The organism is Agrobacterium genomosp. 13 str. CFBP 6927 (assembly GCA_900012615.1).
Lineage (GTDB): Bacteria > Pseudomonadota > Alphaproteobacteria > Rhizobiales > Rhizobiaceae > Agrobacterium.
This window is the reverse complement of record LT009756.1, coordinates 1,517,687-1,562,155: the sequence shown is the minus strand read 5'-3', so window position 1 is coordinate 1,562,155 and position 44,469 is coordinate 1,517,687. Positions and strand designations below refer to the sequence as shown.

The 44,469-nt window shown below is 59.6% G+C and carries 41 protein-coding genes; 26 read left to right on the top strand and 15 right to left on the bottom strand.

What is annotated here, in order from left to right:
• The 3 genes from AGR13A_RS25055 to AGR13A_RS07775 form a co-directional block, all read left to right on the top strand.
• A partial coding sequence (locus tag AGR13A_RS25055) for a hypothetical protein (RefSeq protein ID WP_208612390.1) occupies window positions 1–220 on the top strand: 220 nt, incomplete at its 5' end.
• A gap of 81 nt (window positions 221–301) precedes the next feature.
• Entirely contained in the window at window positions 302–2,815 is a 2,514-nt protein-coding gene (locus AGR13A_RS07780; protein ID WP_080834580.1) for a GcvT family protein, read from the top strand.
• A gap of 156 nt (window positions 2,816–2,971) precedes the next feature.
• Window positions 2,972–3,805 (top strand): response regulator, encoded by an 834-nt coding sequence (locus tag AGR13A_RS07775; protein WP_003495796.1) that lies wholly within the window; start codon window positions 2,972–2,974, stop codon window positions 3,803–3,805.
• Between the two features lie 13 nt (window positions 3,806–3,818).
• Here AGR13A_RS07775 and AGR13A_RS07770 read toward each other — a convergent pair whose 3' ends face one another.
• Complete coding sequence (locus AGR13A_RS07770) at window positions 3,819–5,375, bottom strand: phospholipase D family protein (protein ID WP_080836664.1); 1,557 nt, start codon at window positions 5,373–5,375, stop codon at window positions 3,819–3,821.
• Between the two features lie 169 nt (window positions 5,376–5,544).
• Here AGR13A_RS07770 and AGR13A_RS07765 point away from each other — a divergent pair, with 169 nt between their 5' ends.
• Genes AGR13A_RS07765 through AGR13A_RS07755 form a run of 3 tightly spaced genes read left to right on the top strand, consistent with a single transcriptional unit; the run spans window position 5,545 to window position 6,866 of the window.
• Complete coding sequence (locus tag AGR13A_RS07765) at window positions 5,545–5,859, top strand: ArsR/SmtB family transcription factor (protein ID WP_035223222.1); 315 nt, start codon at window positions 5,545–5,547, stop codon at window positions 5,857–5,859.
• Window positions 5,856–6,215, top strand: a complete 360-nt coding sequence (locus AGR13A_RS07760; RefSeq protein WP_080834578.1) for an SRPBCC family protein — start codon at window positions 5,856–5,858, stop codon at window positions 6,213–6,215. Before AGR13A_RS07765 ends, AGR13A_RS07760 begins: the two co-directional genes overlap by 4 nt.
• Window positions 6,216–6,257: 42 nt before the next feature.
• Window positions 6,258–6,866, top strand: a complete 609-nt coding sequence (locus tag AGR13A_RS07755) for an ATP-dependent Clp protease proteolytic subunit (RefSeq protein WP_080834576.1) — start codon at window positions 6,258–6,260, stop codon at window positions 6,864–6,866.
• A gap of 9 nt (window positions 6,867–6,875) precedes the next feature.
• On the opposite strand, the gene AGR13A_RS07750 is transcribed toward AGR13A_RS07755, so the two are convergent.
• Window positions 6,876–7,766 carry an NAD-dependent epimerase/dehydratase family protein gene (locus tag AGR13A_RS07750; protein WP_080834574.1) on the bottom strand — a complete coding sequence of 297 codons (891 nt, stop codon included), beginning with the start codon at window positions 7,764–7,766 and terminating at the stop codon, window positions 6,876–6,878.
• Between the two features lie 67 nt (window positions 7,767–7,833).
• Complete coding sequence (gene parE, locus AGR13A_RS07745) at window positions 7,834–9,954, bottom strand: DNA topoisomerase IV subunit B (RefSeq protein ID WP_080834572.1); 2,121 nt, start codon at window positions 9,952–9,954, stop codon at window positions 7,834–7,836.
• A 224-nt stretch (window positions 9,955–10,178) separates the two neighbouring features.
• Here parE and AGR13A_RS07740 point away from each other — a divergent pair, with 224 nt between their 5' ends.
• The 4 genes from AGR13A_RS07740 (at window position 10,179) to AGR13A_RS07725 (ending at window position 14,399) form a co-directional block, all read left to right on the top strand.
• Complete coding sequence (locus tag AGR13A_RS07740) at window positions 10,179–11,060, top strand: alpha/beta fold hydrolase (protein WP_080834569.1); 882 nt, start codon at window positions 10,179–10,181, stop codon at window positions 11,058–11,060.
• A gap of 206 nt (window positions 11,061–11,266) precedes the next feature.
• Window positions 11,267–12,037 carry a triose-phosphate isomerase gene (tpiA, locus tag AGR13A_RS07735; protein WP_080834568.1) on the top strand — a complete coding sequence of 257 codons (771 nt, stop codon included), beginning with the start codon at window positions 11,267–11,269 and terminating at the stop codon, window positions 12,035–12,037.
• A gap of 115 nt (window positions 12,038–12,152) precedes the next feature.
• Window positions 12,153–12,611 (top strand): preprotein translocase subunit SecG, encoded by a 459-nt coding sequence (gene secG, locus AGR13A_RS07730; RefSeq protein WP_035223455.1) that lies wholly within the window; start codon window positions 12,153–12,155, stop codon window positions 12,609–12,611.
• A 159-nt stretch (window positions 12,612–12,770) separates the two neighbouring features.
• Window positions 12,771–14,399, top strand: a complete 1,629-nt coding sequence (locus tag AGR13A_RS07725) for a CTP synthase (protein WP_035223457.1) — start codon at window positions 12,771–12,773, stop codon at window positions 14,397–14,399.
• A gap of 199 nt (window positions 14,400–14,598) precedes the next feature.
• On the opposite strand, the gene AGR13A_RS24525 is transcribed toward AGR13A_RS07725, so the two are convergent.
• Both AGR13A_RS24525 and fumC read right to left on the bottom strand, forming a co-directional pair.
• On the bottom strand, window positions 14,599–14,808 hold the full coding sequence (locus tag AGR13A_RS24525; RefSeq protein ID WP_139786031.1) for a hypothetical protein: 210 nt from the start codon (window positions 14,806–14,808) through the stop codon (window positions 14,599–14,601).
• Window positions 14,809–15,149: 341 nt separating this feature from the next.
• Entirely contained in the window at window positions 15,150–16,541 is a 1,392-nt protein-coding gene (fumC, locus tag AGR13A_RS07720) for a class II fumarate hydratase (RefSeq protein ID WP_080818713.1), read from the bottom strand.
• Between the two features lie 502 nt (window positions 16,542–17,043).
• Between fumC and AGR13A_RS07715 the strand changes: the two genes are divergently transcribed.
• Window positions 17,044–18,900 carry a L,D-transpeptidase family protein gene (locus tag AGR13A_RS07715; RefSeq protein WP_080834566.1) on the top strand — a complete coding sequence of 619 codons (1,857 nt, stop codon included), beginning with the start codon at window positions 17,044–17,046 and terminating at the stop codon, window positions 18,898–18,900.
• Window positions 18,901–18,971: 71 nt separating this feature from the next.
• On the opposite strand, the gene AGR13A_RS07710 is transcribed toward AGR13A_RS07715, so the two are convergent.
• A complete protein-coding gene (locus tag AGR13A_RS07710; RefSeq protein WP_080834563.1) occupies window positions 18,972–19,532 on the bottom strand; it encodes a hypothetical protein in 561 nt (186 codons plus the stop codon).
• A gap of 6 nt (window positions 19,533–19,538) precedes the next feature.
• Window positions 19,539–20,240, bottom strand: a complete 702-nt coding sequence (locus tag AGR13A_RS07705; RefSeq protein ID WP_035223459.1) for an HAD family hydrolase — start codon at window positions 20,238–20,240, stop codon at window positions 19,539–19,541.
• 190 nt (window positions 20,241–20,430) lie between these two features.
• Here AGR13A_RS07705 and rpiA point away from each other — a divergent pair, with 190 nt between their 5' ends.
• The 4 genes from rpiA (at window position 20,431) to AGR13A_RS07685 (ending at window position 24,934) form a co-directional block, all read left to right on the top strand.
• A complete protein-coding gene (rpiA, locus tag AGR13A_RS07700) occupies window positions 20,431–21,126 on the top strand; it encodes a ribose-5-phosphate isomerase RpiA (RefSeq protein WP_003495827.1) in 696 nt (231 codons plus the stop codon).
• A gap of 16 nt (window positions 21,127–21,142) precedes the next feature.
• Entirely contained in the window at window positions 21,143–21,712 is a 570-nt protein-coding gene (locus tag AGR13A_RS07695) for a DUF2059 domain-containing protein (RefSeq protein WP_035223246.1), read from the top strand.
• Window positions 21,713–21,922: 210 nt separating this feature from the next.
• Entirely contained in the window at window positions 21,923–23,308 is a 1,386-nt protein-coding gene (gene gor / locus AGR13A_RS07690; protein WP_080834561.1) for a glutathione-disulfide reductase, read from the top strand.
• 249 nt (window positions 23,309–23,557) lie between these two features.
• On the top strand, window positions 23,558–24,934 hold the full coding sequence (locus AGR13A_RS07685; RefSeq protein WP_080834559.1) for a class II 3-deoxy-7-phosphoheptulonate synthase: 1,377 nt from the start codon (window positions 23,558–23,560) through the stop codon (window positions 24,932–24,934).
• Window positions 24,935–25,001: 67 nt separating this feature from the next.
• Here AGR13A_RS07685 and AGR13A_RS07680 read toward each other — a convergent pair whose 3' ends face one another.
• From AGR13A_RS07680 to AGR13A_RS07650, 6 genes are all read right to left on the bottom strand, one after another.
• Window positions 25,002–26,741: a TadG family pilus assembly protein gene (locus tag AGR13A_RS07680; protein WP_080834557.1), complete on the bottom strand. Its 1,740-nt coding sequence runs from the start codon at window positions 26,739–26,741 to the stop codon at window positions 25,002–25,004.
• Between the two features lies 1 nt (window position 26,742).
• Entirely contained in the window at window positions 26,743–27,165 is a 423-nt protein-coding gene (locus tag AGR13A_RS07675; RefSeq protein ID WP_035223257.1) for a TadE/TadG family type IV pilus assembly protein, read from the bottom strand.
• Window positions 27,166–27,302: 137 nt separating this feature from the next.
• Window positions 27,303–28,139, bottom strand: coding sequence for a RadC family protein (radC, locus tag AGR13A_RS07670; protein ID WP_035223260.1), 837 nt, complete (start codon window positions 28,137–28,139; stop codon window positions 27,303–27,305).
• A 14-nt stretch (window positions 28,140–28,153) separates the two neighbouring features.
• Window positions 28,154–28,993, bottom strand: a complete 840-nt coding sequence (gene map / locus AGR13A_RS07665) for a type I methionyl aminopeptidase (RefSeq protein ID WP_035223263.1) — start codon at window positions 28,991–28,993, stop codon at window positions 28,154–28,156.
• A 31-nt stretch (window positions 28,994–29,024) separates the two neighbouring features.
• On the bottom strand, window positions 29,025–29,744 hold the full coding sequence (sfsA, locus tag AGR13A_RS07660) for a DNA/RNA nuclease SfsA (RefSeq protein ID WP_080834554.1): 720 nt from the start codon (window positions 29,742–29,744) through the stop codon (window positions 29,025–29,027).
• A gap of 240 nt (window positions 29,745–29,984) precedes the next feature.
• On the bottom strand, window positions 29,985–31,844 hold the full coding sequence (locus tag AGR13A_RS07650) for a PHA/PHB synthase family protein (protein WP_080834550.1): 1,860 nt from the start codon (window positions 31,842–31,844) through the stop codon (window positions 29,985–29,987).
• A 139-nt stretch (window positions 31,845–31,983) separates the two neighbouring features.
• Between AGR13A_RS07650 and AGR13A_RS07645 the strand changes: the two genes are divergently transcribed.
• On the top strand, window positions 31,984–32,409 hold the full coding sequence (locus AGR13A_RS07645; protein WP_308400180.1) for a hypothetical protein: 426 nt from the start codon (window positions 31,984–31,986) through the stop codon (window positions 32,407–32,409).
• 81 nt (window positions 32,410–32,490) lie between these two features.
• Window positions 32,491–32,757: a hypothetical protein gene (locus AGR13A_RS24520; RefSeq protein WP_139786030.1), complete on the top strand. Its 267-nt coding sequence runs from the start codon at window positions 32,491–32,493 to the stop codon at window positions 32,755–32,757.
• 297 nt (window positions 32,758–33,054) lie between these two features.
• On the opposite strand, the gene fnrN is transcribed toward AGR13A_RS24520, so the two are convergent.
• Window positions 33,055–33,780 (bottom strand): transcriptional regulator FnrN, encoded by a 726-nt coding sequence (gene fnrN / locus AGR13A_RS07640; protein ID WP_035223274.1) that lies wholly within the window; start codon window positions 33,778–33,780, stop codon window positions 33,055–33,057.
• Window positions 33,781–33,992: 212 nt separating this feature from the next.
• On the opposite strand from fnrN, the gene hemN reads away from it, so the two are divergent.
• From hemN to AGR13A_RS07600, 8 genes are all read left to right on the top strand, one after another.
• Complete coding sequence (hemN, locus tag AGR13A_RS07635; RefSeq protein ID WP_080834546.1) at window positions 33,993–35,342, top strand: oxygen-independent coproporphyrinogen III oxidase; 1,350 nt, start codon at window positions 33,993–33,995, stop codon at window positions 35,340–35,342.
• Window positions 35,343–35,456: 114 nt separating this feature from the next.
• Window positions 35,457–35,741, top strand: a complete 285-nt coding sequence (locus AGR13A_RS07630) for an acyl carrier protein (RefSeq protein WP_003495848.1) — start codon at window positions 35,457–35,459, stop codon at window positions 35,739–35,741.
• A gap of 88 nt (window positions 35,742–35,829) precedes the next feature.
• Complete coding sequence (locus tag AGR13A_RS07625) at window positions 35,830–36,309, top strand: 3-hydroxyacyl-ACP dehydratase FabZ family protein (RefSeq protein WP_080834544.1); 480 nt, start codon at window positions 35,830–35,832, stop codon at window positions 36,307–36,309.
• A 208-nt stretch (window positions 36,310–36,517) separates the two neighbouring features.
• Window positions 36,518–37,714 carry a beta-ketoacyl-ACP synthase gene (locus AGR13A_RS07620; protein ID WP_035223284.1) on the top strand — a complete coding sequence of 399 codons (1,197 nt, stop codon included), beginning with the start codon at window positions 36,518–36,520 and terminating at the stop codon, window positions 37,712–37,714.
• A gap of 11 nt (window positions 37,715–37,725) precedes the next feature.
• Window positions 37,726–39,009 (top strand): beta-ketoacyl-ACP synthase, encoded by a 1,284-nt coding sequence (locus tag AGR13A_RS07615; RefSeq protein ID WP_035223286.1) that lies wholly within the window; start codon window positions 37,726–37,728, stop codon window positions 39,007–39,009.
• A gap of 162 nt (window positions 39,010–39,171) precedes the next feature.
• The gene (locus AGR13A_RS07610) at window positions 39,172–40,200 is read left to right on the top strand and encodes a zinc-binding dehydrogenase (protein WP_080834543.1); all 1,029 of its coding nucleotides are present in this window, start codon (window positions 39,172–39,174) and stop codon (window positions 40,198–40,200) included.
• Window positions 40,201–40,205: 5 nt separating this feature from the next.
• Window positions 40,206–41,135 (top strand): lipid A biosynthesis lauroyl acyltransferase, encoded by a 930-nt coding sequence (locus AGR13A_RS07605; RefSeq protein WP_035223292.1) that lies wholly within the window; start codon window positions 40,206–40,208, stop codon window positions 41,133–41,135.
• Window positions 41,136–41,416: 281 nt separating this feature from the next.
• Window positions 41,417–42,115: a hypothetical protein gene (locus AGR13A_RS07600; protein WP_035223295.1), complete on the top strand. Its 699-nt coding sequence runs from the start codon at window positions 41,417–41,419 to the stop codon at window positions 42,113–42,115.
• A 41-nt stretch (window positions 42,116–42,156) separates the two neighbouring features.
• Here the strand turns inward: AGR13A_RS07600 and AGR13A_RS07595 are convergent, their stop codons facing one another.
• Window positions 42,157–42,960 (bottom strand): TSUP family transporter, encoded by an 804-nt coding sequence (locus AGR13A_RS07595; RefSeq protein ID WP_080834540.1) that lies wholly within the window; start codon window positions 42,958–42,960, stop codon window positions 42,157–42,159.
• A gap of 182 nt (window positions 42,961–43,142) precedes the next feature.
• On the opposite strand from AGR13A_RS07595, the gene AGR13A_RS07590 reads away from it, so the two are divergent.
• Entirely contained in the window at window positions 43,143–44,102 is a 960-nt protein-coding gene (locus AGR13A_RS07590; protein ID WP_080834538.1) for a nucleoside hydrolase, read from the top strand.
• Window positions 44,103–44,469 lie beyond the last annotated feature (367 nt).

Here is a 44,469-nt window from a genome sequence, read left to right as displayed (position 1 = left end):
CGAGGATGTGCGGTCTGTCGCCTCCGCCCGGCGGGAGAGCAGCGGAGTAGGCAGGGCAGAGATCACCTGCGAGCTTGCCCCCTCATCCGACCCTTCGGGCCACCTTCTCCCCCTCTGGGAGAAGAAACGAGCGGTAAAGCTGCGCCACCTTCGTCCGGCATGCTCCGCATTTTCACGCCTGTCGCAGCACCTTATGGCCATGTCGCAATCAGGCGGCTGAACGGCCGCCGGGCGCTTCATATTCCTCCCATCGATTTGGCGGCACGGCAGGTTATGCCGGCGCTTTTTAGGGGTTCTGGAAATGAAGACACATGCACGGGCGGTGGTGATCGGTGGCGGCGTTGTCGGCGTCTCGACGCTTTATCATCTTGCCAAGAAGGGCTGGAGCGACAGCGTTCTCATCGAGCGCAAGGAGCTGACCTCGGGCTCCACCTGGCATGCGGCCGGTCTCCTGCCGCTGTTCAACATGAGCTACTCCGTCGGCCAGATCCACAAATATTCCGTGAAGTTCTATGAGGAGCTTCAGGAAGAGACCGGCATGAATGTCGGTTTTTCCAAGGTCTCCAACATACGTCTCGCCCGCACCAAGGATCGCTGGGACGAATATATGTATTATGCCGGCATTGCCGAGACCATCGGCGTGCGCGTCAACATGCTGACGCCGGAACAGGTGAAGGAAATCTGGCCGCTCTGCGAGACGGATGGCCTGCTTGGTGCCATCCAGCATCCCGATGACGGTTATATTCAGCCCGCCGACCTGACACAGGCATTGGCCAAGGGCGCGCGTGACCGCGGGGCGACGATCTATCGCAATACCACCGTCACCGCCATCGAGCAGCTGGAAGACGGTCACTGGAAGGTAACGACCGACAAGGGCGAGATCATCGCCGAACATATCATCTCCTGCACCGGCTCCTTCGCCCGCAAGACCGGTGAGATGGTCGGCATCAATATTCCGGTCATTCCGGTCGAGCATCAATATATCGTCACCGAGCCGCACCCGGCCATCCAGGAACGCCGCCGTCAGGGCCTGCCGGAAATGGGCGTGCTGCGCGAATCCGACTCGGCCTGGTATATGCGCGAGGAGGCCGGCGGCCTGATCCTCGGTCCTTATGAAGTCGGCGCGCCGGTCTGTTATGTCGACGGTCCTTCCGATGACAGCGAATATGAGCTGTTCCAGGAGGAGCTTGACCGCCTGATGCCGCATATCGAAACGGCGATGGTGCGCGTTCCGGCCTTCGGCGAAGTGGGTATCAAGAAGGTCTATAATGGCGCGATCGCCTATACGCCTGACGGCAACCCGATTGTCGGCCCCGCACCGGGGCTGAAGAATTTCTGGCTGAACGAAGGCCATTCCTTCGGCATCACCGCCGCCGGTGGTGCTGGCTGGCAGCTGGCCGAATGGATCGTCGACGGCGAGCCGACGCTCGACCTGATGGGGGTCGATCCGCGCCGCTTCGGGCCTTACGCTACGGAAGGCTATCTCATCGCCAAGAACGAAGAAGCCTATGCCAATGTCTTCACCATGCATTATCCGGACGAAGAGCGCTCCGCCGCGCGTCCGCTGAAGACGACGCCGGTTTATGACCGTCTGAAGAAGCTTGGCGGCGTGTTCGGCTCCGTTTATGGCTGGGAGCGTGCCAACTGGTATGCGCCGGAAGGTTATGCGCTGCGCGAGGAAGACCTTGGCGTGGGTGCCGATGTCATCACCAGCCACAACCACGCACCGGCTTTGGACGATGGTCGTATCGTCGAGAAATGGTCGTTCCGCCGTTCAAATTACTTCGAACATGTCGGCAATGAGGTGAAGAACGTCACCCAGAATGTCGGCGTGCTTGACATGTCGGCCTTCGCAAAAATGGAAGTCTCCGGCCCCGGCGCGCGTGCCTGGCTGGACAGCATTCTGGCCAACATCGTGCCGAAGAAGCGCGGCCGCATCGCACTGACGCATCTTCTGACGCCGAATGGCGGCGTGAAAGTGGAATTCACCGTTTATGAATGGGCTCCGGGCCGGTTCTACCTGGTTTCGGCCGGTGGTCTGGAGGCGCATGACCACGACGTGCTGCGCCGGCTTGCCCCGACCGACGGCTCCGTGGTGCTGCAGCCGATCACCCAGAAATACGGCGTGCTGGTGCTTGCCGGTCCGAAGTCGCGCGATCTTTTGAAAAAGCTGACCCGCACCAGCCTCGAGAACAAGGATTTCCCGTGGCTGACGGCAAAGCAGATTTCCGTCGGTGTTGCGACGGCGCATGCGCTGCGCGTCAATTTCGTCGGTGAATTGGGCTGGGAACTGCACCATCCGATCGAGATGCAGAACTACATTTTCGACCGGTTGATGGAAGCGGGCGCCGAATTCGGCATCAAGCCGTTCGGCATCCGCGCCATGGTGTCCATGTCGCTCGAAAAGTCCTATCGCAATATGGGGCGCGAGCTTTCGGTGGAATATAACGCGTATGAATCCGGCCTTGACCGCTTCCTGCGTCCGGAAAAGAGCTTCATCGGCCGCGATGCGCTGGTGGCCTACAAGGAGGCCGGGGTGAAATGGGTGTTCTCGACGCTGACCGTTACCGGCAATACGGATGTGGATGCGCGTGGGTCTGAAGCGATCTCCGACGAGAGCGGCGCTCTTGCTGGCCGTGTCACCAGTGGCGGTTTTGGCTGGCGCATCGGCAAGTCGATTGCGCTTGCCATGCTCAAACCGGAATATGCTGCGATTGGCACAAAGCTGAAAATCCGCATTCTCGGCACGCTTTATGATGCCGAAGTGGTGGAAGAAAGCCCGTTCGATACGGAGAATGCGCTGCTGCGCGCCTGAGACCGCTTCTATCCGCACTGACAATACGGCCCTTGCGGGCCGTATTTCCGTTTAGGTAAGCATGTGCGTAACTCGTTTGCCGGCAAAAGTGTCATTAATTATTCTGCAAAACGCGCCTGCTATTTTCCCTAAAATACGACGGGGGACTGGGGCAGGATGAATTTTCTCGGCATTACGGGCATGCAATATTCGGGCGTGCCTTTTACCAATAACCGCATTTTGCTTGCGGAAGACAGCAACGTTTTCACCCAGATGGTGAGCATGCGCCTGAAGGAGATGCTGGGCGTAACGGTGGAGGTGTGCCGCTCTTTTGAAGAGCTGCAGGCCTGTTATGAGCATTCGCCCGAACCGGTGACGCTGGCAATTTCCAACATCAACCTGCCGGGGGCGGAAAAGGGCGAGGCGCTGGAATATCTGATCGACCTTTCGATCCCGACCATCGTTTTCACCAGCACCTTCCACGAGGCGACCCGCGAGACGCTGATCGCCAAGGATGTGGTCGATTATATTCTGAAGGACAATATCTTCGCCGTGGACATGCTAACGGAATCCGTCTGCCGGTTCCTCACCAACCACCGCCACCATGTGCTGATCGTCGATGACAGCCCGACGGCGCGGGCGCTGCTTTCCAGCCGTCTGAAACGCTATAATTTCCGCGTCAGCCTCGCCGATAGCGGCGCCAAGGCGCTCGAAATATTGAAGGCCAACCCCGACATCGGGCTGGTAGTGACGGACTATAACATGCCGGATATTGACGGTTTCGAACTGACGCGGCGCATTCGCACCGTGCGTGGGTCGCATGAGCTGCGCATCATCGGCGTTTCCTCTTCCACCAACCGGCTGCTGTCGGCCCGGTTCCTGAAGGCGGGCGGCAATGATTTCATGCTGCGGCCCTTCATCGACGAGGAATTCTACTGCCGCGTGAACCAGAACCTCGATACGCTGGTGCAGATACAATTGGCCAAGGCCGGGGTGAGACCCGCAGCCTGACCGGCGTTCATTCTCACAGCTGTGATTCAAGCGGCAGGATGCGCATGATACCGGCGATGATCCGACGGCTGATGGCAGCGTCGGGTTCGCGCCGGTATATTTTTGGCTGACCCTGTTCTTCCGTCATCCAGAGGAGACGGTTGTCATTGTCCATACCCAGCTCGAAACTCATCATGCGGCGGATTTCATCGGAGAATATCTCGTCCATGCGGGCAACCAGCGGGGCTGAGTTGAAGACGACGCCCATTTCGGTGTTGAGCGAGGCGGAGCGCGGATCGAAATTGAGCGAGCCGATATAGCCGGTCTTGCCGTCGCGGGTGAAGGCCTTGGTGTGAAGGCTTGCCTGTCCCGAACCACGTAGCGTGAAGCTGCCCTGGTCCGCCTGGGAGCGTAATTCATGCAGGTTCACGCCGCCCAGCAGAAGCGGTTTTCGATAACGGGCGTAACCGGCATGAACGGCTGCCACATCGGTTGCGGCCAGCGAATTGGTGAGGATGGCGACCGACACGCCGCGCTCTGCCAGATCCAGGAAAATGTCCACGCCCTGTTTGCCGGGAATGAAATAGGGGGAGGTGATGTGCAGGCTCTCGCTTGCCGCCTGCATCAGCGGCAGCAGGCTTTCCATCAGGAAATTATGGCCCTTGCGGCGTTTTCCCGCTGCTTTCTCCGGCGGATCGGCAAGCACATCGGCGGTATCGACCCAGTGAAGGCGATCCGACATCAGGAAATGGCCGCTGCCATACTGGCTTTCGACGCGCTCCAGATAGGGTTTGGCGGCCTCGCTTTGCGGCAGGGCGTCGAGCTCGCGTCGCAATCTCGCAAGCTTGCTCGGTCGTCTTGCCAGAAGCGAGCGCACCGGCACGGAAACCGCGCTGTTCCAGTAGTCGTCGAAGATTTCGGTGGCATCGGTAACGATCCTGCCGAAACCGAGCACATCGAAATCGTGGAAATTCGCCCGCTCGGCGGCATCGAAATAGGCATCGCCAATATTGCGCCCGCCGACGATGAGCGCGCGTCCATCGGCAATCCACGCCTTGTTGTGCATGCGCCGGTTGACGCTTCGGAAGCGCAGGATGAGTTCCAGGCTGCGATAGAGAATGTTTTCCCGCGCTCTTGTTGGATTAAACAGCCGCAGTTCGATATTGGGGTGGCTGTCGATGGCGTGGAAGATGCGGTCGGAGATCGAAACGCCGAGATCATCCAGAAGCAGCCTTACACGCACGCCCCGGTCGGCGGCGGCGATAACTTCGCGCATCATCAGCCGCCCGGTAAGATCGGCATTCCACATGTAATACATGAGATCGAGGCTGCGTCCCGCCGCGCGTGCAGCCGCCACGCGCACCGCAAAGGCATCAAGGTTGGAATGCAGCAGGCAGAGCGCGTTTTTTTCGCTCCAGCCGTTCCGTATCGACTGCCAGTGCCGGTCAAGCCGGGTTTTATCCTCCGCAACGGGCAGGGCGGCGGAGGGGCGCTTGGGAATGGCTTTTTCCCGCTGCTTGCCGATGACGACAAACAGGCCCGATCCGATGACCAGGAGAAGAATGGCAATGAATACCGTAAATGCAGTCACTTGTTTTGATCGCTCCCCCGCCTGAAGATTATCAGGCCGGATGAAAACGCGCGAGGGCATAAAGCGTTCACGGCCGGAGAGAATATCGGTTTCCAAAAAAGCCGGCTCGCAAGACGGATAAGAGACCCCGGGGCTTGTGAGTCGCATAAGTGTGTGCTTATGTGTTGGCATGACAGAGAACGATATTTTCCGGGCGCTGGCCGATCCGACACGGCGCGCCATTTTCGAAAAGCTGGCGGATGGCGCCATGAACGCTTCTGCTTTGCGCGAAGGGATCGAGATCAGCCAGCCGGCCATGTCGCAGCACCTGTCGGTCCTGCGCGGGGCGGGGCTTGTGGTTGAAAGGCGGCAGGGCCGTTTCGTCAATTACGAGGTCGATCCGGACGGGCTGACGCGCATTGCGGCATGGCTCGGCAAATACCGCGCCTATTGGCCAGAGCGCATAGAGGCTCTCAAGCTCCTGCTGAAGGATATGGATCAATGAACAGGCAAATACCCGAAGCGCCGAAAAACGATTTAGAGCTTGAATATGATCTTGATGAGCCGCCGCAGAAGGTCTGGCGCGCAATCAGTATTCCGGCATTTCGCGAGCACTGGTTGCCGCAGGAAACCCTGGCGGAACCGGAGGCGGTCAATGTCACGCCCGGTGAGGAAGTCTGCTACAGGTTGCGGGAGAATGTTCCGCCATTTCTGGAAAGCACCGTCACCTTCAGGATCGCATCGAATGACCGTGGCGGCACGAGCCTGCGGGTCATTCATGCGTTGCCGGTCACCAGGCCCGGCCGGATGACGAAGGCCGCCGCAAACCACAACGGTTCGCCGATCAAGCTCGCGGCCTGATCCGACCCGTTCCCCGACATTCTTAACGACAGGAGTTCGCCGATGCGCGAAGCGATGCAACTCGTCCCTATGGTAGTCGAACAATCGTCACGGGGAGAAAGGTCTTTCGACATTTATTCCCGCCTGCTGCGGGAAAGGATCATTTTTCTCAACGGCGAGGTGAACGATACGGTTTCGGCGCTGGTCTGCGCGCAATTGCTGTTTCTCGAGGCGGAAAACCCCAAGAAACCGATCCATCTCTATATCAATTCGCCGGGCGGTGTGGTGACCAGCGGTCTCGCCATGTATGACACCATGCATTATATCCGCGCACCGGTTCATACACTGTGCATGGGAACAGCCCGCTCCATGGGATCGTTTCTGCTGATGGCGGGTGCACCGGGCGAGCGGAGCGCCCTTCCCAATGCCAGCATCCACATTCATCAACCGCTGGGCGGTTTCCAGGGACAGGCGTCGGACATGCTGATCCATGCCGAGGAGATGCGGCTGACCAAGCACCGCATGACGCGGCTTTATTCCGAACATTGCAAACACAGCTATGAAAAATTCGAAGCGGCCATGGACCGGGATTTTTTCATGACGGCGGAGCAAGCTCTGGAATGGGGCCTGATCGATCGCATTCTGGGCGTTCGTGAGGAGGTCGCGGCATAAGGCCGAACGTTATTCGGATTTCCTGCTGATATTGGCGCCCACGGGCAGGACCTCCAGACTGCGCCGGTCCAATTGTGCAAGTACCTCGCCGAAGCCGAAGCGGGATGTCCAGCCCAGACCCTCTGCGGCGCAAGCGGGTGAGTAGATCCGGTCAATCGTTGCCGGCAGCGCCCATTCCCTTTGCGTGAAAGCGTCGGCGAGGGCCGGGGTCCGCTGCCGGAGAACGGAAGCGGCATCCTCGGCGAGGCTGTCGCAGTCATCGGCGGAAAACGGGGTGGCTGCCGATATGATATAGCGCTGGAAATCGTCTCCCGCATTGGTCAACGCCAGCACATGGGCATCGGCGACATCGCGAATATCGACGCTGCGATGTAGCCGGTAAGCCGCCATCACGTCGGCGGGCTCCGGGAAACTTCTGGACATGCGAAGCACGCGCACGGCGAGATGCGGGCCCGCCATCGCCTCCAGCATCTGCTCGGCTTCGAGTTTGGTGCGATGATAGATGCTTTTCGGCCGGGGCGGCGTCTTTTCATCGATGAAGGTGCAGGCCCCTGCGGAAACCGCGTGTCCGTAAAGCGCCGTGGTGCTGGTGAAAACCAGCTGCGGCACGCCCGCCGCCATTGCCGCTTCCGCCACCATACGGGTTCCCTCGACATTGATGCGCTGGAATTCCGTGTCCGGGACAATGCCGACATGCGGGGCGTGGAGTGCTGCCGTATGGATCACCGCATCCGCCTGTTCGAAAGCGGAGCGCAGGAGCGCCTCGTCCGCAAAATCGCCGACGATATGGGTGGTGGAAAAGGGGGAACGATCCATGCCGGTGACATCGTGCCTGCCGGCAAGGGCGCTGAAAATAGCGCGGCCGACCCGACCGGAGCTGCCCGTCAGCACAATCCGCATGATGTTGCCTCCACATCAACACAAAAGGCAGCGCCATGCGCTGCCTTTCAACGGTTCATCCGGACGATCAGATATCCAGATTATCAGCGAAGGCCGCCCGTTCCTGAATGAAACGGAAGCGGGCATCGGCCTTGGTGCCCATCAGATTGTCGACGGCCTCGCGGGTGCCTTCGAAATCCACATCATCAATCTCGACACGCAGCAGGGTGCGCTTTTCGGGATCCATGGTGGTCTCCTTCAGCTGCTGGGCCATCATTTCGCCGAGGCCTTTGAAGCGGCCGATTTCGACCTTCTTGCCCTTGAACATGGTTTCCATCAGCTCGGCGCGGTGGGCGTCGTCGCGGGCATAGGCGCTCTTGGCACCCTGACGGATGACGTAGAGCGGCGGCACGGCGAGGTACAGGTGATTGCCGCGAATGAGTTCCGGCATTTCCTGATAGAAGAAGGTGATGAGCAGCGAGGCGATATGGGCGCCATCGACATCGGCATCGGTCATGATGATGATGCGCTCGTAACGCAAATCTTCTTCGCGGTACTTGGTGCGGGTACCGCAGCCGAGCGCCTGGATGAGATCGGCGATCTGCTGGTTGGCCGAGAGCTTTTCGCGGCTGGCGCTGCCGACGTTGAGGATCTTGCCGCGCAGCGGCAGGATGGCCTGATTGGCGCGGTTACGCGCCTGCTTGGCCGAGCCGCCCGCCGAGTCACCCTCGACGATGAAAAGTTCCGCATTTTCCGCCGTGTTCTGGGCGCAGTCCGCGAGCTTGCCGGGCAGGCGCAGCTTGCGCACTGCGGTCTTGCGGTTGACTTCCTTTTCCTTGCGGCGGCGCAGGCGCTCTTCGGCGCGCTCGATCACCCAGTCGAGCAGCTTTGCCGCTTCGCCCGGATTGCCGGCGAGATAATGGTCGAAGGGATCGCGCAGCGCGTTTTCGACGATGCGCTGGGCCTCGACGGTGGCGAGCTTGTCCTTGGTCTGGCCGACGAATTCCGGCTCGCGGATGAAGACGGAGAGCATGCCGGCGGCGGAGATCATCACGTCGTCGGTGGTGATGTCCTTGGCGCGCTTGTTCTGCGTCAGATCCGCGTAGTTCTTCAGGCCCTTGGTGAGCGCAATGCGGAAACCGGCCTCATGCGTGCCGCCTTCCGGCGTGGGAATGGTATTGCAATAGGAATGGATCTGCGTGTCGCCGCCATACCAGGTTACTGCCCATTCGAGCGCACCGTGGCCGCCGGTCTTTTCCGTGCGTCCGGAGAAAATCTCGCGGGTGACTGTGAATTCCTTACCGAGCGTGGCGGCAAGATAATCCTTCAGGCCGCCGGGGAAATGGAACACGGCCTTTTCGGGGATTTCACCGCCGGCCGGGACCATGCCGGGATCGCAGCTCCAGCGGATTTCGACGCCGCCGAAGAGATAGGCCTTCGAGCGGGCCATGCGGAAGATGCGGGCCGGTTCGAACTTGGCGTGATCGCCGAAGATCTGCGGATCGGGATGGAAACGCACGCGGGTGCCGCGGCGATTGTGCACGTCGCCCAGTTCCTCGAGCCCGCCGATCGGTGCGCCACGCGAAAAGCGCTGGCGGTAAAGCTTGCGGTTACGCGCCACTTCCACTTCCAGAAGATCGGACAGCGCATTGACCACGGATACGCCGACGCCGTGCAGGCCGCCCGATGTCTCATAGGCCTTGCCATCGAATTTGCCGCCGGCATGCAGCTTGGTCATTATGACTTCGAGCGTCGACTTGCCCGGCACCTGCGGGTGGTTTTCCACCGGAATGCCGCGGCCATTGTCGGTGACTGTCAGGAAACCTTCGGCATCGAGATGGACCTCGATGAAATTGGCGTGGCCGGCGACGGCTTCGTCCATGGAGTTGTCGATGACTTCGGCGAAGAGATGGTGCAGCGCCTTCTCGTCGGTGCCGCCAATATACATGCCGGGGCGCATGCGCACCGGTTCCAGCCCTTCGAGCACGCGGATCGAGGAGGCGCCGTAGTCGTCACCGGAAGGAGACAAGGGCGCGGGCGGGGCAGGCGGCGTGACGGCCGCAACGGCTGCGGGTTTCGGCTGCACATTCGCGTTGGCGGCTGCGGTCGCCGGGGCATTTACGGCTTTCACCGTATCCTCGTTCGTTTCCGTTTCGCTGTTTCGTGCTGCCGGAAGACCGGAGAAGAGATCGTTGCTGTCGTCCATCATGTCCAAAGTTCAAAGTCGTGTGTCAGAATTTCGCCATGCGAATCATTATGCCAGTAGCGTCAATCATAACGCCAAACGCGGTTCCCGTCCGATTCCAGTGGGGCCGTCTGGCAAACGCAGCGCATCCTATGCCACGATTGTGTCAGGGTTTCGCAACAGGAGGATTGCGCTGGCGAGGTTGCAATGGCAAGTCTCGCAGCCACGAATGAACGGTTAGCCAAGGCATGTCCACAGCTCATTTCACGTTTTGTACTCTTTTTAGCCTGACTGTTGCGGCCATGCCGGTTGCGGCCTTTGCCTCCGACGGGCCGCTGCGCCCCTTCAAGGATGAGCTGTTTTCCGCCCAGACGGTGCTTTCCACGGCCGATGGCGGCGCTTCAGAAGTCGTCGACTATCAGGAAATGCGCGACATTAACGGCCGCGACGAGGTGCCCGAGCGGCGGGTGAACCGGCAATATGTCGATATGACGCCGAAGAAGGCGCAGGCGCTGGAAAGTGTTTCCGTTGAGGGCAGGGCGCTTGAGGTCGGCCGCGTCGGGCCGGCAAGCGGGCAGGCCTTCACGGTCATCTTCATTCACGGGCGCGGCGGCGACCGGCGGCTCGGCATGAACGACTATACGTTCGGCGGCAATTTCAACCGGCTGAAAAATCTGGCCGTCGCCAATGGCGGCACCTATTATGCGCCGAGCGTGCGCTCCTTCGATGAGAACGGCGTTGCCGATATCGCGGCGCTGATTGCCGATGCGGCCAAAAAATCGGGCGGCAAGCCTGTCGTGCTGACCTGCGCTTCCATGGGCAGTTTCATCTGCTACGGCATCAGCCGCGACAAGGCCGCCGTTGCAAACCTCAAGGGAATGGCGATCCTCGGCGGTGCGGTCGATCCTGATTTCCCCAAGAGCGTTTTTGCCAGGGCAAAAAAGCCGGTGTGGTTCACCCATGGCAGCGCCGACAAGGTTTATTCGGCCGATCAGCAGGCGACCATTTTTCGCAGTTTGCTGAAATCCGGTGAGCCCGCTCGATTTACGCGATATGAGACCGGCAGCCACGGTACACCTGTGCGCATGACCGACTGGCGGGCGGTCTTGAACTGGATTTTGAGCCGCTGAGGCCGCCATTTGGGTCAGGATTGGCAAATTTTGCGATTCTGCCCGCCGTTTTGAACCTTCAGGCCGCTTTTTTGTACCATTTGTTGACGGCTGCGTTTAAAGGAATATCCCGGGATTTCCGGCAGGGTTTCTGTCGTGATTAAGGGCCGCTCGCGGCAGAGGGGCGCCGCCGAAGGCGGCCTCAAGACAAAGGGAATGGGATACGCATGACGCCGAATGTTCGACCGCTTGTTGCCGGAAACTGGAAGATGAACGGCACCCGTGCCTCGCTTGATCAGATCAAGGCCATGGCAGAGGGCGTCAAGGGCGCGCTGTCCGAAAAGGTGGATGCGCTGATCTGCCCGCCTTCGACGCTGCTTTATGTCGCCACGGCGCTGTGCGATGACAGCCCGCTGATGATCGGTGGACAGGATTGCCACCAGAACGCATCGGGCGCCCATACCGGCGATATTTCCGCCGAGATGATTGCCGACTGCTTTGGCACCCATGTCATCGTCGGCCATTCCGAGCGCCGCACCGACCATGCCGAAACCGATCATCTGGTGCGTGCCAAGGCTGTTGCCGCCCATCAGGCCGATCTCATCGCCATCGTCTGCATTGGCGAGACGGCGGATGAGCGCAAGGCGGGCCAGACGCTCGACATTCTCAAGCGCCAGCTGGCCGGCTCGCTGCCGGATGAGGCAACCGCGGAAAACACCGTCATCGCCTATGAGCCGGTCTGGGCGATCGGCACCGGTCTTACCCCGACCACGGAAGATGTGCGAGAAGCGCATGCCTTCATGCGCGACGAGCTCGTCAAGCGCTTCGGCGATGCCGGCAAGACCATGCGCATTCTCTATGGCGGCTCGGTAAAGCCGGCCAATGCGCTGGAACTGATGGGCGTCGAGAATGTCGATGGCGCGCTGATCGGCGGCGCCAGCTTGAAAGCCTCGGACTTCCTGTCCATCTATGCGGCATATGAGCAACTGACGGCCTGAGACCAGCTTTCCTGTCACAGGGGTTGGAAAGGGGCTTGGAATAAACCTTCGCCTCATGTAAAGAGCCGCGAAACCTTCTTTGTAGTGCTCCGCGCGGGGCATGGAATGGATTGTCATGCAGACCGTTTTGATTGTTATTCACCTCATGATCGTGCTGGCGCTTGTCGGCGTGGTCCTGATTCAGCGTTCCGAAGGCGGCGGCCTCGGTATCGGCGGCGGTTCGGGCTTCATGTCCGCGCGCGGAACGGCCAATGCGCTGACCCGCACCACGGGCATCCTCGCCGCGCTGTTCTTCCTGACGTCGCTCGGGCTTGGTCTTCTGACCCGCTACGAAGCGCGCCCGACCGATATTCTGAACCGTATTCCGGCAACGCAGGGCCAGGGCAACGGCATTCTCGACACGCTTGGCCCGGCGACGACGCCCGCAACACCGGCTCCGGCTGGAAATGGCGTTCCGACCAATAATGGTGCAGCAGCGCCCGCGCAGACGGCTCCGGCTCCTGCCGCGTCCGGCACTGCCGCCCCGGCACCGGCGCAGCCCGCCGATCCGAACGCAGTACCGACCGGTCAATAAGCCCGGTTTCGATTTAACGCTCCGGCAGGCCAAAAGCCTGCCGGTTTTCTTTTGTGTGCATTTCGCCGCATCCCATTGCCAATTCGTCAACAGCGAATTTGCAACAGCATGAAATTTGGGCTGGCGGAATCAGAGGTAAAAAGGTATCCGGTGAATCCCATGGCGCGATATGTATTCATCACAGGCGGCGTGGTCTCCTCTCTAGGTAAGGGCATCGCCGCGGCAGCACTCGGAGCTTTGTTGCAATCCCGTGGTTATCGGGTGCGGCTTCGTAAACTTGACCCCTATCTGAACGTCGATCCCGGCACCATGAGCCCGACACAGCACGGCGAAGTGTTCGTGACGGATGACGGTGCCGAGACGGACCTCGACCTTGGCCACTATGAACGCTTCACGGGGCGTTCGGCCACCAAGACCGACAACATCACCACCGGTCGCATCTACAAGAACATCATCGACAAGGAACGGCGCGGCGACTATCTCGGCGCAACGGTTCAGGTCATTCCGCATGTCACCAACGAGATCAAGGATTTCGTGATCGAAGGCAATGACGATTACGACTTCGTCATCTGCGAGATCGGCGGCACGGTGGGTGACATCGAGGCGATGCCGTTCATGGAAGCGATCCGCCAGCTCGGCAACGACCTGCCGCGCGGCACGGCGATCTATCTTCACCTGACACTGATGCCTTACATTCCGGCAGCTGGCGAGCTGAAGACCAAGCCGACCCAGCATTCCGTGAAGGAACTGCAGGCGCTCGGCATTCACCCCGACATTCTGCTGGTGCGCGCCGACCGGGAAATCCCGGAAGCGGAACGACGCAAGCTTTCGCTGTTCTGCAACGTGCGTCCTTCCGCCGTCATCCAGGCGCTGGATGTGGCGAATATCTATGACGTTCCGATTGCCTACCACAAGGAAGGCCTCGATTCGGAAGTGCTGGCCGCTTTCGGCATCGAGCCGGCGCCGAAGCCGCGTCTGGAACAGTGGGAAGAGGTTTGCAACCGTATCCGCACGCCGGAAGGCGAAGTGACCATTGCGATCGTCGGCAAATATACCGGCCTCAAGGATGCCTATAAGTCGCTGATCGAGGCGCTGCATCACGGCGGTTTTGCCAACCGCGTCAAGGTGAAGCTCGAGTGGATCGAGTCGGAAGTCTTCGAAAAGGAAGATCCGACGCCCTATCTCGAAAAGGTCAACGGTATTCTGGTGCCCGGCGGCTTCGGCGAGCGCGGTTCAGAAGGCAAGATCATGGCGGCGCAGTTCGCGCGTGAGCGCAACGTGCCCTATTTCGGCATCTGCTTCGGCATGCAGATGGCGGTCGTGGAAGCGGCCCGTCACCTCGCCGGCATCGAAAATGCCTCCTCGACCGAATTCGGTCCGACCTCCGAGCCGGTCGTCGGCCTGATGACCGAATGGGTGAAGGGCAACGAGCTGGAGAAGCGTTCCTCCAAGGGCGATCTCGGCGGTACGATGCGTCTCGGCGCCTACAAGGCGGCGCTGAAGAAAGACACCAAGATTGCCGATATCTACGGCACCACTGACATTTCCGAGCGCCACCGTCACCGCTACGAGGTGAATGTGGACTACAAGGACCGGCTGGAAGAATGCGGCTTGGTCTTCTCGGGCATGTCTCCGGATGGCGTCCTGCCGGAAACGGTGGAATATCCTGACCACCCGTGGTTCATCGGCGTTCAGTACCACCCGGAACTGAAGAGCCGCCCGCTCGACCCGCATCCGCTTTTCGCCAGCTTTATCGAAGCGGCGGTGGAACAGAGCCGGCTGGTTTGACGGTTTGAATGAGATGAAGAGGGCCGCTTTTGCGGCCCTTTTTTATTGCGGAAATCGAATAGCTCTCTTCCGTCATGAAGAACTTGATCCGGCGTCCAGCCACGGCGCGGTATAATGATCTTTGCGTAGTAAAGTTTGTCGCCATCAGCTTCAGGCGTTGACTGCTATGCAGAGGTTGACAGGTGTTGATCGCGTATTCTTATTCTGCTGCAAGCGACGTGTGGGTTGCCCAATATAATGAGACTTCGTGTCGCCCTTTTCCATAATCAAAATAATTCACCGGAATACCAGCCGCGCGCTTGGCATCCATCTCGGCCTTTCGTTCCGCGATGCATGCGTTATCGAGCATTGAGGCGACTTTTTGCGGATCTTTGTTTGAAACGAGATATGCTTTTGTGGTCCGCTCCAAGCACTTGCCCAATGCGCTCCCGGCCGAGATGACGCGGCGTATTTCTGGGGTATTGTAGGGCGAACGTGTATTACACGACGCTAGAGCCAGTACGAGGCTCAGGATAATTCCCGTATATCTCAATGTAATCCCCGCTCAGATTGAAGCTTAGTTGAGTATCAGCCCTACCATTGAGGCGCATATTTCAACACCGCAATCGAAAATCATCACCTAATAATCGCCCCATAATCCACCTCGCCAAAGTGGATATTGAATCAGCTTCGGCTTGCACCGTCACTTCTCTGCCCAAAGCAAAAACGGGCCCGAAGGCCCGTTCTGCATTCCACCAGAATCCAAACCGATTATTTCGGCCCGATCATGTTTTCCGGGCGCACATACTGGTCAAATTCCTCGTTGGTGAGGTATCCGCCACCAACGGCCTCGTCGCGCAGCGTCGTGCCGTTCTTGTGTGCCGTCTTGGCGATCTTGGCGCAGATGTCGTATCCGAGCTTGCTGTTCAGCGCAGTGACGAGCATCAGCGAGTTTTCGACGCCCTTCTTGATATTGTCCTCGCGGGCCTCGATGCCGACGACGCAATTGTCGGTGAAGGAGACGGCCGCGTCGCCCAGAAGCTGGACCGACTGCAGGAAGTTGTAGGCCATCATCGGGTTATAGACGTTGAGCTCGAAGTGGCCCTGCGAACCGGCGAAGGACAATGCTGCATTGTTGCCGAAGATGTGGGCGCAGACCTGCGTCAGCGCTTCCGACTGGGTCGGGTTGACCTTGCCCGGCATGATCGACGAGCCGGGCTCGTTTTCCGGCAGCGAGAGCTCGCCGAGACCGGCGCGCGGGCCGGAACCGAGGAAGCGGATGTCGTTGGCGATCTTGAACAGCGCAGCGGCCGCCGCGTTGATCGCGCCATGCGAGAAGACCATGGAATCGTGCGAGGCGAGCGCCTCGAACTTGTTCGGCGCGGTCACGAAGGGCAGACCGGTGATCTTGGAAATTTCCTCGGCGACCTTTTCGGCGAAGCCGATGGGAGCGTTGAGGCCCGTGCCGACGGCGGTGCCGCCCTGGGCGAGCTTGGAGAGCGCGGGCAGGGTGGTTTCGATGTTGGCGATGGCGGAGGCGACCTGCGCGGCATAGCCGGAGAATTCCTGGCCGAGCGTCAGCGGGGTTGCATCCTGCGTGTGGGTGCGGCCGATCTTGATGATCTTTTCGAACTGCTTGACCTTGGCTTCCAGTGCCTTGTGCAGGTGCTTGAGAGCCGGCAGCAGGTGGTGAACGATTTCTTCCACGCAGGCGATGTGCATCGCGGTGGGGTAGGTGTCGTTCGAGGACTGGCTCATATTGACGTGGTCGTTCGGGTGAACGGGCTTCTTGGTGCCCATTTCGCCGCCGAGCATTTCGATGGCGCGGTTGGAAATCACCTCATTGGCATTCATGTTGGACTGGGTGCCGGAGCCGGTCTGCCAGACGACGAGCGGGAAATGCTCGGTCAGCTTGCCGTCGATGACTTCCTGTGCGGCGGCAATGATGGCGTCGCCGACCTTGGGGTCGAGGCCTGCCAGCGCCATGTTGGCACGGGCGGCTGCCTGCTTGACGATGCCCAGCGCACGAACGACAGAGGCGGGCTGCTTTTCCCAGCCGATCTTGAAGTTGCCGAGCGAGCGCTGCGCCTGCGCGCCCCAATAGCGATCGGCCTGAACTTCAATGGGTCCAAATGTATCGGTTTCCGTCCGTGTGGCTGTCATCAATCTTGCCTTTTTACTTGTTTTCCTCCGCCAAAACGGCGCCTTCGCCCGCCTTGCGCGGCCGATATATAGAATCATCGCGCCGGCAATGAAAGCGCTGCAATGCGGTAGAGGCAGATATTTCCGGTCGTGCAAAAGCGATTCCGGGGTGCGGATCGCCTAAGGGAGAAAAAGGCCGCGGCGTGTCATTTTTACTACGTCCTCAAATGGCCGGAAAACCGGTGTTTCAGGAGCGGGCGGGGCGCTTGGCCGCCTGTGGCAAAGTTAATGAAATAAATAGAAATTTAACCATTCTCGCCAATTCTGGAAATTACGTTTTTACGGCTTTGGCTGTATCATAAGGTTCATTTCGGCATGGTTGTGGGCTTTGGGCGTTTTCTTTTCAACGGGCCGTCGATCGGCTAGACAGGCATGAAACTGATGCCCGCCGTTTGACTGGCGGTGCTGGGGTGCTACGAGGATCAAATTGCAAGTCACTTCTGGAAAATCATCGGCAGCGCTGGTGCTGGCTCTCGGTCTTTGCGTCTCTACCGCTCTTCCCGGCAGCGCCGGCGCGGTAACGCTGATGGACCTTCTGCGCGGCGGCCCGGGCAAGGTTGCGCGCGATCGCGGTGAGTTGCCGCCGGCCGGCATCGTCACATCGCCGTCGGTTTCAGGACCGAGCGCCGATGCCTCCGATCCCGAGCCCCTGCCGCGCGTTTCTGGCCCGCGTTATTACGATTACAAGGCGGATACGGCCCGTGCGGTGAATACGGCGAATTTCGGCGAGGGTCTCGCCAATCTGAAGTTCAGCGCCACGCCCGAAATCGCCAAGGCGCTCGAAGCCTATTATGGCGCCGGCGGCAAGACGCTTTGGGTTTCCGAAGGCGAACTGACAGAGCGTGCAAACGCCACCATCGCTTTCTTTGAAACGGTTGGTGAAAGCGGCCTTGATCCGGCCGATTACAGCATTTCCGCACCGGCAAAAGACGTGACCGCCAGCATCAGCAGCAATGCAGCCGGTACGACGGCCACGGGCACACCGGTGGAAACGGCCTCCGCGTCGGCCTCCGATGCCTATCAGCGGGCGCAGATGCAGTTCGAGCTGGCGCTCTCGGCCAAGGTTCTGGCCTATGTGCAGGACACCACCCGTGGCCGCGTCGATCCGAACCGGCTGTCGGGCTATCATGATTTCAAGCGCAAGACGGTGAACCTCGCTCCCGTGCTGAAACTTGCGGGCTTGAGCCCTGACGTTGCCGCCTATCTGCGCAGCCGTGAACCGTCCAGCACCGAGTATCTTGTGTTGAAGGCGGAACTAGCACGCCTGCGCGGTGAGGGCGATGCGGCGCATGTCGTGCGCGTTCCGGCTGATCTGGTGCTGAAGCCCGGCAATAGCAGCGCGGATATGGCCAATGTCGTCAAGGCCATCGAACACCGCGCTTCGCCCGCCTTCAAGGCCGAACATGCGGCCATCATTTCCGCTTATCAGCAGACGCCTGACTATACGCCCGATCTCGTTGATCTGGTGAAGGCGTTCCAGAGCGAGAACGGTCTGAAGCCGGATGGCGTCATCGGCCGCGCCACCGTGCGTGCCATGGTCGGCGAAAGCAATGATGCGAAGATAGCCAAGGTACAGGTGGCGATGGAGCAGGTCCGCTGGCTGCCGGCCGATCTCGGCCAGCGCTACGTCTTCATCAACCAGCCCGCTTTCATGGCCTATTACCACAATGAGGGCAAAGAACAGTTCGGCATGAAGGTCGTGGTCGGTTCCAAGGCCAACCAGACCTATTTTTTCCAGGACGAAATCCAGACTGTCGAGTTCAACCCTTATTGGGGCGTGCCGCAGTCTATCATCGTCAACGAGATGCTGCCGAAGCTGCGCCGCGACCCATCCTATCTCGACCGGCTGGGCTACGAAGTGCAGGTGGGCGGCCGTGCGGTCTCCTCCACCAGCGTCAACTGGTACGGCTCGACCAATGCGGTTTCGGTTCGCCAGCCGCCAAGCAGCGACAATGCGCTGGGCGACCTGAAAATCCTGTTCCCCAATGCGCATGCCATCTACATGCACGATACGCCCGCCAAGAGCTTCTTCAACCGCGACATGCGGGCGCTGAGCCATGGCTGTATCCGCCTGGTCGAGCCGCGCCGCATGGCGGCTGCCGTTCTCGGCACCAGTGTCGAAAAGGTTGGCGAGCAGATCGCGTCTGGCAAGAACCGCGCCGTGCAGGTGCCGGAGAAGGTTCCGGTCTATGTGGCCTATTTCACCGCCTGGCCGGACAAGGATGGCAAGGTGCAGTTCTTCGACGATGTCTATGACCGTGATAGCTATGTGCAGAAGGCGTTTGCCGTGACGACGAAGGCGCGGGCTGCGTCGATCTGATCCAGCATACGATCAAGAGAAAAGCGCCGGAAACGGCGCTTTTTTACTTCTGCGGATTCTGGCGCTGCTGGCTAGGCCTTGAATAGTGTGAACGCCAGTTCGCCGTTGCTATCGAGCAGGTTGGCTTGTCTTAGTGCGTCTTCCATCGGTGACTTGCGGACGAGCAATTCATAGAAGACCAGATGAATGAAAAGCGATGTCGCCGCGCCTTCAGGATAATCTGCCGACGCTACATAGGCGCTCGCGCCGCCTTCTATGAAGGCCTTGGCAAAAGCCTCGGACCCCGTACAGCAGGCGGTGCTAAAAATGACGGTGTCCCGCAGATCGACATTGCCGGTGAGCGCTGCGGCGGGCATGCTGCCATGCCGCAATTCCATCCGGGTCACGTCCGGATCGAATTCGCCCACCACAAGCCCGTTTTCATCGCCATGGCCGCTGATAATGAGATAGGGTGGCGGGTTCTCGGGCTGTTTCAAGCACACCAGAATATCTTCCGGTGTGCCGGGAAGATGCAGCCGGACCGATGCGCCAAGACTCTCCAGCATCGCTCTCACAAGCAGCGCTTCGCCCGTGTCGCCAACGGCGACGATGCTGACAGCGGTGCGGGGGAAGAAGAAATTGTGATCAACCACGGCTGTTTACGCCGCTGCGTCGCGTCCGGTCAGCAGTCGGCCCACCAGGTCGGGCGTCAGCGCGGCGAAATCGTCGATCACCACATCCGGTTCGAGTTCAACCATCGGCACATCCGAATAACCGAAGGTCACGCCAATCGACGGGACGGCGGCGTTCCTGGCGGCGAGAATGTCGTTGATGCTGTCGCCGACCATGATGGAGCGCTGGATATCGCCGCCGGCTTTTTCGATGGTGCCGAGAATATGGCGGGCATCCGGCTTGCGGAATTCGAACGTATCGCCGCAGGTGATGGCGGCGAAATATTGGGTGAGGCCTAGCTTTTCGAGCAGCGGCAAAGCGAGGATTTCCGTCTTGTTGGTGCAGACGGCAAGCGTGATGCCGGCGGCCGACAGAGCATCCAACGTGTTGATGATGCCGGGATAGGGGCGGCTTTCGCCGGGCATCTCGGCGCGGTAATGGGTGATGAAGCGCTCGTACAGCGGTTCCAGCTCGGCTTCCGGCAGTTCTGTCTCGCGAAGCGCGAAGGCGCGCTTGATCATCACACGCGCGCCCTGGCCGACGAGGTGCGTCAGGTCCTCATAGGTGACGGGGGCAAGCCCGGCGACGGCAATCGTGTGATTGAGGCTCGAGACCAGATCGGCGGCGGTATCGACCAGCGTGCCGTCGAGATCGAAAATGGCGAGTGGGGAGAGCGGGCGGGATGTCACGGAAACGGGCCTCTTAGGTATGCTTCTGGTGAAGCTATCGGTGCTTTCATTCGCGCCAAGCCTAGGCAAACGGCCTTGTCTTTGCAACCGCACCACAACGTTCTGTTCGTTGGCTTGAAAAAGGCTTTCGTTTGGCTTTCGACCCGTGTAAACAGCACGGCGACGACAAAGCTACCGGAGTTTCAGGCACATGGATGCCCGCCAGATGAAGATCAAGGCCGCCGAGGCCGCATTGTCCCATGTTCAAGACGGGATGCGGCTTGGTATCGGCACGGGTTCAACGGCTGAGGAATTCGTGCGGCTGCTGGCGGAAAAGGTTGCCGCCGGTCTGAAAGTCGAGGGCGTACCGACCTCCGAGCGTACCGCACGGCTGTGCGTGGAACTCGGCGTGCCGCTGAAATCCCTCGACGAGTTGCCGGAACTGGATCTGACCATTGACGGCGCCGATGAGGTGGACCATGCGCTGCGGCTTGTGAAGGGCGGCGGCGGCGCGCTTCTGCGCGAAAAGATCGTGGCGGCGGCATCTGCCCGCGTGATCGTGATTGCCGACCAGAGCAAGGTGGTGGAGACGCTCGGCGCCTTTCCGCTGCCCATCGAAATCAACCCGTTCGGCCAGGTGGCGACCCGGATCGCCATCGAGAAGCTGGCGGCGCGGTCCGGCCTTTCGGGCACGCTGACGATGCGTTCGTCTGGCGATGGCGCCTTCATGACGGATGGCGGACACCTTATTCTCGACGCATCTTTTGGCCGTATTCCTGATGCAGAAGCGCTAGCACGCGAGCTGAACACTATCCCCGGTGTTGTCGAGCACGGACTTTTCATAAATTTGGCATCGCTTGCCATTATCGCGGGACCTGAAGGCGCCCGCGTGATGCAGGCAGTATAACAGGAGCGAGATTTTCATGATCAAACTAGCGGGACTGGGCAAAGCTGCCGCTGCTTCGATCCTTATTTCCGGCATCGTGTTCGGTACTGCCGCACGCGCTCAGGAAATTTCGGAAGCGCATATTGCTGCCGCACGGCAGGCGATCGCCTCTCTTGGCGTAACCGACCGTTTCGATGACATCCTGCCGGGTCTGGCGGAGCGTCTGAAGGCCGAACTCATTCAGGCATCGCCGAATGTTCAGGACGCGATCACCGAGACCGTCGATGCCAAGGCGCTCGAGCTTGCGCCGCGCCGCGCCGATCTGGAGCGTGAGGCTGCACTCACCTATGCGCGCGCCTTCACCGTTGAAGAGCTGAACGCCATTTCCACCTTCTACAGCAGCGAAGCCGGCAAGAAGCTTCTGAAGGACGGCCCGATCGCCACGCGCGAACTGATGAAGGCTGCCGATATCTGGGCCGCCGGCATCAACCGCGACCTGAACGCTTCCAGCATGACCGAACTGCAGAAGGTTGCCGGCGCTGACCTCAAGCCGCTTCCGGCCGATCAGAACGCCACGGGCGGCGCTCCGGCGGCTCCCAAGCCCTGATTGAATGAACAGGCTGAGCATCGGACCGGAAAGTGTAATGCGGTTTCCGGAGAATCCGATGCTTAGTCAAAAAAACTATCTTCAGAAATATTCAAAGCCCGGTCGCAAGACCGGGCTTTTCATTTGTGCGTTGCAGCACCTATATGTGCCGTGAAGACGCCACCGTTCGCCTTGAGGCTGATGGCGTCGTTTTGATCAGGGGTTTTGACTATGACAGCTTATGACTACGATCTTTTCGTCATCGGTGGCGGCTCCGGCGGCGTGCGCAGCGGCCGCGTGGCGGCCTCGCTCGGCAAGCGCGTGGGGATTGCTGAAGAATACCGCTATGGTGGAACCTGCGTCATTCGCGGCTGCGTGCCGAAGAAGCTGCTCGTCTACGCCTCGCAATTCCCTGAGCATTTCGAGGATTCGGAAGGATTCGGCTGGAGCGTCGGTGAACGCAGCTTTGACTGGAAGAAGCTGATCGCGGCGAAGGACAAGGAAATCACCCGTCTCGAAGGGCTCTACCGCAAGGGTCTGGAAAACGCCAAGGCCGATATTTTCGACAGTCGGGCGGAATTGGTCGACGCCCATACCGTGAAGCTGACGAAAACCGGCGAGACCTTCACGGCCGAGCGTATCGTGATTGCCGTCGGCGGCACGCCGAACGAGCACAGGGCGCTGCCCGGCCATGAGCTGACGATCTCGTCCAACGAGGCTTTTGACCTGGAAGAGCTGCCGAAGTCGATCCTGATTGCCGGTGGCGGTTACATCGCGGTCGAATTTGCCAATATCTTCCATGGGCTCGGCGTCGAAACGACCCTGATCTACCGTGGCAAGGAAATCCTGTCGCGTTTCGATCAGGACATGCGCAAGGGTCTGCACGAGGCCATGGAGGCCAAGGGCATCAAGATATTGCTCGGCGATGTCATCGAAGAAGTGACGAAGGGTGAGGGCGCATTACAGGCCCGCACCAAGAACCACGGTACTCTTTCCGTCGAGACGGTGATGCTGGCGCTCGGGCGCGATCCGAACACGAAAGGTCTGGGTCTCGAAAACGTCGGCGTGAAGCTGGATGCGCGCGGCGCGATCATCGTCGACGACTATTCGCGGACCAACGTTCCGAATATCTTCGCGCTGGGTGACGTCACCGACCGGGTACAGCTGACCCCGGTGGCGATCCACGAGGCCATGTGCTTCATCGAAACCGAATACAAGAACAACCCGACCAAGCCGGATCACGAGCTGATTGCGACGGCGGTGTTCTCGCAGCCGGAAATCGGAACTGTCGGTCTTTCGGAAGAGGAAGCGGGCAAGAAATATCCGGAACTGGAAGTCTATCGCGCCCAGTTCAGGCCGATGAAGGCGACGCTTTCCGGCCGTCAGGAAAAGACGATCATGAAGCTGATCGTCAATGCCAGCGACCGCAAAGTTGTGGGCGTGCATATTCTCGGCCACGAGGCGGGCGAGATGGCGCAGCTTCTCGGTATCACGCTGAAAGCCGGCTGCACCAAGGATGATTTCGACCGTACCATGGCGGTTCATCCCACAGCCGCCGAGGAGCTGGTGACGATGTATTCGCCGAGCTACCGCGTGGTGAATGGCGAGCGCGTGTAGCCCTGACGCAAGCGTGATATAATCGCGCGTCAAAATTGCCCGTCGCCCCCGAAACAGACGATTTTCGGGTGGGGGCGGGTTTGTTAAATCGTTTGAATTGACTTTTATGCGCTTGAGACGCTCAAAACGGGCGGATTGAGCGGTATGGCGCCGGGATCGGCTATGCAAAGGCGATGCATGGAGCTATAAGCCGCTCAATTTTTCGAGGCGGTCGCGCGGCAGTCGCGTGGTCGAAAAAAGGGTAAGGACATGGCACAGAATTGGACACCCGGCAGCTGGCGGCAGAAACCGATCCAGCAGGTTCCCGAATATCCTGACGCGGCAGAGCTTGCGGCAACGGAAGCCACGCTTGCGACCTATCCGCCGCTGGTTTTTGCCGGTGAAGCCCGCCGCCTGAAAAAACAGCTTGCCAATGTGGCTGAAGGCAACGCCTTCCTGCTGCAGGGCGGCGATTGCGCCGAAAGTTTCCTTGAGCATGGCGCGGACAATATCCGCGACTTCTTCCGCGCTTTCCTGCAGATGGCCGTTGTGCTGACCTATGGCGCGCAGCTGCCCGTCGTGAAGGTTGGCCGCATTGCCGGTCAGTTCGCCAAGCCGCGCTCTTCCAACGTGGAAGCGCAGGATGGCGTGACGCTGCCGTCTTACCGCGGCGACATCATCAACGGCATCGAATTCAACGAGGCCTCACGCATTCCGAACCCGGAGCGTCAGCTTGACGCCTATCGCCAGTCGGCGGCGACGCTGAACCTGTTGCGCGCCTTCGCAATGGGCGGTTATGCCAACCTTGAAAACGTTCATCAGTGGATGCTCGGCTTCATCAAGGACAGCCCGCAGGCGGACCGTTACCGCAAGCTGGCCGACCGGATTTCCGAAACCATGGATTTCATGAAAGCGATCGGCATCAGCGCGGAGAACAATCCGAGCCTGCGCGAGACCGATTTCTTCACCAGCCATGAGGCCCTGCTGCTGGGTTACGAAGAGGCGCTCACCCGCGTCGATTCCACCTCGGGCGACTGGTACGCCACCTCCGGCCACATGATCTGGATCGGTGACCGCACGCGTCAGCTTGACCATGCGCATGTGGAATATTTCCGTGGCATCAAGAACCCGATCGGCCTGAAGTGCGGTCCGTCTCTGACGCCAGACAATCTGATCGAGCTGATCGATGCGCTGAACCCGGCGAACGAGGCTGGACGCCTGACGCTGATTTGCCGTTTCGGTCATGACAAGGTGGCGGACAGCCTGCCGAAGCTCATCCGTGCGGTTGAGAAGGAAGGCCGCAAGGTCGTCTGGTCCTGCGATCCGATGCATGGCAACACGATCACGCTCAACCACTACAAGACGCGTCCGTTCGAGCGCATTCTGTCGGAAGTCGAAAGCTTCTTCCAGATTCACCGCGCCGAAGGCACGCATCCGGGTGGCATCCATATCGAGATGACCGGCAAGGACGTGACGGAATGCACGGGCGGCGCGCGCGCCGTGACGGCGGATTCGCTGTCCGACCGTTACCACACCCATTGCGATCCGCGTCTTAACGCCGATCAGGCGCTGGAACTGGCCTTCCTTCTGTCGGAGCGCATGAAGAGCGGCCGCGACGAGAAGCGCCTGGCGATTGCCAACGCCTGATATTAAAGCCTTAAACGAAAAAAGCCGCCGGGAGACCATCCGGCGGCTTTTTCATGCGCGGTGCTGACTATTGCACCAACGCCGGCTGCTGGCACCGAACATCCGTGACCCGTACATCGGCCTCGCCGATCTTGACGCCGAGAACCAGAAGCACGTTGTAGAGCAGCTGATCGACCGGAGCCGTGACCACGGAAAGCGTATTCGCAAGTGCGGCCTGGATTCCCGCCAGTCCTCCCAGATCGAGGTTGAGGAAGAGGAGCCTGATATCCAGATCGAGGTTCTTCAGCAGGGAACTGACGAGAGTGGTAACGGTGTCCTTGGTGGAGACGCTCTTGATCTTTGCCTGGGTGATATCCGACTGCGTGAAAGTCAGCTTGGTTTTCTTCATGTTGGTGGCATTGATGAGGGCGCTGCCATTGATGGCGAGCAGTGCAGAATCCACGATTGCTGTCTTGGTGACGCGCGGGTCCTTGCCGAAATTGGCGAAGGCCGAGGTATCGACATTACCGAGGGCGATTTCCGCGACACCGGGGACGACCTCGACATCGACGGTTCCCTGTCCGCCGCCCGTGCAGCGAATATCGGCAAGCCGCGCTTCGGCATGGGCGACTTCCACATAGAGCGGAACATTGACCTTCAGGCCGGCAATCGCCTGAAGCCCATCGACCACGACATTGACCGCCAGCCGGGTTTGCGCGGTACGGACCACGGTGCCCGGACCGCCGACGGCGAGTGACGGCGTTTCGACAGGTGGTTCACCGATGGCAAGCGTTGCCTTGACCGAGGCGAGACCCAGCAGGTTGGCGTTGAGATTAAGCGCCAGCTGGTTGCCGCCATTGCCCGCCACGGCGGCGGCATTGATGAGATCGAAGACACCAGCCGTGACCTTGAGGTTTTCGCCGCTGCCGATCAGCTTGTCGGAGAATGGCCCGAGATTGAGGATTTCCTCGAGCTTGAGCTTGATGTTGCTCTTGTTGACGGTTTTTTGTAGCGCAGTCAGAATGGTGGCGACAGCCGGCTGCAGGCCGGTGGTCTTCGTCAGCGCATTCAGGAACTGGCCATAGGTGATTTCCGTTTTCAGAACATCCTTGTAGGTGCCGGCGGTGAGTTTGAGATCGACGGCCAGCGCCTCGACGACATGCAATGCGTTGACATCGGCAGCAAGCAGCGCCTGGTAGTCCATAAGTTTAAGCGAAACCGTGGTGCCGAGCAGGCCGCCGAGCAGGCTGTTCAGGATTCCATCGTCGAGGCTTGCGAGCCGCGATCCCACCGAAAATGCGGCGATCTTCTGGGACGAGGCGGTTCCGACCGCCGAAACCTTGGGCGGGGTGGTGAAGGCGGATGCGAAGAATATCTGCCCCTTCTCGACGATGTTCACTTTGATCGCATTGGTGGGCAGGGCGTTTTCGACAAAACGCTGGTCGACGGGAATGGTCGCATCGGGTTCATAATGCCCCTTGATGACCTGGGCATAACCCTTGCTGCTGGCAAATTCGTTCAAGGGATCGAAGGGCTTCAGACCCGCTGGGGTCAACAGGCCCTGCGCCGTCTTGACGCCGAGATCCATGCCGTTAAGGGCGAAATATTGCTGCACCGCCTTTTCGGCTTCGGCGGCATTGGCGGCGGCCGATATGGCTGCGAGATCGGCGGTCTGCTGCAATTGCCGTTTTTGCAGGGTCAGATAGCCGTAATCGACGCCGAGCGCCAATATGCCGATGAAAAGCGGCGCGGTAAGCCCGGCCGAGATGGCGATGTTGCCGGCCCGATCCTTCAGGAAAGCGGGAAGCAGGGAATGGATAGTCCGCATGTCATGCTCCTCCGATCCGGATGGTGGAAAAACGCCGAATGACCGGCTCGGGCAGGGTGTAGCTGTAGAGGCTCCAGATCGGCAGATCGCGGGCGTCATATTCGACCTTCACCGTGAACTGGTTGGCATTGGCGGGATCTGTGGCGACATCGACGGTGAAACGCTTCTTGTCCATGAAGGCGTAACTGAGGTCGCTTTTGGTGACGAAATCCCTGGCCAGCTGCTGGCGCTCGGTCGTGTTCAGCCCGGCAACCGCCGTTCTGGCCGCATCGGCGGCGATCTGCTGCACCGAATAGGCCGCCATCAGATAAATGCCATAGGCGATCATGGTGAGCAGGACGAGAAAGAATATCGGTGCGACGATGGCGAACTCGACAGCAGACGAGCCGGATCTATCGCGAAAGAAACGCACTCCATTAAACATAAAGCACCCCCGTTCCTTCAGGCATCAAGGTTCGATGCCTTGATTTATTATTTTCGGAAATGCTAATTTATAGGTGTTAATTTTGTGTTGATGCCGCTCTTGTGGGTTGCAGCCTTTCTTAAACTCTCGCTTCTACTTCAGATCAGCCGGAGGCCTTTGAAGCTTGCGTGGCCGTCCTTGCCGATGATGATATGGTCGTGAACGGTGATGCCGAGCGGCTTTGCCGTATCGATGATGGTTTTGGTCATCTCGATATCCGCGCGGGACGGGGTGGGGTCCCCACTTGGATGATTATGTATTAAAATCAATGCGGTAGATGAAAGTTCAAGCGCGCGGCGCACGATTTCCCGCGGGTAGACCGGGGTATGGTCCACGGTTCCCTGGCCCTGTACCTCGTCGGCGATCAGGACATTGCGCTTGTCGAGGAACAGGATGCGGAACTGCTCGCGCGTTTCATGGGCCATGGCGGCATGGCAATAGTCGATGACAGAGGACCAGGAGCCGAGAACCTGCTTGTTGCGGATTTCGCTTTTCAGCATGCGCTGGGAAACGGAGGCGACGAGCTTCAGGTCGAGCGCTACGGCCTCGCCCACGCCCTTTACCTCCTGCAGAAGCGGCAGCGGCGCGCCGAGCACGCCGCCCAGGGTTCCAAAGCGGGCTATCAGCGCCTTGGCGATGGGTTTGGTATCGCGTCTGGGGATGAGCCGGAACAGCAAAAGCTCTAGCAATTCATAGTCGGCAAGCGCCGTGTCGCCGCCATCGCGATAGCGCGCCCGTAACCGGTCCCGGTGGCCGTGAAAATGGGCGGCATCCGCTTCCTGTTCCGCAACGGCCGCGGCCGGTTTTTTCGGGGCGCTTCTTGGTTCGGCGAAAAAGCCGCGCTCATCCGCTCCGTCGAAAAGATCGCCTTCGCCTGCCTGAAAGCCGGACGTTTGTGAAGGATCGGCGGAAGGCGGGGCGGGGCGTTTTGCCATAGGCGGGTCTGGCCTTATGCGGGGGGAAGCGGCGGCAGGCCCGGACGGTCGAAGCCGCCGGGCGACAGCGTGAAGATTTCGCAGCCGGTGGCCGTGACGCCGACCGCATGTTCATATTGCGCGGAAAGGGAACGGTCGCGCGTCACCGCCGTCCAGCCGTCCGAGAGCACCTTCACATGCGGCTTGCCGAGATTGATCATCGGCTCGATGGTGAAGATCATGCCTTCGCGGATTTCCGGGCCTTCGTCCGGACGGCCGTAGTGCAGGATATTGGGCGTGTCATGGAACAGGCGTCCGACACCGTGGCCACAGAAGTCGCGCACCACCGAGCAACGCTCGGCTTCCGCATAGGCCTGGATCGCCGCGCCGATTGCGCCGGTGCGCACGCCGGGCTTCACCGCCGCGATGCCGCGCAGCAGGCATTCATAGGTCACTTCCATCAGCCGCTCGGCGGCGCGCTTGATCTGGCCGACCGGATACATGCGGCTTGAATCGCCGTGCCAGCCATCCAGCACATAGGTCACGTCGATATTGACGATATCGCCGTCGCGCAGCGGCTTTTCGTCTGGAATGCCGTGGCAGACCACATGGTTGATCGAGGTGCAGACGGATTTCGTATAACCGCGATAATTCAGTGTTGCCGGAAGCGCACCGTGGTCGGCGCCGAATTCGAAGACGAAACGATCGATGGCATCCGTGGTGACGCCCGGCTTGACGATTGCCGCAAGTTCATCGAGGCAGCGCGCCGTCAGCTGGCACGCCTTGCGCATCCCGTCGAAGTCCTCAGAGTTATAGAGGCGGATGACGCCTGTATTCTTGAGGGGGGCGGAGGCTGCGTCGATATAGGTGACCATCTTAGTGCTTTCTGTCTCTTTACGTCCCTGTTCATAAAACAGCCGGACGCCATTCGTCCATCTTAACCGTTCCGCTGACCGAAATTTGTGCCGGGGAGACCTCGCATTTCACCGCATATGCCTCCACACCGCGCGCCATGGCCCGCTGAAATGCCAGCGCATAGACGGGATCGAGATCATCGCAGATGCGCATCCGGTCGCAATCGTCGCGCTGGATGAGATAGAGCATCACCGAACGATAACCGGCTTCCGCTGCGTCACCCAACTCCTCCAGATGTTTCGCACCGCGTTTGGTGGCCGTATCGGGAAATTCGGCCAGCCCCTTCTCGCGCATGAAATGCACGTTCTTCACTTCCACATAGGCATCCGGCCGACCGGGCTCGGACAGCAGGAAGTCGATGCGCGAATTGCGGCCATATTTCTGTTCGCGCCGGATCGTCGAATAGCCGCCGAGTTCGGGGATGCGGCCGTTCAGGATAGCCTCTTCCGCCAGCCGGTTGGGCATGCCGGTATTGATGCCGACCGTGGTGCCATCGGCCTCGACCATTTCCAGCATGTGCCGGTATTTGCGGGTCGGGCTGTCATGTTCGGACAGCCAGATGCGGGAGCCCGGCGTCGTCAGCCCGCGCATGGAGCCGGTATTGGGGCAGGATCCGGTGATTGCGGTGCCATCCTCCAGGACGGCATCGAACAGGAAGCGTTTATAACGGGCGATCAGCGTGGCGGGAATGAGCGGGGGCGTGAAGAACATGATGCCTTGAAGGTAAGCGTGTGTGTTTGCGGGATCTTTTATCCCTCATCCCTGTTCCCCAGAACAAGCCCGAGGATGTCACAGGGATCCGGCCAGCCCAAGTCCCTGGGCTGAAACGAGTCTTTCGCCGCGCAGACGCGCGTCGGCTGGATTCCTGTGACAAGCACAGGAATGAGGGTGAGGGGAACGCCGGTGGAAGACACCTTTCGGTCGTGTGTGGCCATCTTTTTCACCGACATCCTACGAAAGGACATAGGTTCCCGGCGCATCGCCGAGCACGGGGTGCTTGCCGTCTTCCGGTTTTCGCGCCTTTACCTTCTCGCCATTCTGGCTTTCGATCCAGTTCTGCCAGTGCACCCACCAGGAACCCTTATGGGCGGTGGCGGCGGACTGCCAGGCATCAAAGTCTCCGGCCGGTGACGGGCCTGTCCAATATTGGTATTTTTCAAGCTGCGGCGGATTGACGACGCCGGCTATGTGGCCGGACGCGCCGAGCACGAATTCCACCGGCCCGCCGAACAGGGCAGCACCCGTGAAGACGGATTTTGCCGGGGCGATATGATCGTCGCGGGTGGCGAGATCATAGACCGGGATTTTGATGTCGCCGAGATTGATCCGTTTATCTGCCACGCGCATCAGCCCGCGGGCGAGATTGTTGTCGAGATAACAATTGCGAAGATAAAAGGAGTGACTGGCGGCCGTCACCCGGGTCGAATCGGAATTCCAGTAGAGCAGATCGAAGGGCAGGGGTTCCGTGCCGCGCAGGTAATTATCGACCACATAGGGCCAGATAAGATCGGAGGCGCGCAGCATGTTGAAGACGGTGGCCATGATCGAGCCGTCGAGGTAGCCGACCGCCTGCATATGCCTGTCGAGCGCCGTAAGCTGGCCTTCATCGATGAAGACCTTGAGGTCGCCGGCATGCACAAAATCCGTCTGGGCGGCGAGCAGCGTGGCACTGCGGATGCGCCCGTTGTCTTCCTGTGCATGCAGCGCCAGTGCCGAGGATAAAAGCGTGCCGCCGACGCAATAACCGATGGCGTTGATTTCCGTTTCGCCGGTCCTTTCCTCGATCGTGTCGAGGGCGAAATCGATGCCTTCGCGGATATAATCTTCCCAGCCTTTATCCGCCAGCTGGGCATCCGGGTTGATCCACGAGACCATGAAGACGCTATGGCCCTGCTCGAGGCACCAGCCGACGAAGGATTTCTGCGGATTGAGATCGAGAATGTAGAATTTGTTGATCCATGGCGGCACGATCAGCAGCGGCCGTTTGAAAACCTTTTTCGTCGTCGGTGCGTAATGGACGATCTCGCAGAGCGGGCTTTTCGCGACCACCTTGCCGGGGGTTGTGGCGATATTCTGGCCGATGATGAATTTGCTGTAGTCCGTCTGGCGCAGTTTCAGGTGGCCATGGCCTGCCGCGACATCTTCCGCCAGCTGCGCCATGCCCTTGACGAGATTGGCGCCGCTGGAGGCGACCGTCTCGCGGAAGACCTGCGGATTGGTGAAGACGAAATTGGCGGGTGAGAGCGCCTCCGTTACCTGGCGCATGTAAAACAGCGCCTTGGTGCGGGTGTGTTCATCCAGGCCGTCTGCCTCCGTCACCATCCGGTCGGCAAAACCGACGGTGGTCTGATAGGCTTTGAGGAGAAAATCGAAAAAAGGATTGGCCTGCCAGTCGGCATCGGCAAAACGCCTGTTGCGGCGCTCCGCAGGGCCGCTTTCGGCCGGCGTCGCCGAGGCCGAATCGGCATCGCCGGAAAACTGCGCCACCGATTTTGCCCACAGCTCGTAATAGCTGGAGAGGAGATGGGTCTGCGCTTCGAGGGAGCGTTTCGGTTCCGCCATCCAGTATTCGGCGACATCGGACAGCGTCTTGACGAGATCGGTGACGGGATCGGCGCTTGCCTGGGGGATTTCGCCACGCTCGCGCGGCGCCAGCCATTCGGACGCGGCCTTGCCAAGATTTTCAAGCGCACGGGCAATGTTGACCGCGAAGGTCTCCGGATCGCGGATCAGGTAGGCCTCGGCTGAGCTGGCGTCGAAACCGGGTGTTTTGCCACCCTTTTTTCCAGCGCCGCCGTCAACACCCGCCATGCATCATCCTCCGCCAAATTTGTGTTTGCACATTCTGCATGAAAACGAATACAAGTTCCACCAGCAAGGGGAGGCCGCAAAGGGCTGAACCGCAGTCGAATTCGATATCGGCAGATATCCTTACAGGCGGAACATGACGATGGGCAAGCACATGGGCACATGGGGAACATATGTGGAAAACGCCGCGAGAATCGCCGTTCTTTCGCTGTCCGGCGTCATGTTCGCCACGACGCTTGCCGCCTGCAAGGCACCTGAACCGATCGTCGCTCCCGCGCATATGCGCCGCCCGACCGCCGAAATCGTCGGTCCGCGCCCCGTCAGCGACAATGCGGTGAGCCAGAAGCGCGACACCGGAACCTATCCGACCTTTTCAGCGCCGATGACGGCCGCCGGCACCCAGATGGGCGACGACGAGGCCTCCACCATGGAATCAAACCTGTCGCGCCTCGGTGCTGCACGCCGCAACGGCCAGATTTCGGAAGCCGAATACAAGCGCCGTGTCGCGGAACTGCGGGCGCTTGGCGAAAACCAGAAGCCGGTTGCGACGCCTGCTGCTTCGCAGTAAATTTCAAATAAATTCACGCCGTGGTCATAGGCGTGCATTAGATTTTGAACAATAATTCTGCGAAAATCGGTTATGATTTGAATGCGCAATCCAAAAATGCTTTTGGTCCTTGCAGTTTTATTGGGCATTCTGCCTGCGATCCTGCGCTCACTTGATGTCAGCCCGTCGCTATTTCTCGGTATTTCGATCTTTGCTTTGAATATCGGTCTTTGCCTGCTTGGCGCCACCACGCGATATCGTTTTTGGTGGCTGGGTTATGGCGTCGCTTGTGTTTTAGCGTTTGTGCTGTCTGGTACGCCCAGTCCTCTTTCGCTTGTCGCAATTTTGTTCACGACGTGGAAAGCCTGATCGCTTCAGCAGCCTTTTTTCCGCCTAGGACACTGCAAGCATAACCTCTTCTTTACCCTGCCTTTGAACCATCCGCTTACCCAAGTTGTTAAGCGGATGGATGAGTTTGCCAGTTAAGATGCAGACATAACAAACAGGCCGCTGAAAAGGCGGCATACAGGGTGAAATATCATGAGATGCATCGCTGCTTTGCTGGTTCTTGCCGGTTTTGCGCTCGCACCCGCTCAGGCGCGGGCGCCTTACATCAACATCGGAACGCCATCCCTTCAGGGCCGATGAAAACTTGCGGGATGCCGGTCAGTCGTTGCCGGCGGCGTCGCTCAGCGCGCCGAGATCAGGCACCGTGATATGGCGGTTGTTCTCGATGCGGATGATGTCTTCCTTGCGCAGCTTGGTCATTTGCCGGCTCACCGTTTCGATGGTGAGGCCGAGGAAATCGGCGATGTCGGCGCGTGAAAGCGGCAGGTCGAAAGACGATTTATCGTCGTTTTCCGGGTCGATATGCGTGGCGATCATATAAAGGAAGCTGGCAACCTTTTCCTGCGCGGATTTGCGCCCGAGCGTCAGCATCCAGTCGCGCGCCTCGTCCAGCTCCTTCAGCGACTGGCTATGGAGCTTGCGCTCCATGTCCGGAACCTCTGAAATCATCCGGTCGACGACGCGGCGCGGGAAGAGACAAATTTCCACATCCGTTGCCGCTTCCGCCGTCATCTTGCTTTCCGCCATGAACGGGCGGCCGAGAAAATCCGGTGCGAATTGCAGGCCGACGATCTGCTGGCGGCCATCCGACATCATTTTCGACAGTTTCACCACGCCGTTCAGAATATTGCCGTAGGAGGTGACAAGTTCCCCCTGGCCCAGCAGCTCATTGCCCGCTTCCAGTTTTTTACGGCTGGAATGACGGCTGAGGTCGCAAAGCTGCTGTGGCGTCAACGTGCTGCAAAGACCGCCGTGACGCGCCTCGCAGGAGCGGCATATGACGGGTTCTTCCGAATTGTGGATGGTCTTCTGCAACGTGTCCATAAGCCTTTTCCAATGCTGGCTTTTTCGGAACGATCGCGACCGTGGGTGTAAAATCCGGTCTCTCTGAGGCTTGCGCCGTGTAGCCGTCGCCCCCGCGTCTACTTTAGCAAGAACTTAAGGCGCGATTTGATTGAAGTCAAAGTTGCAAACTGTCGCAGCCGCTACTGAAAGGGAGGAAATCGACATTTTCTTGATAAAAGGCAAATCGGGTGATGAATACCGAACTTCTTCGCAAATATTCGGGCGCCGTGCCGCGTTACACGAGCTATCCGACCGCGCCGCATTTTCACGAAGCAGTCGATAGTGGCACTTACCGGCAATGGCTGGGCGCGCTCGGCCGCCGGAACCGTATATCGCTTTATCTGCATATTCCCTATTGCGACCGGCTGTGCTGGTTCTGCGCCTGTCACACCAAGCACACGCTGAAATATGAACCGATTGCTGTTTATATTGAAGCACTTAAGCGGGAGATCGCGGCCGTCGGCGCTCTGGTTTCCCCCGATGCCGTGGTGAGCGCGGTGCATTTTGGCGGCGGTTCGCCAACCATGCTGAGGCCCGAGGACATGGTAAGCCTGATGGACTGTCTGAAGCGTCATTTCACCTTTGGGCTGGCCTCCGAAATCAGCGTGGAAATGGACCCGAACGACCTCGACGACAGCCGCTATGATGCGCTTGCGGCCATCGGCATGACACGGGCGAGTCTCGGCGTTCAGGATTTCGATGACAAAGTGCAAAAAACCATCAACCGGATACAGAGCTTCGAGCAGACGCAATCGGTGGTGGATGCCGTTCGGGCGAGGGGCGTTCATTCGGTCAATTGCGACATTCTCTACGGGCTTCCGTTCCAGACCTGCGAGACATTGGAAAAGACGGTCGGAAAGATCGTCTCGCTTAATCCCGACCGGGTCGCGCTTTTCGGTTATGCCCATGTTCCCTGGATGAAAAAGCACCAGTCGTTGATCCCCGAACAGGCCCTGCCGGATGTTGCCGAACGGTACCGGCAGATGACGATGGCGGCGGAAATGTTGAAACAGGCGGGTTACAGGCCGGTTGGCATCGATCATTTCGCCAAGCCTGCCGATAGCTTGTGCCGGGCGGCCGAGGACGGAGAGCTGCGGCGGAATTTTCAGGGCTATACCACCGATACGGCCGATGCGCTGATCGGGCTTGGCGCATCGTCGATCGGCAGGTTGCCGCAGGGTTATGTGCAGAACATGGCGGCGACCGGGGAATATCAGCGTCTGGCGGGCGAGGGCGGTCTTGCCGTCGTCAAGGGAATTGAGCTGTCGGAGGACGATCATCTCCGTTCGCATGTGATCGAAAGGTTGATGTGCGATTTCTCGCTCGACCTCTCGGATCTGCGGCACCGTTTCGGCAAGGTCAGCCATTCCGTCACGAAGCAGGCACAGCATTTTGCTGCCTTCGACAGGGACGGCGTGGTGCGGCTGGACGCCGATATTTTTGCGGTAACGGAGGCGGGAAAGCCTTTCGTCCGTAATATCGCGGCAATCTTCGACACCTATCTCGGCAATGGACGCGGCCGCCATTCGGTTGCTGTTTAGGCAACAGTTTCAGGGCAAATTTCAAAGTTACGTCACGAAACCATTGGCTTTTTTGTGCGACTTGCCTATGTGGTGCGTCAGACAGGATAATTCATACGAACGACAATAAGGATTATGGGCGTGACAGCTACATTCGACAAGGTTGCCGACATTATCGCCGAAACCAGCGAAATCGACCGCGAAACCATTACGCCGGAAAGCCACACGATCGACGATCTGGGCATCGACAGCCTCGACTTTCTGGATATCGTTTTTGCCATCGACAAGGAATTCGGCATCAAGATTCCGCTCGAGCAGTGGACGCAGGAAGTCAACGAAGGCAAGGTTTCCACCGAAGAATATTTCGTGCTGAAGAACCTTTGCGCCAAGATCGACGAATTGCGCGCAGCCAAGGGCTGATGTGACAATGCCCGCTTCCAGCGGGCATTTTCTTTTGTTGCCGCCTGCGGGCAAACCATGACTAACCGACCAGAGACGGGCCGGACGAATGCTGCTTGAATATTTTCAGATGATCGACAAGGTCGAAGCCGTGGACATGGCGACGCGCACGCTGAAGGCGCAGTCCATCGTTCCGGATAAAAGCCCGGTTTTCGAGGGACATTTTCCCGGCATGCCGCTGGTTCCGGGTGTGCTTCTGATCGAGACCATGGCGCAGGCTTCCGGCATGATGGTTCTGGCGTTCAGCGATTTCGCCTCCATGCCGTTCCTGATGTCGGTCGATGGCGCCAAGATGCGGACCTTCGTGGAGCCGGGTGCTGTTCTCGACATCGAGGCGGTGCTGGAGCATGACGGTTCCGGTTTTGCCGTTACCAAGGCGAAGATCACTTCCGCCGGCAAAAAAGTCTGCGACGCGCAGCTGAAACTGCGGACCATGCCGTTCAGCGAAATTCCGCTTGGTCCCATCGTCAAGAAGCGGGCCGAGGAAGTGGGCCTGATGGCGGCAATTGCCGCGGATGCGCAGAAATAAGCGCTTCCGTCGATCTCGAAAGAGGGCATTTTCCCCCTCGGCCCGGTTTGATGCATGAAAATCGTGGGCTGGCGGCGGCGGATCGGGCCTTCGCCATTGCCAATCCGCATCGCGCGCTTTATTCCGCAACGCATGAAGTGGTTGTTCGCGACCGCTGTTGGATAGCCGTGACCGTTTCGATGGGGCCGGCTGCAAAGGATGACAGACGATGAAATCTGACAATGATGTGGTGATAACAGGGGTCGGCATCGTGACCTGTCACGGCGTCGGAAGCCAGGCGCATGTGGCGCTTCTTTCGGGAACGGCGGCGCCTGAAACGGTGGTTGAGACCGAAAAGTTCAAACCCTACCCGGTCCATCCCATGCCGGAAATCGACTGGTCCGCCCAGATCGCCAAGCGTGGCGACCAGCGCCAGATGGAAAACTGGCAGCGGCTCGGCGTGTTCGCCGCCGGTCTGGCACTCGACGATGCCGGGCTGAAGGAAAATGCTGAAGCCTGCGCCACCATGGACATGATCGTTGCTGCCGGCGGCGGCGAGCGCGACATCAATGTCGATACGCTGATCGTCGACGAAGCGCTGAAGCGCAATGACCGCGAAAAGCTGCTCAATGAGAAGCTGACGACCGAGCTGCGCCCGACGCTGTTTCTCGCCCAGCTTTCCAACCTGATGGCCGGCAATATTTCCATCGTGCACAAGGTTACCGGCTCTTCCCGTACCTTCATGGGTGAGGAAGCGGCCGGCATTTCCGCCGTTGAAACCGCGTTCCACCGCATCCGCTCCGGCGAATCGAGCCATGCGCTGGTGGGCGGCGCTTTCTCGGCGGAACGTCCCGACATGATTCTGCTGTTTGAAGCCATCGGTGCACATGCGCAGGGCGGCTGGCAGCCGCTGTGGTCGCGTGAGAACCAGAACGGCGGCGGCATGATTTCCGGTTCGCTTGGCGCATTCCTCGTGCTGGAATCGCGCAAGCATGCCAGCGAACGCGGCGCGCGCATTTATGCCCGCATCGACGCCATCGAGGGCGATCGCGGCAGCCGTGATGATGGCAAGATGGAAAAGCGCATGGAGCGCCTGCTTGCCCCGGCAAAGGATAGTGCTGCGACCGTCGTGTTTTCCGGCGCAAGCGGTTATGACGACGTTACCCGGCGCGAGAAGGATATTCTCGAAAAGACCCTGCCCAAGGCCGCCATTCGCGGTTTCGGCGGTGTCACCGGCCACGGACTTGAGGCGCAGTTTCCGCTCGGCCTGGCTTTGGCTGCGCTTACGCTTGAAAGCGGCGCCAGGGTTCCTACCTTCGACGCCAAGGCGGAAAAGCCCATGGGCGAGGCGGCCAGCGAAGCCGTCGTCACCACCGTCGGCCATGTGCGCGGCGAAGGTGTCGCCGTTCTGTCCCGTGACGTTTGAGGAGAAAGACCATGACTTCCAATTTCAAGGATCATCTCGGTCGCCCGATCGTCGCCGTCACCGGCATGGGCATCATCACCTCGCTCGGGCAGGGGCTTGCCGATAACTGGGCGGCGCTGACGGCGGGCAAGTCGGGCATTCACAAGATCACCCGTTTTCCGACCGAGGGGCTTTCGACCCGCATCAGCGGCACGGTCGATTTCATCGATATTCCGGTTCCGAATTCCGTCGAGCGTTCCTATGCCTTTGCGCGCGAGACCACCATCGAGGCGCTCGCCCAGGCCGGTATTTCAGGTGATTTCGACGGCCCGCTGTTTCTGGCCGCGCCGCCGATCGAGCCGGAATGGAGCGCCCGCTTCGAGCTTGCCGACCGGTCTCCGCCAGCTGCCCAGCCGGGCGATGCCTATGAGCGTTTCCTGACGGCCTTCCGCCAGCGTCCCGACCCGGCGTTCCAGGAAGCGGCGCTGTTCGGCGCGATTTCCGAGCGTCTGTCCGACCGTTTCGGTACCCGTGGCCTGCCCGTCACGCTGTCCACGGCCTGTGCATCCGGTGCGACCGCGATCCAGCTCGGCGTCGAGGCCATTCGCCAGGGCCGCACCGAACGGGCGCTGACGGTTGCGACCGACGGTTCGGTCAGTGCCGAGGCGCTGATCCGCTTCTCGCTTCTCTCCGCGCTTTCGACCCAGAACGACCCGCCGGAAAAGGCCTCCAAGCCATTCAGCAAGGATCGCGATGGTTTCGTGATTGCCGAAGGTGCAGCCACACTGGTGCTGGAATCGCTGGAATCCGCTGTTGCACGTGGGGCCAAGGTTCTCGGCATCATCAAGGGCGCCGGTGAAAAGGCCGACAGCTTCCACCGCACGCGCTCTTCGCCCGATGGCGGCCCGGCGATTGCGACGATCCGTGCGGCATTGGCCGATGCGGGCGTGGCAGAAAGCGATATTGGCTATATCAACGCCCACGGTACCTCGACGCCTGAGAACGACAAGATGGAATATGGCTCGATGCTGGCCGTTTTCGGCGAAGGCCTGAAGAATATTCCGCTGTCTTCCAACAAGTCGATGATCGGCCATACCCTGACCGCAGCAGGGGCCGTGGAAGCCGTGTTCTCGCTGCAGACGATGCTGACCGGCACCCTGCCGCCGACGATCAACTACAACAATCCCGATCCGACCATTTCGCTCGATGTGGTGCCGAATGTGAAGCGGGATGCTGAGGTGAGTGCGGTTCTGTCCAACTCCTTCGGATTTGGCGGACAGAATGCAAGCCTTGTCATGACGCGGGAACCGGCTTAACCGGTTCCGCCACAAACAGAAGCGTTTCCGGCCCGACCAATCCGGAAACGCTCTCGCTTCTTTGATTACGCATTCCGGCCGCAAAACCGATACAGAGGTTTGCTGGAATAGCTCTTTAGATAAACGGCCCCAGATAAACGCCCCTGGGCGAAGGACTGAAATATGCGCGCTCTTCAACTCGTCGACGACCGGAAGCTCGAAAAAGTGGACCTGCCCGAACCGGACGCACCCGCGCCGGGCGAGGTGACGCTGCGCGTCAAGGCCGTTGCGCTCAACCACATCGACGTGTGGGGCTGGCGCGGCATGGCTTTCGCCAAGCGCAAGATGCCGCTGACCATCGGTGCCGAGGCCTCCGGTGTGGTGGAAGCCATCGGTCCGGGCGTTTCGAATGTTTTGCCCGGCCAGCTCGTGTCGATCTACGGTGCGCGCACCTGCGGGCTGTGCAAGCCCTGTCGCGAAGGCCGCGACAATCTGTGCGAACATGTGCAGGGCGTGCACGGTTTCCATCTCGATGGTTTTGCGCAGGAGAAGATCAATATTCCAGCGCGCCAGCTCGTGCCGGCACCACATGGCATTGACGCCGTTGCTGCGGCTCTGGCACCCGTGACCTTCGGTACGGTCGAGCATATGCTGTTCGACAATGCCAAGCTTGAGCCCGGCGAAACGATCCTCATCCATGCGGGCGGTTCGGGCATCGGCACGGCGGCGATCCAGCTTGCCAAGAAGATGGGCTGCACCGTCATCACCACTGTCGGTTCTGACGACAAGATCGAACGGGCGAAGGCGCTTGGCGCCGACCACGTCATCAATTACCGGACCGACCGTTTCGAAGGCGTCGTGCGCAAGCTGACGAAAAAGAAGGGTGTCGACGTGGTGTTCGAACATGTCGGCAAGGACACGTTCGTGGCCTCGATGTTCTCGCTGAAGCGCGGTGGCCGCCTCGTCACCTGCGGCTCTACGTCAGGTGTCTCCACCGATATCAACCTGATGATGCTGTTCCAGCAGCAGCTGAAGCTGCTCGGCTCCTTCGGCTGCCGCATGGAAAACATGGCCAATGCCATGCAGAAGATGGCGCGCGACATTGTTCACCCCGTCATCGACACCGAAGTGACCTTCGACGATATCGACCGGGCGCTGGAGCGCATGGAAACGCGCCAGGTGTTCGGCAAGATCGTTCTGCGGATGGACTGAGCATCTTGAAGCTGTTCCTGACACGGATCGTCCTGAAACTGGACCACTTCCGGCAGTGGCTGATTGCGACATTCGCCTTCGGCCTTCTCAACCTGCTGAAACTTTTTCCCGCCGATGCGGGCATTCGCGCCGCCGACCGGCTGGCGCGCTTCGTGGGGCCGAAAACCGGCCGCCACAAGCTGATGCTTTACAATCTGGCGCGCGCCTTTCCGGAGAAGTCCGAAGAGGAGCGGCTTGAGATCGCCATGGATAGCTGGGCCAATATGGGCCGGCTGGCGGCGGAATATGTCTTTCTCGACCGGTTGTTCGATTTCGATCCGGAAAAGAACGAGCCGGGCCGTATTCAGGTCGAGGGTATTCCGACCTTTCTGGAGCTGCGCGACAATCCGCGGCCCTTCATCGTCTTTACCGCCCATAGCGGCAATTTCGAGCTGTTGCCGGTGGCCAGCTCCGCCTTCGGTCTCGACGTGACGGTGCTGTTCCGGCCGCCGAACAATCCGTATGTCGCCGACAAGGTGTTCAATTTCCGCAAGGAACGTATGGGCAATCTCGTGCCGTCGCATGCCGGCTCTTCCTTTGCGCTCGCGCGGCAGCTGGAAAGAGGCGGCGGTGTCGGCGTTCTCGTTGACCAGAAGTTCAGCAAGGGGCTGACGACGACGTTCTTCGGGCTTGAGGTTCGCACCAATCCGCTGCTGGCCAAGCTGGTGCGGCAGTTCAATTGCGATGTTTATCCCGCCCGCTGCGTGCGTCTGCCGGACAATCGCTACAGGCTGGAAATCGAGCCGAAGGTCGAGATCCCTCGCGACGAAAAAGGCAATGTCGATATTCAGGCGACCGCACAGCTTCTGAACGACAAGGTGGAAAGCTGGGTGCGCGAATATCCCGGCCAATGGCTGTGGTATCACGACCGCTGGGACGTGAAGCACCGGATTTGAAGCGATTGCCGCGCCGTTGATTGTGTTTGAGTTTCACAAATTTCGCCCGCGAATTTGTGTATTTCGATATTTTTCCATATTAGTGGAACCTCATTTTTCGTTCATGGATTATCGAAATTGAAAAAATAGCGTCGGCTGTGATATTTTGGACAACAATCCCTGCGGCGTTTGCGCGCTTTGTTACGTCATTTTTAAACGCGCAGACGCTACAATAAGGGGATACAGGGTCCATCCGTTCGGATTGGGAACGGTGTGTGTTTGCCCGTTCAGGGAGAGTTGGGTTGAAAGATTTGATTGAGCTGTTCTGGCTGCGTTATACGGAACTGCAATCTGCCGTTGGTAAAAACGAGGCCGACAAGATCGCGGTGCTGGAGCGTGAACTGGAGCAGCTTCTCGAGCGGGTTGTCGGGCGTCAGACTGGAAGCTCCGAGGACATTCGCGAGCAGTTCCGTTTCGCCATCGATCTCCTCAATCATGAGGCGGAAGATCTCGGCTGCGTGCAGCGCAATTCCGAGCTTCTGCGAACCCTGGTCGACCGTTATGTCGGCATGCCGCTGAAGGCCAAGGTTATCGGTGACGAGGACGAGGACACTCTGGAGTGGCACCACAGGCATCTGGTCCTCGATGAAGACATGCTCAACGACCTGGACGAGCCCGTGGTCATCGTTTCTCCCGGCTATCGCGTGTCCTTTGCCAATGCTCTCGATGCCTTCCAGCGCAATGCGCCGGAGGGGCTGGTTGGATGTCATATCGCCGAGCTTGTCGGCGTACACCGCTTTCAGAACGATCTGCGTGAGAAGCTGGACAATTGCTTCAAGGGCAATACGTCGAAATATACTTATGCCGAAGACCAGAACGGCCGCACCGTCGTGAAGTCGCTGGAAATGTCGCCCTGTTATTCCTCCACCTACAAGCTTGTCGGCGCGATGGTGGTGATCAGGGAAATAGCCGATCGCAGACGCGGTCGCGCTGCCGGGTGAGGTTAATGGCGTTTCCGGTTCGGATGGAAACGCTCAACCCGCTATTTCGGAAAAATCGAATCCCAGATCGTGGCGATGGACCATGCGGATGAGGCATCCAGCAGCAGCTTCGTCGCCATTGCCAGGCAGGAAAGCACCAGCAGCGGCCGGATGATCTTTGCGCCGTTCTTCATGGCGAAGCGCGAGCCGATCTGTGCGCCGATGAACTGGCCGACACCCATGGCAAGGCCAAGCTTCCAGAGAACCGCACCGCCGATCGCAAAAACGACGAAGCCGCCGAAGTTCGAACCGAGGTTCAGAAGCTTGGTATGGGCGGTTGCCTTCAGCATGCCGAACCCGGCAAGCGCCACGAAGGCCAGCATGTAGAACGAACCCGCGCCGGGGCCGAAGACGCCGTCGTAAAATCCTACCAGCGGAGCAACCGTCAGGCCGAAAACGAAGGGCGTGATGCGGCGGTGGCTGTCGATATCGCTGAGCTGTGGCTTGAAGGCGAAATAAAGCGCAATCGCGATCAGCAGGAACGGCATGATGGTGCGCAGCAGATCGGCGGGCACGAAGGCGGCGGTGACGGCGCCGAGCCCGCCGCCGAGCATGGCCATCAGGCCCATCGGCAATTGTTCTCTCAGATTGACATGGCCGCGCCGGGCATAGGCGATGGTGGCGGAGGCCGAGCCGAACTGCGATTGCAGCTTGTTGGTGCCGAGCGTGTCCAGCGGCGCAATGCCCATGATCAGCATCGCCGGAATGGTGATGAGACCGCCGCCGCCGGCAATGGAATCGATAAATCCGGCAAAGATGGCGACGCAGAAAAGAACGACGAAAACGTTGAGGGCGATGTCTTGCACTTGGAATGTCCGGGCAGGCGGCGGGAGAGGACCTCTTCTTTCACCGAAAAGACTGCCGCGCAATATTTTTCTCTCTGAGCGCCGGCAGGCGGGGGGATTGCGGTGCTGCCGCTTATCGGTATGTTTCCGTGGCGCATCGCCAGAAGCGGCGGTGACGCTCAGGACATACGGATGAGGGCATTATGCATAAAGTGATATTCGATACGGACCCCGGTGTAGATGATGCCATGGCGCTTCTGTTCCTGCATCGCCATCCCGATATCGATCTGATCGGCGTCACCACGGTTTTCGGCAACGCCCCCATCGATATCACCACCCGCAATGCGCTCTTCCTCAAGCGGGAATGGCAGATGACCGCACCGGTTGCGAAGGGCGCCGGTGTGACCTTCGATCCCGCCCGCAAGGAAGGCCACTGGCCGACCTTCATTCACGGTGAAAACGGCCTCGGCGATATCGAGATCCCTGAAACCATCGACCTGCCGCTTGATCCGCGCCCGGCGCATCGCTTCATCATTGAGACGGTCAAGGCCAATCCCGGCGAGGTGACATTGATTGCCGTTGGCCGCATGACCAATCTGGCGCTGGCGCTACGCGAGGAGCCGGACGTGGCGGCGCTGGTGAAAGAGGTCATCGTCATGGGCGGCGCCTTCGACATGAACGGCAATGTTTCCCCGGCGGCCGAGGCTAATATTCACGGCGATCCGGAAGCGGCCGATCTTGTCTTCACCGCCCCCTGGCGGGTGGTGGTTGTCGGTCTCGACGTGACGACAAAAACGGTGATGACCAGCGCCTTCATGGCGGAGATGGCCAAGGCCGGCGGCAAGCCGGTGCAGCTGCTTTCCGACCTGTCGCAATTCTACATTGATTTCTACAAAACGCGCACCGGCGATGGCATGGTGGTGCATGATAGCTGCGCCTGCGTTTATCTCGTTGAACCCGAACTGTTTGAGACCCGCAGCGGCCCGGTACGTGTGGTCTGCGGTGGACTTGCCGATGGCCAGACGATCCAGAAGCCGGATGGCCGCGCCTTTCCGCCGGGCGACTGGGACGGGCATCCGAGCCAGCTCGTCTGCACGGATATCAAGCCGGAACGCGTGCTTTCGGTCATCCGCGCCGCAATTGTGAAGGGCGAGCGCGGCTGAACGACAGGAATGGCCGTTCTTGAGCATGGCTTGCCTTGCATTTTCCAAGAATCTGGCGTTATGCAAGTTCCTTGATCCAATTGCGTGATCCGCCTTGCTTTCGGGGCAGAAAAGGCTTTGTCCGAAGCACGGGCGGATGATCGCGAAGCCGCGTGGGCCGAGAAAAGCCCTGTAGGTTTTCGCGTTCTTTGCGCTACAATGAATAACGCCTGCCGGGTCGGTTCGTGTCGGCGGCGTTTTAAAACAAAAAACGAACCTTCGTTATGGGCCGGCAGAACCGGTCCATTCCCATGAGGAAAGAGATGGAAGAGTTTCACAAGGTCCGGCGTCTGCCGCAATACGTCTTCGACAGGTCAACCGTTTGAAA

Bases quoted from the DNA above. Each gene is read 5' to 3' on its own strand.
- AGR13A_RS07725 (WP_035223457.1), top strand. From the start codon at position 12,771: ATGGCGCGATATGTATTCATCACAGGCGGCGTGGTCTCCTCTCTAGGT.
- AGR13A_RS07590 (WP_080834538.1), top strand. From the start codon at position 43,143: ATGCATAAAGTGATATTCGATACGGACCCCGGTGTAGATGATGCCATG.
- fnrN (WP_035223274.1), bottom strand. From the start codon at position 33,780: ATGGACACGTTGCAGAAGACCATCCACAATTCGGAAGAACCCGTCATA.
- AGR13A_RS07765 (WP_035223222.1), top strand. From the start codon at position 5,545: ATGACAGAGAACGATATTTTCCGGGCGCTGGCCGATCCGACACGGCGC.
- AGR13A_RS07680 (WP_080834557.1), bottom strand. From the start codon at position 26,741: ATGCGGACTATCCATTCCCTGCTTCCCGCTTTCCTGAAGGATCGGGCC.
- tpiA (WP_080834568.1), top strand. From the start codon at position 11,267: ATGACGCCGAATGTTCGACCGCTTGTTGCCGGAAACTGGAAGATGAAC.
- AGR13A_RS07650 (WP_080834550.1), bottom strand. From the start codon at position 31,844: ATGGCGGGTGTTGACGGCGGCGCTGGAAAAAAGGGTGGCAAAACACCC.
- sfsA (WP_080834554.1), bottom strand. From the start codon at position 29,744: ATGTTCTTCACGCCCCCGCTCATTCCCGCCACGCTGATCGCCCGTTAT.
- secG (WP_035223455.1), top strand. From the start codon at position 12,153: ATGCAGACCGTTTTGATTGTTATTCACCTCATGATCGTGCTGGCGCTT.
- hemN (WP_080834546.1), top strand. From the start codon at position 33,993: ATGAATACCGAACTTCTTCGCAAATATTCGGGCGCCGTGCCGCGTTAC.
- AGR13A_RS07760 (WP_080834578.1), top strand. From the start codon at position 5,856: ATGAACAGGCAAATACCCGAAGCGCCGAAAAACGATTTAGAGCTTGAA.
- AGR13A_RS24520 (WP_139786030.1), top strand. From the start codon at position 32,491: ATGCGCAATCCAAAAATGCTTTTGGTCCTTGCAGTTTTATTGGGCATT.
- AGR13A_RS07615 (WP_035223286.1), top strand. From the start codon at position 37,726: ATGACTTCCAATTTCAAGGATCATCTCGGTCGCCCGATCGTCGCCGTC.
- AGR13A_RS07695 (WP_035223246.1), top strand. From the start codon at position 21,143: ATGATCAAACTAGCGGGACTGGGCAAAGCTGCCGCTGCTTCGATCCTT.
- AGR13A_RS07630 (WP_003495848.1), top strand. From the start codon at position 35,457: ATGGGCGTGACAGCTACATTCGACAAGGTTGCCGACATTATCGCCGAA.
- AGR13A_RS07775 (WP_003495796.1), top strand. From the start codon at position 2,972: ATGAATTTTCTCGGCATTACGGGCATGCAATATTCGGGCGTGCCTTTT.
- parE (WP_080834572.1), bottom strand. From the start codon at position 9,954: ATGATGGACGACAGCAACGATCTCTTCTCCGGTCTTCCGGCAGCACGA.
- map (WP_035223263.1), bottom strand. From the start codon at position 28,993: ATGGTCACCTATATCGACGCAGCCTCCGCCCCCCTCAAGAATACAGGC.
- AGR13A_RS07610 (WP_080834543.1), top strand. From the start codon at position 39,172: ATGCGCGCTCTTCAACTCGTCGACGACCGGAAGCTCGAAAAAGTGGAC.
- AGR13A_RS07750 (WP_080834574.1), bottom strand. From the start codon at position 7,766: ATGCGGATTGTGCTGACGGGCAGCTCCGGTCGGGTCGGCCGCGCTATT.
- AGR13A_RS07755 (WP_080834576.1), top strand. From the start codon at position 6,258: ATGCGCGAAGCGATGCAACTCGTCCCTATGGTAGTCGAACAATCGTCA.
- AGR13A_RS07625 (WP_080834544.1), top strand. From the start codon at position 35,830: ATGCTGCTTGAATATTTTCAGATGATCGACAAGGTCGAAGCCGTGGAC.
- AGR13A_RS07780 (WP_080834580.1), top strand. From the start codon at position 302: ATGAAGACACATGCACGGGCGGTGGTGATCGGTGGCGGCGTTGTCGGC.
- AGR13A_RS07740 (WP_080834569.1), top strand. From the start codon at position 10,179: ATGTCCACAGCTCATTTCACGTTTTGTACTCTTTTTAGCCTGACTGTT.
- radC (WP_035223260.1), bottom strand. From the start codon at position 28,139: ATGGCAAAACGCCCCGCCCCGCCTTCCGCCGATCCTTCACAAACGTCC.
- AGR13A_RS07645 (WP_308400180.1), top strand. From the start codon at position 31,984: ATGGGCAAGCACATGGGCACATGGGGAACATATGTGGAAAACGCCGCG.
- AGR13A_RS07685 (WP_080834559.1), top strand. From the start codon at position 23,558: ATGGCACAGAATTGGACACCCGGCAGCTGGCGGCAGAAACCGATCCAG.
- AGR13A_RS07675 (WP_035223257.1), bottom strand. From the start codon at position 27,165: ATGTTTAATGGAGTGCGTTTCTTTCGCGATAGATCCGGCTCGTCTGCT.
- AGR13A_RS07620 (WP_035223284.1), top strand. From the start codon at position 36,518: ATGAAATCTGACAATGATGTGGTGATAACAGGGGTCGGCATCGTGACC.
- rpiA (WP_003495827.1), top strand. From the start codon at position 20,431: ATGGATGCCCGCCAGATGAAGATCAAGGCCGCCGAGGCCGCATTGTCC.
- gor (WP_080834561.1), top strand. From the start codon at position 21,923: ATGACAGCTTATGACTACGATCTTTTCGTCATCGGTGGCGGCTCCGGC.
- fumC (WP_080818713.1), bottom strand. From the start codon at position 16,541: ATGACAGCCACACGGACGGAAACCGATACATTTGGACCCATTGAAGTT.